Source organism: Marinobacter sp. DUT-3 (assembly GCF_050379435.1).
Lineage (GTDB): Bacteria > Pseudomonadota > Gammaproteobacteria > Pseudomonadales > Oleiphilaceae > Marinobacter.
Window position 1 is genome coordinate 171,286 of the sequence record NZ_JBNRMG010000005.1, and the last position, 56,861, is coordinate 228,146.

53 protein-coding genes and 1 pseudogene (2 of these 54 only partly in view) are annotated in these 56,861 nt (G+C 58.7%); 25 read left to right on the forward strand and 29 right to left on the reverse strand.

Features of this window, described 5'->3' with window-relative positions; translation table 11 throughout:
- Nucleotides 1–202, forward strand: the final stretch of a protein-coding gene (locus ACQUWM_RS11250) for a metal-dependent hydrolase (protein WP_406999348.1). It extends 626 nt beyond the left edge of the window; only the last 202 of its 828 coding nucleotides appear in the window; its start codon lies off the left edge, out of view; its stop codon occupies nt 200–202.
- A gap of 9 nt (nt 203–211) precedes the next feature.
- Here ACQUWM_RS11250 and ACQUWM_RS11255 read toward each other — a convergent pair whose 3' ends face one another.
- From ACQUWM_RS11255 to ACQUWM_RS11265, 3 genes are all read right to left on the reverse strand, one after another.
- Entirely contained in the window at nt 212–1,042 is an 831-nt protein-coding gene (locus tag ACQUWM_RS11255) for an NAD-dependent protein deacetylase (RefSeq protein WP_406999350.1), read from the reverse strand.
- Nucleotides 1,002–1,592 (reverse strand): DUF1415 domain-containing protein, encoded by a 591-nt coding sequence (locus ACQUWM_RS11260; RefSeq protein WP_428922213.1) that lies wholly within the window; start codon nt 1,590–1,592, stop codon nt 1,002–1,004. The genes ACQUWM_RS11255 and ACQUWM_RS11260 overlap by 41 nt, the downstream gene beginning before the upstream one ends.
- A 180-nt stretch (nt 1,593–1,772) precedes the next feature.
- On the reverse strand, nt 1,773–3,359 hold the full coding sequence (locus ACQUWM_RS11265; protein ID WP_406999353.1) for an ABC-F family ATPase: 1,587 nt from the start codon (nt 3,357–3,359) through the stop codon (nt 1,773–1,775).
- Nucleotides 3,360–3,542: 183 nt separating this feature from the next.
- On the opposite strand from ACQUWM_RS11265, the gene ACQUWM_RS11270 reads away from it, so the two are divergent.
- Entirely contained in the window at nt 3,543–3,821 is a 279-nt protein-coding gene (locus ACQUWM_RS11270; protein WP_012136473.1) for a peptidylprolyl isomerase, read from the forward strand.
- Nucleotides 3,821–4,771, forward strand: a complete 951-nt coding sequence (locus ACQUWM_RS11275; protein WP_428922214.1) for a succinyl-CoA synthetase subunit beta — start codon at nt 3,821–3,823, stop codon at nt 4,769–4,771. Before ACQUWM_RS11270 ends, ACQUWM_RS11275 begins: the two co-directional genes overlap by 1 nt.
- On the opposite strand, the gene ACQUWM_RS11280 is transcribed toward ACQUWM_RS11275, so the two are convergent.
- Nucleotides 4,744–5,946: a M24 family metallopeptidase gene (locus tag ACQUWM_RS11280; protein ID WP_428922215.1), complete on the reverse strand. Its 1,203-nt coding sequence runs from the start codon at nt 5,944–5,946 to the stop codon at nt 4,744–4,746. The two genes, ACQUWM_RS11275 and ACQUWM_RS11280, sit on opposite strands and share 28 nt — an antisense overlap.
- 76 nt (nt 5,947–6,022) lie before the next feature.
- The gene (locus ACQUWM_RS11285) at nt 6,023–6,757 is read right to left on the reverse strand and encodes a DUF2059 domain-containing protein (RefSeq protein ID WP_406999698.1); all 735 of its coding nucleotides are present in this window, start codon (nt 6,755–6,757) and stop codon (nt 6,023–6,025) included.
- A 214-nt stretch (nt 6,758–6,971) separates the two neighbouring features.
- Here ACQUWM_RS11285 and ACQUWM_RS11290 point away from each other — a divergent pair, with 214 nt between their 5' ends.
- Nucleotides 6,972–7,655, forward strand: a complete 684-nt coding sequence (locus ACQUWM_RS11290; RefSeq protein WP_406999359.1) for a lysozyme-like domain containing protein — start codon at nt 6,972–6,974, stop codon at nt 7,653–7,655.
- Here ACQUWM_RS11290 and ACQUWM_RS11295 read toward each other — a convergent pair whose 3' ends face one another.
- Complete coding sequence (locus tag ACQUWM_RS11295; RefSeq protein WP_428922216.1) at nt 7,656–8,555, reverse strand: LysR family transcriptional regulator; 900 nt, start codon at nt 8,553–8,555, stop codon at nt 7,656–7,658. It lies immediately after the preceding gene.
- 444 nt (nt 8,556–8,999) lie between these two features.
- Nucleotides 9,000–10,682 (reverse strand): AMP-binding protein, encoded by a 1,683-nt coding sequence (locus tag ACQUWM_RS11300; protein ID WP_406999362.1) that lies wholly within the window; start codon nt 10,680–10,682, stop codon nt 9,000–9,002.
- Between the two features lie 322 nt (nt 10,683–11,004).
- Between ACQUWM_RS11300 and ACQUWM_RS11305 the strand changes: the two genes are divergently transcribed.
- Together ACQUWM_RS11305 and ACQUWM_RS11310 are read left to right on the forward strand one after the other, a co-directional pair.
- The gene (locus ACQUWM_RS11305) at nt 11,005–11,919 is read left to right on the forward strand and encodes a glutathione S-transferase family protein (RefSeq protein WP_428922217.1); all 915 of its coding nucleotides are present in this window, start codon (nt 11,005–11,007) and stop codon (nt 11,917–11,919) included.
- A gap of 127 nt (nt 11,920–12,046) precedes the next feature.
- A complete protein-coding gene (locus ACQUWM_RS11310; protein WP_428922218.1) occupies nt 12,047–12,325 on the forward strand; it encodes a YebG family protein in 279 nt (92 codons plus the stop codon).
- Between the two features lie 35 nt (nt 12,326–12,360).
- Here ACQUWM_RS11310 and ACQUWM_RS11315 read toward each other — a convergent pair whose 3' ends face one another.
- Nucleotides 12,361–12,789 carry an Lrp/AsnC family transcriptional regulator gene (locus ACQUWM_RS11315; RefSeq protein ID WP_428922219.1) on the reverse strand — a complete coding sequence of 143 codons (429 nt, stop codon included), beginning with the start codon at nt 12,787–12,789 and terminating at the stop codon, nt 12,361–12,363.
- Nucleotides 12,790–12,930: 141 nt separating this feature from the next.
- Between ACQUWM_RS11315 and ACQUWM_RS11320 the strand changes: the two genes are divergently transcribed.
- Entirely contained in the window at nt 12,931–13,998 is a 1,068-nt protein-coding gene (locus ACQUWM_RS11320; protein ID WP_428922220.1) for an arginine N-succinyltransferase, read from the forward strand.
- Entirely contained in the window at nt 13,988–14,791 is an 804-nt protein-coding gene (locus ACQUWM_RS11325; RefSeq protein ID WP_406999370.1) for a DUF1338 domain-containing protein, read from the forward strand. Before ACQUWM_RS11320 ends, ACQUWM_RS11325 begins: the two co-directional genes overlap by 11 nt.
- A gap of 6 nt (nt 14,792–14,797) precedes the next feature.
- Here the strand turns inward: ACQUWM_RS11325 and ACQUWM_RS11330 are convergent, their stop codons facing one another.
- Nucleotides 14,798–15,463, reverse strand: a complete 666-nt coding sequence (locus ACQUWM_RS11330) for a protein-L-isoaspartate(D-aspartate) O-methyltransferase (RefSeq protein ID WP_406999372.1) — start codon at nt 15,461–15,463, stop codon at nt 14,798–14,800.
- A gap of 193 nt (nt 15,464–15,656) precedes the next feature.
- Here ACQUWM_RS11330 and ACQUWM_RS11335 point away from each other — a divergent pair, with 193 nt between their 5' ends.
- The gene (locus ACQUWM_RS11335; RefSeq protein WP_428922221.1) at nt 15,657–16,322 is read left to right on the forward strand and encodes a hypothetical protein; all 666 of its coding nucleotides are present in this window, start codon (nt 15,657–15,659) and stop codon (nt 16,320–16,322) included.
- 50 nt (nt 16,323–16,372) lie between these two features.
- Here ACQUWM_RS11335 and ACQUWM_RS11340 read toward each other — a convergent pair whose 3' ends face one another.
- A complete protein-coding gene (locus ACQUWM_RS11340) occupies nt 16,373–16,567 on the reverse strand; it encodes a hypothetical protein (RefSeq protein WP_406999376.1) in 195 nt (64 codons plus the stop codon).
- 98 nt (nt 16,568–16,665) lie between these two features.
- Between ACQUWM_RS11340 and ACQUWM_RS11345 the strand changes: the two genes are divergently transcribed.
- Nucleotides 16,666–18,312 carry a L,D-transpeptidase family protein gene (locus tag ACQUWM_RS11345; protein WP_428922222.1) on the forward strand — a complete coding sequence of 549 codons (1,647 nt, stop codon included), beginning with the start codon at nt 16,666–16,668 and terminating at the stop codon, nt 18,310–18,312.
- Here ACQUWM_RS11345 and ACQUWM_RS11350 read toward each other — a convergent pair.
- Together ACQUWM_RS11350 and mtgA are read right to left on the reverse strand one after the other, a co-directional pair.
- On the reverse strand, nt 18,309–19,190 hold the full coding sequence (locus ACQUWM_RS11350; RefSeq protein ID WP_406999380.1) for a chemotaxis protein: 882 nt from the start codon (nt 19,188–19,190) through the stop codon (nt 18,309–18,311). The genes ACQUWM_RS11345 and ACQUWM_RS11350 overlap by 4 nt on opposite strands.
- Before the next feature lie 189 nt (nt 19,191–19,379).
- Nucleotides 19,380–20,075: a monofunctional biosynthetic peptidoglycan transglycosylase gene (gene mtgA, locus ACQUWM_RS11355; protein ID WP_428922223.1), complete on the reverse strand. Its 696-nt coding sequence runs from the start codon at nt 20,073–20,075 to the stop codon at nt 19,380–19,382.
- A gap of 142 nt (nt 20,076–20,217) precedes the next feature.
- Between mtgA and ACQUWM_RS11360 the strand changes: the two genes are divergently transcribed.
- The gene (locus tag ACQUWM_RS11360; protein WP_406999384.1) at nt 20,218–20,730 is read left to right on the forward strand and encodes a DUF2244 domain-containing protein; all 513 of its coding nucleotides are present in this window, start codon (nt 20,218–20,220) and stop codon (nt 20,728–20,730) included.
- An 18-nt stretch (nt 20,731–20,748) separates the two neighbouring features.
- On the opposite strand, the gene ACQUWM_RS11365 is transcribed toward ACQUWM_RS11360, so the two are convergent.
- Together ACQUWM_RS11365 and ACQUWM_RS11370 are read right to left on the reverse strand one after the other, a co-directional pair.
- A complete protein-coding gene (locus ACQUWM_RS11365) occupies nt 20,749–20,988 on the reverse strand; it encodes a TIGR02647 family protein (protein ID WP_406999386.1) in 240 nt (79 codons plus the stop codon).
- Between the two features lie 117 nt (nt 20,989–21,105).
- A complete protein-coding gene (locus tag ACQUWM_RS11370; protein WP_406999388.1) occupies nt 21,106–21,900 on the reverse strand; it encodes a substrate-binding periplasmic protein in 795 nt (264 codons plus the stop codon).
- 142 nt (nt 21,901–22,042) lie between these two features.
- Between ACQUWM_RS11370 and ACQUWM_RS11375 the strand changes: the two genes are divergently transcribed.
- Together ACQUWM_RS11375 and ACQUWM_RS11380 are read left to right on the forward strand one after the other, a co-directional pair.
- Complete coding sequence (locus tag ACQUWM_RS11375) at nt 22,043–22,321, forward strand: SelT/SelW/SelH family protein (RefSeq protein WP_406999389.1); 279 nt, start codon at nt 22,043–22,045, stop codon at nt 22,319–22,321.
- Between the two features lie 88 nt (nt 22,322–22,409).
- Entirely contained in the window at nt 22,410–24,080 is a 1,671-nt protein-coding gene (locus ACQUWM_RS11380) for a GMC family oxidoreductase (RefSeq protein ID WP_428922224.1), read from the forward strand.
- A 22-nt stretch (nt 24,081–24,102) separates the two neighbouring features.
- Here the strand turns inward: ACQUWM_RS11380 and ACQUWM_RS11385 are convergent, their stop codons facing one another.
- Nucleotides 24,103–24,783 carry an NAD-dependent epimerase/dehydratase family protein gene (locus ACQUWM_RS11385; protein WP_406999393.1) on the reverse strand — a complete coding sequence of 227 codons (681 nt, stop codon included), beginning with the start codon at nt 24,781–24,783 and terminating at the stop codon, nt 24,103–24,105.
- An 85-nt stretch (nt 24,784–24,868) separates the two neighbouring features.
- On the opposite strand from ACQUWM_RS11385, the gene ACQUWM_RS11390 reads away from it, so the two are divergent.
- Nucleotides 24,869–25,351 carry a DUF4112 domain-containing protein gene (locus ACQUWM_RS11390; RefSeq protein WP_428922225.1) on the forward strand — a complete coding sequence of 161 codons (483 nt, stop codon included), beginning with the start codon at nt 24,869–24,871 and terminating at the stop codon, nt 25,349–25,351.
- Here ACQUWM_RS11390 and ACQUWM_RS11395 read toward each other — a convergent pair.
- Together ACQUWM_RS11395 and ACQUWM_RS11400 are read right to left on the reverse strand one after the other, a co-directional pair.
- On the reverse strand, nt 25,343–26,224 hold the full coding sequence (locus ACQUWM_RS11395; protein WP_428922226.1) for a diacylglycerol/lipid kinase family protein: 882 nt from the start codon (nt 26,222–26,224) through the stop codon (nt 25,343–25,345). The genes ACQUWM_RS11390 and ACQUWM_RS11395 overlap by 9 nt on opposite strands.
- 122 nt (nt 26,225–26,346) lie before the next feature.
- Nucleotides 26,347–27,249 (reverse strand): DMT family transporter, encoded by a 903-nt coding sequence (locus ACQUWM_RS11400; protein WP_406999397.1) that lies wholly within the window; start codon nt 27,247–27,249, stop codon nt 26,347–26,349.
- A gap of 151 nt (nt 27,250–27,400) precedes the next feature.
- Between ACQUWM_RS11400 and ACQUWM_RS11405 the strand changes: the two genes are divergently transcribed.
- The 3 genes from ACQUWM_RS11405 (at nt 27,401) to ACQUWM_RS11415 (ending at nt 29,508) form a co-directional block, all read left to right on the forward strand.
- Complete coding sequence (locus tag ACQUWM_RS11405; protein ID WP_406999399.1) at nt 27,401–28,102, forward strand: pseudouridine synthase; 702 nt, start codon at nt 27,401–27,403, stop codon at nt 28,100–28,102.
- A 142-nt stretch (nt 28,103–28,244) separates the two neighbouring features.
- Entirely contained in the window at nt 28,245–28,952 is a 708-nt protein-coding gene (locus tag ACQUWM_RS11410; protein ID WP_428922227.1) for a lytic transglycosylase domain-containing protein, read from the forward strand.
- A complete protein-coding gene (locus ACQUWM_RS11415) occupies nt 28,930–29,508 on the forward strand; it encodes a DUF2845 domain-containing protein (protein ID WP_406999402.1) in 579 nt (192 codons plus the stop codon). The genes ACQUWM_RS11410 and ACQUWM_RS11415 overlap by 23 nt, the downstream gene beginning before the upstream one ends.
- 37 nt (nt 29,509–29,545) lie before the next feature.
- Here the strand turns inward: ACQUWM_RS11415 and ACQUWM_RS11420 are convergent, their stop codons facing one another.
- Nucleotides 29,546–30,037 (reverse strand): acyl-CoA thioesterase, encoded by a 492-nt coding sequence (locus tag ACQUWM_RS11420; RefSeq protein WP_406986997.1) that lies wholly within the window; start codon nt 30,035–30,037, stop codon nt 29,546–29,548.
- A 197-nt stretch (nt 30,038–30,234) separates the two neighbouring features.
- Here ACQUWM_RS11420 and ACQUWM_RS11425 point away from each other — a divergent pair, with 197 nt between their 5' ends.
- A complete protein-coding gene (locus ACQUWM_RS11425; RefSeq protein WP_406999404.1) occupies nt 30,235–30,660 on the forward strand; it encodes a GFA family protein in 426 nt (141 codons plus the stop codon).
- Between the two features lie 70 nt (nt 30,661–30,730).
- Here the strand turns inward: ACQUWM_RS11425 and ACQUWM_RS11430 are convergent, their stop codons facing one another.
- From ACQUWM_RS11430 to ACQUWM_RS11450, 5 genes are all read right to left on the reverse strand, one after another.
- Nucleotides 30,731–31,480 (reverse strand): NAD(P)H-dependent oxidoreductase, encoded by a 750-nt coding sequence (locus ACQUWM_RS11430; RefSeq protein ID WP_428922228.1) that lies wholly within the window; start codon nt 31,478–31,480, stop codon nt 30,731–30,733.
- A 156-nt stretch (nt 31,481–31,636) separates the two neighbouring features.
- Nucleotides 31,637–32,002, reverse strand: coding sequence for a thiol-disulfide oxidoreductase DCC family protein (locus ACQUWM_RS11435; RefSeq protein WP_428922229.1), 366 nt, complete (start codon nt 32,000–32,002; stop codon nt 31,637–31,639).
- 70 nt (nt 32,003–32,072) lie between these two features.
- Nucleotides 32,073–32,639, reverse strand: coding sequence for an elongation factor P-like protein EfpL (gene efpL, locus ACQUWM_RS11440; protein WP_406987000.1), 567 nt, complete (start codon nt 32,637–32,639; stop codon nt 32,073–32,075).
- A 145-nt stretch (nt 32,640–32,784) separates the two neighbouring features.
- Complete coding sequence (gene putA / locus ACQUWM_RS11445) at nt 32,785–36,414, reverse strand: bifunctional proline dehydrogenase/L-glutamate gamma-semialdehyde dehydrogenase PutA (RefSeq protein ID WP_428922230.1); 3,630 nt, start codon at nt 36,412–36,414, stop codon at nt 32,785–32,787.
- A gap of 174 nt (nt 36,415–36,588) precedes the next feature.
- The gene (locus ACQUWM_RS11450) at nt 36,589–40,152 is read right to left on the reverse strand and encodes an NAD-glutamate dehydrogenase (protein WP_428922231.1); all 3,564 of its coding nucleotides are present in this window, start codon (nt 40,150–40,152) and stop codon (nt 36,589–36,591) included.
- Nucleotides 40,153–40,311: 159 nt separating this feature from the next.
- Between ACQUWM_RS11450 and ACQUWM_RS11455 the strand changes: the two genes are divergently transcribed.
- A complete protein-coding gene (locus ACQUWM_RS11455) occupies nt 40,312–40,764 on the forward strand; it encodes an Lrp/AsnC family transcriptional regulator (protein ID WP_406999411.1) in 453 nt (150 codons plus the stop codon).
- A gap of 23 nt (nt 40,765–40,787) precedes the next feature.
- Here the strand turns inward: ACQUWM_RS11455 and ACQUWM_RS11460 are convergent, their stop codons facing one another.
- Nucleotides 40,788–41,423, reverse strand: a complete 636-nt coding sequence (locus ACQUWM_RS11460; RefSeq protein WP_406999413.1) for a DUF1326 domain-containing protein — start codon at nt 41,421–41,423, stop codon at nt 40,788–40,790.
- 231 nt (nt 41,424–41,654) lie between these two features.
- On the opposite strand from ACQUWM_RS11460, the gene ACQUWM_RS11465 reads away from it, so the two are divergent.
- The gene (locus ACQUWM_RS11465) at nt 41,655–42,242 is read left to right on the forward strand and encodes a LysE family translocator (protein ID WP_406999700.1); all 588 of its coding nucleotides are present in this window, start codon (nt 41,655–41,657) and stop codon (nt 42,240–42,242) included.
- Between the two features lie 18 nt (nt 42,243–42,260).
- Here ACQUWM_RS11465 and ACQUWM_RS11470 read toward each other — a convergent pair.
- From ACQUWM_RS11470 to ACQUWM_RS11485, 4 genes and pseudogenes are all read right to left on the reverse strand, one after another.
- Nucleotides 42,261–43,076 (reverse strand): annotated as a pseudogene (locus ACQUWM_RS11470) (AraC family transcriptional regulator); the annotation flags it as partial.
- Between the two features lie 52 nt (nt 43,077–43,128).
- A complete protein-coding gene (locus ACQUWM_RS11475) occupies nt 43,129–43,437 on the reverse strand; it encodes a hypothetical protein (protein WP_406999415.1) in 309 nt (102 codons plus the stop codon).
- A 139-nt stretch (nt 43,438–43,576) separates the two neighbouring features.
- Complete coding sequence (locus ACQUWM_RS11480; protein WP_428922232.1) at nt 43,577–44,695, reverse strand: ABC transporter substrate-binding protein; 1,119 nt, start codon at nt 44,693–44,695, stop codon at nt 43,577–43,579.
- Nucleotides 44,682–46,412: a chloride channel protein gene (locus tag ACQUWM_RS11485; protein WP_428922233.1), complete on the reverse strand. Its 1,731-nt coding sequence runs from the start codon at nt 46,410–46,412 to the stop codon at nt 44,682–44,684. The genes ACQUWM_RS11480 and ACQUWM_RS11485 overlap by 14 nt, the downstream gene beginning before the upstream one ends.
- A gap of 70 nt (nt 46,413–46,482) precedes the next feature.
- Between ACQUWM_RS11485 and ACQUWM_RS11490 the strand changes: the two genes are divergently transcribed.
- Nucleotides 46,483–49,122: a GcvT family protein gene (locus ACQUWM_RS11490; RefSeq protein WP_428922234.1), complete on the forward strand. Its 2,640-nt coding sequence runs from the start codon at nt 46,483–46,485 to the stop codon at nt 49,120–49,122.
- 27 nt (nt 49,123–49,149) lie between these two features.
- On the opposite strand, the gene ACQUWM_RS11495 is transcribed toward ACQUWM_RS11490, so the two are convergent.
- Nucleotides 49,150–50,532, reverse strand: a complete 1,383-nt coding sequence (locus ACQUWM_RS11495; RefSeq protein WP_406999420.1) for an L-serine ammonia-lyase — start codon at nt 50,530–50,532, stop codon at nt 49,150–49,152.
- Nucleotides 50,533–50,781: 249 nt separating this feature from the next.
- On the opposite strand from ACQUWM_RS11495, the gene ACQUWM_RS11500 reads away from it, so the two are divergent.
- The 4 genes in view from ACQUWM_RS11500 to fdhF are tightly spaced (at most 40 nt apart) and all read left to right on the forward strand, a layout consistent with a single transcriptional unit that may run on beyond the window.
- A complete protein-coding gene (locus ACQUWM_RS11500; RefSeq protein ID WP_406999422.1) occupies nt 50,782–51,948 on the forward strand; it encodes a GlxA family transcriptional regulator in 1,167 nt (388 codons plus the stop codon).
- A 40-nt stretch (nt 51,949–51,988) separates the two neighbouring features.
- Nucleotides 51,989–52,525, forward strand: coding sequence for a formate dehydrogenase subunit gamma (locus ACQUWM_RS11505; RefSeq protein ID WP_428922235.1), 537 nt, complete (start codon nt 51,989–51,991; stop codon nt 52,523–52,525).
- Nucleotides 52,522–54,099, forward strand: a complete 1,578-nt coding sequence (locus ACQUWM_RS11510) for a formate dehydrogenase beta subunit (RefSeq protein ID WP_428922236.1) — start codon at nt 52,522–52,524, stop codon at nt 54,097–54,099. The genes ACQUWM_RS11505 and ACQUWM_RS11510 overlap by 4 nt, the downstream gene beginning before the upstream one ends.
- A 2-nt stretch (nt 54,100–54,101) precedes the next feature.
- Nucleotides 54,102–56,861: the 5' portion of a formate dehydrogenase subunit alpha gene (gene fdhF / locus ACQUWM_RS11515; RefSeq protein ID WP_428922237.1), read on the forward strand. The gene runs 111 nt beyond the window's last position; 2,760 of the gene's 2,871 nt are visible here — the first part of the coding sequence; its start codon is at nt 54,102–54,104; its stop codon lies off the right edge, out of view.

A 56,861-nucleotide genomic window follows, 5' to 3' on the forward strand; every position in this document is an offset into this window, starting at 1 on the left:
CGTGGAGCTGATGCGCGAAGACAAGCAACTGCTGAACCTGCGCTCCTGGGCCAAGGGCCTGAACCGCGTCTGGGGTCCGAAGGGTATGTTCACCGCGATCATTCCCGAGTACCTGGACTACTTCAAGCCCAACTTCCACCCCTGGCAGCACGACACCAACTTCCTGCTGCGGAAGTGGCGCAAGCAGCTCGGTTACGACTGAGCCAGCCTGTTACAGCCGGTCGAGCGAGGCCCTCAGGGTCTCGCCGATTCCGGCATCAAGCTTCAACGCCACCATTTCATCAGCTCGAGTACGGCCACGCGTCAACGCTGCAATAGGCTTGCCCCACTCCCTGGCATAACGGCAGAAACGGAACCCGGAATACACCATCAGGGACGAACCAATCACCAGCAGACCGTCACTGGCCCTGAGAGTATCCAGCGCCGTCGTCACCCGCTCCTTCGGCACGAAATCCCCGAAGAACACCACATCCGGCTTGAGAATCCCGTCGCACTCGGGACAATTCGCCAGACGAAACTCCGAAAAATCCACCTCCAGATCCGCATCCCCGTCGGGGGCCGTTTCCGCAGTAAAGTGACGGAAGCCCGGATTCAGATCGGCACAGCGATCGTGCACCTCATCCCGGCCACAGCGATACCCACACCCCATACAGACCACCTGATCCGCACGACCGTGCAAATCATTGACGGCCCGCGTACCCGCCCGCTGATGCAGACGATCCACGTTCTGGGTCACCACCAGGGTGCTGTGGTTAAGCAGTTCAAGATCAGAAATATAATGATGAGCAGGATTGGGACGGGCATTACGAATCACCGGCCAGCCAATCAGACTGCGCCCCCAGTAGCGACGACGCACATCCACACTGGCCATAAACTCTTGATGCTGAACCGGTTGCTTACGCTTCCAGGCCCCCTCGTGATCGCGATAATCAGGAATCCCGGAATCCGTACTGACCCCCGCCCCTGTGAGAATCATCAGGCGGGGATAACGATGGATGAACTCAGCCAGTTGCCGGCCGGCCACCTCCGGATTCTCCATCATCACCCTCCTTACGGAAACAGGCGGCCAGCAGAGACCGCATCTTCTCGACACCCAGTTCTTCTACCCGCTGAATATTACGCTCCGGAATCTGCTCCGGATCGGGATACCCCTCAATCGCCCGCTCAAGACTCTCCTCCCGCAACAGATGCAGCATAGGGAACGGCGATCGATTGGTGTAATTCTCAGCGTCATCCGGCTGGGTGCCACCGAACTGATATTCCGGGTGGAAACTGGCAACCTGGTAAACCCCTTCCAGCTCCAGATAGACCAACAACCCATCTGCCGCGTCCAGGAATTCATTGTAAAGCGCAAAGTCCTGCAGCACACCCGGGTGGATCAACAGAGTCGTTTCAACCTCCGGCTCATCCTCCAGACGCTGAAGCTCGGCATGCAGGGCCTGCAGAAGTTCGTCCTCGGTCTCAGCGTCCGACACCACAAACCGCACCCGCTCCCTGACCAGCTCCCGCTTGGCAAACGGACACAGATTAAGGCCGACAACAACGTCTTCAACCCATTTACGGGTTATATCAATAATCTCAGCCTCACCCACGCTCATTTCCCCAGTTTGTTCGAAGGCCACTCACAGGTATGAGCGGACGGGTGGGTAGGCCTTTCCAAAACTGTGCGGAGCCATGGATGGCGGAGCCCAAGCGTCACACGGATGTGCCGAAGGAGCGTGTTTTGGAAAGGCCTACCCACCCGTCCGCCACCACCCATAGTCCAAACAAAATCAGAGGTAACCCTGACTCCGAAGGTAATCGTCATAACTACCACTGAAGTCAGTAATGCCATCAGACTTCAACTCGATAATCCGGGTCGCCAACGAAGACACAAACTCGCGATCGTGGCTGACAAACACCAACGTCCCAGGATAATTCTCCAGCGCCAGATTCAACGCCTCAATGGACTCCATATCCAAATGGTTCGTCGGCTCATCCATCAGCATCACATTCGGCTTCTGCAGAATCAGCTTGCCAAACAGCATACGCCCCTGCTCACCGCCGGAAATCACACTGACCATCTTGCCAATATCATCTCCCGAAAACAGCATCCGCCCCAACGTACCGCGAACCAACTGCTCGCCGCCCGTGGTCCACTGAGCCATCCAGTCGGTCAGATTCATATCCTCAGCGAAGTCGGCCGAGTGATCCTGGGCGTAATAGCCCACCTGGGCGCTGTCGGTCCACTTAACGTCACCACTGTCCGGCGCCAGAGCACCCGCCATACACTGCATCAGCGTCGTTTTACCGATACCATTAGGACCGATAATAGCCACCCGCTCCCCCGCTTCGATCTTCAGGTTGAGCTTGTCAAACAGCGGTTCGGCATCAAACCCCTTGGTCAGATCGTTGAGCGTTACCGCCTGGCGATGCAATTTTTTGGTCTGTTCGAAACGGATAAACGGACTCACACGGCTGGACGGCTTCACCTCCTCCAGCTGGATCTTGTCGATCTGACGGGCGCGGGACGTGGCCTGCTTGGCCTTGGAAGCGTTGGCAGAAAAGCGGCTGACAAACTGCTGCAGCTCGGCAATCTGCGCCTTCTTCTTGGCATTATCCGCCATCATACGCTCGCGGGCCTGGGTCGCGGCGGTCATATACTCGTCATAATTGCCCGGGAACAGACGCAGTTCACCGTAGTCCAGGTCCGCCATATGAGTGCAGACGCTGTTCAGGAAGTGACGGTCGTGTGAAATGATGACCATGGTGCTGTTACGGGCCACCAGGATGTTCTCCAGCCAGCGGATGGTGTTGATGTCCAGATGGTTAGTCGGCTCATCCAGCAGCAACACGTCTGGATCCGAGAACAACGCCTGGGCCAGCAGTACCCGCAACTTCCAACCCGGCGCCAGCGCACTCATCGGCCCCTCGTGCTGATTCAGGGGGATATCCAGGCCCAGCAACAGCTCACCGGCGCGGGATTCAGCCGTGTAGCCGTCCATCTCGGCGAACTGCACCTCCAGGTCCGCCACGGCCATGCCGTCTTCTTCACTCATTTCCGGCAGCGAGTAGATGCGATCACGTTCTTTCTTGACGTTCCACAGCTCCTCGTGTCCCATGATCACGGTGTCCATCACCGAACAGCTTTCATAGGCAAACTGATCCTGGCGCAGCTTGCCCAGACGGATATTCGGCTCCAGCATGACCTGCCCCGCGGACGGTTCCAGATCACCACCGAGAATTTTCATGAACGTGGACTTGCCGCAGCCATTGGCGCCAATCAGACCGTAGCGGTTGCCATTGCCGAACTTGACGGATACGTTTTCAAACAGGGGTTTTGCCCCGAATTGCATGGTGATATTAGCGGTGGAAATCAAGAAACAGACCTGTCTAAGTAGGAGCCGGACGAGCCGGCAGAGAAAAACGGGCATTGTACAGGTTTGGCGAGCCAACCGTGAGACAGAAGAAACACGGATAAAAAGCACTTGCCTCAGGACCGCCGGGCGGGCAGCATTCCTACCCTGAAGTACACATTCATTGAAACCAACAGGACAACACCCATGACACAGGCAACCGCGCGCCACATCCTGGTAGACAGCGAAGCGAAATGCGAAGAACTGAAAAAAGCCATCGAAGGTGGCCAGGATTTCGCTGAAGTCGCGAAGCAGCACTCTTCCTGCCCGTCCGGTCGCAACGGCGGTGACCTGGGCTCCTTCGGCCCGGGCCAGATGGTTCCGGAATTCGACAAGGCGGTATTCAACAGCGACCTGAACACCGTGATCGGCCCCATCAAGACCCAGTTTGGTTACCATCTTCTGGAAGTGACCAGCCGGAGCTGATGAGTACCGAATCTCTGCCATGGAACGCCCACAAGGGCCAGCGACTGAGGTTGCTGGCCCTTGTGGGCGCTCTGGTGATAGCCCCGCTGTTTTTCACCGGTGGTCCTGACTGGTCTTCCGGCCCCCTGCACAAGTCCGTATGGAACCTGGGACACATTGTGTTTTTCGGACTTCTGACCTACGCCATCCATCCCTGGAAGCGGCTCAGTGGCGGGCGACTGTGGCTGGCGACTACCACCGTTGTGCTGATTGCCGGCCTGGTTATTGAGTTTCTGCAATCCGGTTTGGGACGCCAGGACGACTGGCACGATGTGTGGCGAAACCTGGTCGGCGCCTGGCTGATCCTGGCCTTTCGGCCTGTTCTGGACCCTGCCACAAAGCTCCACCTCCGCCAGCGAATGCTGGCAGCGATCGCCTCGGTACTGGTGATTTTCGAACTGGGATTAACCGGCATTGTCGCCACTCAGCAATTCCGGATCAGCCAGCAGTTGCCGATGCTTTACGATTTCAGCCATACCGACCCCACCCCCTTCTGGAGAGGGAACCTTACTCCATCGGACCACCATGGGGACATCAACGGACAAAGCCTGAAAATCTCTCTCAGCACCCGGCTCTATTCCGGCGTCACCCTGGATAACCTGCCGGTCGACTGGCGTGATTACGAACAACTGACCGTGGCACTGTTTAACCCGGATGAGACAGTGCTTCCGCTAACTCTGAGAGTGAACGACGTCGAGCATGAAAGGGGCGCCAACATTTACAGCGACCGCTACAACACGCGGTTGACGCTGGAACCAGGGTTCAACAGCTTCACGCTGAATCTGTCAGACATCAGGAATGCGCCGCGTAACCGGACCATGAACATGGACGACATCCGCAGACTGGGCCTGTTCGCCACCAGCCTGCCCGCACCACGAACCCTCTACCTGCTGGATCTGCGGCTGGAGTGAGCCAGCGTCCAGGGATTGCGGGTCAGGCATTCGGTGCCCTTGTCCGTAACCAGAATCGTCTCGCTGCAGCCAATGCCCCATTGCCCCGGAACTCTCAGACAAATGGGCAGGTGGAAGACCATGCCTGGCTGGAACGCGGATGACTGGCCACGAGCGATGAATCCCGAGCCTTCGACCCAGGAAGGCGGGAACTGTGCGCCGACCGTGTACCCAAAAACACCCGAGAAGAACACCTCTTCTGCCAGCGGCTCCAGGGCTTTCTCGGCGGCCTGGGCGGCGGAATCGAAAGTGGCTCCCGGCCTGATGGCCTTGAGCAGGGCATCCATCACGCGGCGGCATCCGTCAAACACCATCTGCATCTGGCGGGTGGGGTCTCCCACCACCACGGTTCGCATCATAGGTGCGGTGTAACGTTGCCAGGCGGCGCCGAATTCCAGAAACACAACATCTCCGGCCCCCACGGGGCGGCGCTTGTGGTTGGTGTGAATCACCCCACTTCGGGAACCCACTGTGACAATGGGCTGCATACTCATGAATTCACTGCCAGCGGACAACAGGGCTTCCGCCCCGATTGCGGCAATGTCATTGTCAGTCATTCCGGGCCGGATCGCTGAAACAGCCGCTTCCAACCCGATCGCCGTGATTCCGGCACTTTCCCGCAGATACTCCAGCTCAGCGACAGACTTCACCTTGCGGATTTTTTTCAACAGTGACCCACTGTCCACGAAACGGACATCCGGCAACCGCGCCCGAATCCCCTCAATGACGCCATGACGCAGGGAACCGTGCCAGAAATCAACGCCGACCCGATCCTCATAGCCGGTCAACGCATCGATCAGTGGTATCAGGACCTCACCGATCCCTTCCCAACGATACCCCACCACGCGCGACACCCTCGTGGTTACCATGGCCGGCCCCATCTCAATGGACGGCACCTGCAGCAACAGATCGGAAGGAGTAACAACCAGAGCAACATGCACCGACACTTCAAAGGTGCTGTAGCCAGTGAGGTAAAAGATATCAGCAGGATCTGTCATCAACAGCGCACTGATATCTTCTTCCGACATGCGGGTGCGTACCCGGGCCAGCCGCTGCTCGAACTCATCAGGCGAAAACGGACATTCTTCACCTCTGGCGGTACCGGATAGCACTTTCTGGTACGCATTAAAGTCCATCTGGGCACTCCTCAAACATAGCCCTCTATCTTGAGGGTGGACCCATATGATGAGTTATTCAACTATCCACGCACGATCAACTGGCCGGGCTGAGCATTCTCACCATTTGGCTGCCGATGGACTCAATGGGATCGGTAATCGCCTGCTGGATACTGTTGGTCACTACCCGTGAAAACTGCGATCCCGCGTCACTTTCCAGAAACTGGATGTACAGGTCCAGTTCGGCGGCGCTGATATCCCGGTAGGTGAACAGATAGCTGTCATAGACCTGTTGGCTTACCATGCCCTCAAGCATGCCACGCTGGCCTTCAATCTGACGCTGGATCTGATCAAAAGAAGCGCCATTGTCGCCCTTGAACGCAGCCAATGCCGACGCCAGCCCCAGCTGCACGGCGATGGAGGTATCCACCGCACTCTCCGTCGCCCGGGATGCCTTGTCAAACCGATCAAACATCCCCGCCCGCTCACTGCCCCGGAACTGACGATTCAGCTCCGGTGCCCGGGCCTGTATTTCCGCCCAGGCTTCCGGCCGCGAGGCCGCTACTTCCGCTTCCGCAATCTTTTTCGCCACGGGAGTGTCGTACCATTCCATGACCGACTGCAACTGCTGGTCGTTGAGCGATGCTTCCAGGTCGGAGACAATCTGCGCCTGGATTTCCGCCGCGTTATAACTACCACTGACCACCTGGCCGATAGAGTCGGCGACAAAGGGCGGTACCCGGCCGCTTTGTTTGAGTCCCTGCCGTATCCCCTGGCTCATCATCGCCGGGTACTGGGCAACAATGTCGTCAATGGGTGAAGCCTCCAACACGGTTTCCGCGGAAGGGGCTGCGTGGGCGGCAGTGCCCCACAGCAAAACGATGAATACTAAAACGGGTTTAATTTGGGAAAACGCTTTCATGGCCTATCATCCGGAAAGATTGATGGGCGGTTTATGCCATGACGAACTTGCCGCCTGCAAGCCAAAAAGGGGGGAGTTTGATGACAAATTGGTATGGTGACAGGAGGCCGTGGTTCTCCAGCCCATGAGTAAGCGCAAAAAACGTCTTAATGTCTGGAAGTCGCGGCTCAGGTGGTTCGGGCTGCCAACCCTCGGACTGGTTGTCGCCATCTGGGCAACCCTGCGATTCAGTCTACTCGCCCCCAGCCCGCCACTGCGGCAGGACAATGTCTGCGAGATCTTCCGAGAACATCCGGTCTGGTACGACTATGCAAAAGCCTCGCAAGAGAAGTGGGGCACGCCAATCGCTACCCAGATGGCGTTTGTGTACTACGAGTCCTCATTCCGCAGCCACGCCAGGCCGCCGAGAACCCGGCTCTGGGGCTTCATTCCCTGGAGCCGGCCCACAACCGCCTATGGTTATGCCCAGGCACTGGATCCAGCGTGGGGAGAGTATCTGGAAGCCAACGGGGACGGCCTGTTTGTGGTGCGAACCCACATGGAACACGCGCTGGATTTTGTCGGCTGGTACAACTATCTGACCAACCGGAAGCTGGGCGTGTCGTTCTACAGCCCGCAGAAGCTGTATCTGGCCTATCACGAAGGCAGAACTGGCTACGCACGCCGGAGTTACGATGCCAAACCCGAGGTGGTCGACCTGGCATCCCGGGTGCAAACCCGGGCTTTCCGCTACGACAACCAGCTCAAGGCCTGTGAGCAGGAGTTCCAGTGCTGGCGCTGGTACCAGTTCTGGCCATTCTGTGGCTAGCTAGAATGTGGTACTGATTTCGATCACCGACTCCAGGGACTGGAGGCGGTCCACCAGATACTCCATCACGATACGAACCCGCGCCATTTGCTGGGTGTCCTGGTGAACGTGAAGCCACAGGTCCACACTCTCACCTTCCAGAGGATCGGACAGACGCCGCAGCTCCCGGGTGCTTTCCCCCAGGTAGCAGGGCAATACCGCTAGACCGGCGCCGGCCCTGGCCAGGGCATGCATGGACTGCAGGCTGTTGCAGCGTATAACCGATGACACATTCTTCAGGTGCTTGCGATACCAGCGACCGGTCGCCAGATGGCTGAAGGTCTCATCGGGAACAATCCAGACACACCCCTCCGGCTGGTTTTCAACATCCATATTACGATTGCGCCGGCAGTAGCGTGCCGAGCCGTAGACGGCTGACTCAACGGCAGCAATTCGCTCACCCTCAAGCGTGGCCTGGGGTTTGTTTTCCGGGCGCAGGGTCAGGTCCGCTTCCCGGTGACTGAGATTGGCCACATCGTTGTCCGTGAGAACTTCCAGCTCAATGTCCGGGAACTCACGCACCAGTTCCGCGAGAATCGGGCTCAGCAGCTCGTTCATCATCAGGTCTTCAGCGGCCAGACGCACCTTACCCACTGGTGCCGAGTCCTGCCCCACCAGCTTACGTTCGAGATTTTCCATCTCGGTGGACAGCCTTGCAGCTTCCCGGAACGCTGTTTCCCCCACCGGCGTGAGCTGCAAACCGTCCCGGTTGCGTTCAAAAAATTGCACACCCAGCGACTCTTCCATCTGATCAAGTCGTCTTAAAACAGTGGTTTGGTGCACACCCAGTATTTCTCCGGCTTTGGCGAGCGTTCCACCTATTGCCAGCGCGTGTATGTATCGAAGATAGTCCCAGTCCATAGTTACTGCATATTTGCAACGTGAGTACGGATTTTAACGTATTCTAACTGCAAAAAAGAGTCCTTAGAATTAAGTGTAAATTAAAGGTAGATCGCTAATTAACCCACCAGAGAAAAAGGAGGAAGGCGCTATGACTCAAAAGCATATCGCAACCGTTCAACCCCTGCCGTCCAGTATCCTCCACAACAGTGCTGAGGTCAGGCGCCAATATACCCGTGCTGCAGCAAAGCAGGCGGTTCAGTTGATTAGCAGGAAGATGCGCATTATGGGCAGGAAAGCTCAGACTGCAACTCCGGACTTGCCGCAGATGGTTCAGGGCGGCCACTAACACAGGCCGGCAATGGCCAGTGAGTTCGAAGTGAAGTAAACAGGGATGTAGAGAAAGGAATTCTAAAACACCGGTGGCAACGCAAACGCGGGCCACCGGTGTTTTGCGTTAAGGGGTCAGAATTCCCAGACCACCTTGGCCTTCTGGCCGAACCACTCATCCATTTTCCGGGTGTAGTAATTCTCGATCACGTTGCGCTTGATCTTCATGGTGGGTGTGAGCATGCCGTTTTCCATGGTCCACGGCTCTTTCACCACCACCACAAACGCCAGCTTTTCGTGGCCCTCGCATTGCGCATTCACCGCATCCAGCTCATGCGCCAGCTCCTGTTCCAGTTCGGCACGGCTGCCGCCGGTTTCCAGCTCCTCTCTCGCCTCGTCCGACAGCAGTACCATCAGGCAGGGTTGCGGCTGGTTGGCACCAGCGACACACACCACTTCGGCCTTCGGGTGATTGAAACGGTTTTCGATCGGCACGGGCACCACGTACTTGCCCTTTGAAGTCTTGAACAGATCTTTCACCCGCCCGGTAATGCGGAGACAACCGTCACTATCGATTTCCCCCATGTCACCGGTTTTCAGGAAGCCGTCATCGGTGATGTCTTCCCGGGTTTTCTCCTCGTTCTTGTAGTAACCCAGCATCTGCCCGGGGCTCTTGACCTCGACTTCACCGCCGTCACCAAGACGGTGCTCCACACCCGGGTTGGCCATACCAACGGTGCCCACTTTCGCCTGCCCGGGTCGGTTGGCATGGGAATACCCGAAGTTCTCCGACATGCCGTAGACCTCCAGCAACTCCAGGCCCAGGCTGCGGTACCAGGCAATAATTTCCGCTGACAGAGGAGCCGCACCGGTCAGTGCGGCACGGCAGTGATCCAGCCCCAGTTGTTTGAGAACCTTCTTTTTCACGATGCCGTTGAGAATCGGGATATTGAATAACAGTTTCTGCTTTTTCGGTGGCAGCTTGGCATTGACGCCCAGGTAGAACTTCATCCACAAACGCGGCACTGAGAAGAACAACGTCGGGCGTGCACGCTGCAGGTCTTCCTGGAAGGTATCCAGTGAGTTGGCGAAATACAGATGAAAACCGTAATACAGCGACTGGGTTTCAACTGCGGCCCGCTCCGCGACGTGAGCCAGCGGCAGGTAGGACAGCATTCGTTCGTCCGAGGTCACCGGGAATAGCTGCTGCAGGCCGTCAGCCACCGATATCATAGTGCGGAAACTGTGCATGACACCTTTCGGGCGCCCTGTGCTACCTGAGGTATAGACGATGGTGGCGAGGTCGTCGGGGTTGGGCAGAATCGGCTCCGCCGGCTCACACTCGGCAATAATCTCAAGCCACTTTGGTGTGTCATCCCGCGGCGACAGCGGCAGGGAAATGATGGGCAACGCCTCGGGAATATGCCCCTTGATATCGTTCCAGCCGTCGGCGGTGCCATCGAGTTTGCCAAGGAACAGCAGTTTTGCCTCACTGTGCTCCAGAACGTAGGCGGCGGTATCACCATTCAACGTCGGGTAAAGGGGGACCGAAACATGCCCCGCCGCCCAGATAGCCAGGTCCGACAGGATCCAGTGGGCGCTGTTCTTGCCCAGGATGGCGATATTACTACGCTCGGGCAGTTCCAGACTGTCCAGGTGCGCGGCCATCCGAGACACCTGGTCAGCGGCCTCTTTCCAGGTGATGTCTTCCACCCGACCATCGGGAAACGGTTGTGTGAGGTAAACGTTATCGGGTGTGTGTCTTGCCCAGTGGTACAGGCAATGGAGTGATGTCTGTTTATCTGTATCTACAGCCATGAACGGCTCCTTGTTGTTATTGTATAAGCGCCAGTAATTATTCTGTTTCCACTGCATACTACCGGTATTTCAGCTTTCCTCAATAGCCGGACGTGCCTCCGTAACTGACTGATTCGTACTTTGTTCCACTTCCCACATTTCATTCGTGACACTCCGTCATAATGGTCTACATTGAAGGGCTGTGCGTATACCACGGGTCACTGCAGGAGAAGCCCATGAAAACAACAAGTCGCTCGCCTCTGATTTTCCCGGCCTGGGGGCTTATTCTGATAGGCTCTGCTGCATTCATTTACTGCGCGTCCGCGGGGTTATTAACAACTTGATGCAAGAACTCGTTCTCTACCATTACGCCATGTCTCCGTTTTCGGAGAAAATTCGCGTCATGCTTGGCTATGCCGGTCTGGGCTGGCAATCAGTCACCGTAAAGGAAATGCCTCCCCGACCTGCCCTTGAGGCCATTGCCGGTGGTTACCGCAAAATCCCCGTCGCCCAGAACGGCGCCGATGTGTTCTGTGACAGTCGCAGCGTGGCGGCTGAAATCGCCCGCCTGAGCGGCCGCAATGAACTGATTCTGGAACAACAGCCCGCTGAGGTTCAGGCATTCGTCCGGGAGACCGATCTTGAAACCTTCCTGGCCTGTGTCATCGCAGCCAGCGACGGGCGCATGCTGAAAAAGCTGATCAAAGACACCTCCCTGCTGAATGCGTTCCGATTCCTCAAGGACCGCATCAACATGGGGCGCAAATCCAGGGTCAAGGCTCTCAGGGGGCCGCAGGCAAAAGCCCACGTGCTTGCCCACATGGCAACCATGGAATCCATGCTGGAACAGGACTTCCTGTTTGGCGAGTCCCCCTGTATTGCCGACTTCTCCGCGTATCACGGGCTCTGGTTTGTGTGCGACCTGGCGGGAAAACCCTGGCTCAGGGACTTTCCCCGGGTTCAAGGCTGGATGGAGCGCATGAAAGGCTTTGGCCATGGCCAACCGGCTGAGATTACAGAGGATCAGGCGCTGGACATCGCCAGAAACGCCGCGCCCCGGGAACTGGACAACCAGTCCCACCACCAGCAGACCGGGCAGGCCGTCGATGTGGCGCCGGATGACTACGGCCGCGAGCCCGTCAGGGGCACACTGGTATTCGGCGATGCGGACACCCTCATCCTGCAACGCGAGCACCCACGTACCGGTAAGGTTCACGTCCACTTCCCGGCTCGAGGATTCACCATTACCACGGTGTGACTCCCTGCCCGCCTCTCAACCAGAACACTGTATACACATACAGTCTCCGTGTTGTACACTCACGCCATAAAGCGTAGCAACCACCCCACACCCGATCCTGCGGTGTGGGGGCCCAATGGAGAGATTCATGGCGGTACAAGCACTGTATTACTCGGAAAGGGATGGACTGGAGATGGCGTTGAAACACCCGGATACCCTGCTGTTCTCATCCAAGGCGGAAGCCGATGCCAGAGACAAGGTACTGGAGCTCGCCGAGGAGATCACCCAGTTCCTGCAAGCCCGGGTCCAAGGTCTGGATGAAAACCTGGCGGAAAAGGCGGCATTGGCCATCGCCGAAGAAAAGGACCTGTTTGGCAAGGCCCTGAAGAAGCCGGCCCTGCTGAACCAGAGCACCCTGCCGGAATAAAGCCGGACGACGCGCCCAGGGACGGGCACTCGCCGCTAGCGCCGGAACCTGGTTTCCAGCACCACCGCCGAATTGGTCCGCTCCACCCCTTCCAGATTACCAATCTCATCCAGCACTGCACTCAACTCTTCCAGAGACTGGGCCTGAACAATGGCTATCAGGTCATACTCTCCGCTCACCGAGAACAGCTGCGACACCTGGCTGATGCTATCCAGCGAGGCATTGGTTCGGGCTGTGAGCTTCTGGTAGACCTTGATGGACACGTGGGCCTCAACCTGATTAGCGGCATGGGCATCTCCCAGTTGCACGGAGTATCCCTTGATCACCCCGTTACTCTCCAGCCGGCCAAGCCGATTCTGTACCGTGGATCGCGACAAGTGGAGCGCACGCGCCAGGTCCGAAATACTCATTCGCGCGTTCTTGCGCAACAGCAACAGCAGCTTCTGATCTTGCTTGCTTAGCATATTGTCAACTTACTTAGTCATTTTGACTCATCTTTTCATTATTTCGATCATTTCGCCACTACAAATTACCGCTTACCCCTTACATACTGACCCGCAAGAAAACACGACAAAAGAACCACCAGCCGACTGCGGGGACTGCCGATGATTATCCGCCCAATACAGTACAGGGATCTGCCAGCGCTGCAGGAGATTGCACGGGAATCCGGCCCCGGATTCACCTCACTGGTTGACGACCGGACCTATCTGGAAAGCAAGATTCGACACGCCATCGACAGTTTCGGACGCGACATCCAGCGGCCGGGCAACGAGCACTACCTGTTTGTTCTGGAGGACGAAAAAACCGGTGATATCATGGGCACCACCGGTATCGAAGCCTCTGCTGGGCATGAACGCCCCCTTTGCCACTTCAGACGGGAAACCGGGAATCTTATCCGCTGTAGCCACTATACGGGCTGCAGCGAAATCTGCAGTCTGTACCTGCGCCCCAGATACCGGCAGGCGAACGCCGGCAAGCTGCTGTCAAAGGTGCGCTTCCTGTTCATGGCACAGAACCCCCAGCGGTTTTCCTCCACCATCATTGCCGAGATGCGGGGCGTCTCCGATGCTGGTGGCCAGTCCCCTTTCTGGAACTGGCTGAAAACCCGTGCCGGCGACCTGGATTTTGCCACCGTCACCCGGCTGGCCGGGACCGGAACGCCCGAGTTCATGGATACCATACTGCCGGCTGGTCCGCTTTCCGTAACCGACATTCCACCGGAAGCGCAGCGGGTCATCGGACAGGTTCATGAACAGACGCGACCGGCACTGAAGATGCTGGAAGCCGAGGGGTTCCGCCATACCGGATTTGTCGATCTGTTTGATGCGGGCCCCACGGTTGAAGCGGAACTGTGCGACATCATCAGCATCAAACTCTCCAACCAGTGTCAGGTTCAGGTGGTGGACGACAGCATGACCGCGATTACCCGACATCAGCCTGGCAACCGCAACCAGGCTATGCTGATTACCAATACGGAGATGGCGGATTTCCGAGCCACGGTCACTGAAGCAGCGACCTGGCTCCCCCATCACAACCTGCTCACTGTGCCGGAATCCCTGGCGCGAGAGTTGGGCCTGGTTGACGGCGGCATGACCCGCTTCCTGCCACTGGCGCAGGCCGCAGCAAGAACCGAACTCCACTCCCGGGCACCGGAGGTCAAATATGCACACTGATCGCAATAAACTGTTTCAGCACCTGTGGGACAACTACCGCGAGGTAACCCCCTCAGCCGAGAAAATTCACCGGATTCTCGGGGCTGCGGAAGGTCAGCGCATCGTGAATGACCACATCGCCCTGCGCACGTTCAACCTTGCACCCGTAGGTCTTGAGGCGCTCGCCGAACATTTCACGTCGCTCGGATACCACCAGGGCGGCGAGTACCATTTCGAAGCCAAGAAACTCTATGCCCGACACTATGAGCACCCGGACCCTGTTGCCCCCAAGGTTTTCATATCGGAACTTCTGACCGAACAGTGCTCCCCGGAATTGCAGACCATCGCCAGCGAGCTGGTGGCGCAGATTAACCCTGAGGATGTACAGGCGGACAACTTTCTCTACTCCGGACGGCACTGGGACATTGAGCATGCCACCTATGAAACCCTGCTGCAGGAAAGCGAATATGCAGCCTGGCTGGCCGCCTGGGGGTTCCGGGCCAATCATTTCACCGTAAGCATCAACCAGCTTAACCAGTACCAGACGGTGGCGGAGATCAACCAGTTGCTCAAAGACAACGGCTACCGGGTCAACGATTCCGGCGGGGAGATCAAGGGCTCGCCGCAGGAACTGCTGGAGCAGTCCTCCACCATGGCGGACCGGGTTCCGGTACGGTTTTCCGACGGAACGGCGACCATACCCAGCTGTTTCTATGAATTTGCCCTGCGCTACCCCGAAGCCAGCGGCAAACTCTACCCCGGGTTTGTGGCGGCTTCAGCGGACAAGATCTTTGAAAGCACCAACGCGGGTTGACGGTTGTCAGCCGGGCTCCTCCGGCCAGCCCGCGGCGCCCAGAAGCGGGACAAAGCGCACGCCACCCAGACTCTCCCGTTCGTATCCGGTTGCCGATATCCGGGTAAGACGAACCAGGTCCTGGCTGGTGTGCTCTCCACCCACGGGCATAACCAGCCGGCCACCCACAGCCAACTGATCGGTCAGGGCAGGCGGAATGGATGGTCCACCGGCGGCAACAACGATGCCATCAAACGGGGCCACCTCCGGCCACCCCAGCGTGCCATCGCCACAGCGTACCTGAACGTTGCCAAACGCCTCGTTGCGCAACACCGCCCGGGCACGCTCCGCCAACGCCGGCAAGCGCTCAATGCCAAAGACCTCCCCGGCGATGCAGGCCAGCACCGCGGCGCAATAGCCGGATCCGGTACCGATATCCAGTACTTTTTCCCCACCCTGCAATGCCAGCGCCTCGATCATCAGCGCCACTACGTACGGTTGGGATATTGTCTGTCCTTCACCAATGGCCAGGGGACCGTCCTCATAGGCGAGGTGCTGTATGCCATCAGGCACGAATCGCTCCCGCCGTACACGGCGCATGGCGGCCAGAACCAGCAGTGAGGCAATCCCCCGCCCCTCAATCTGGCGTTCAACCATCGCTAGCCTGAGTGCATTGAAATCGGGCTTTTTCATCATCCCCCCCCTGATTTCACTCCATGGGCCGCGGCCACCTTACTTTAGGTAACAAAACACCTACGTTTAACAATGGACGTCGAGCATTCGCCTGACTACTTTTTCAACCATAGCCTTCGATAGACGTCGCAGGCCACCAACAAAAACAACAAGGCAGTTGCCATACTGCCGCTTGTGAGACAGGAGATCGGGAATGTCCGAACCGGTGAACCATCTGGAGGAACGAACGCGGGATGCCAATGAGCTCCTGGAAGCAATAATGCCTTCCGCCATCACTCTGGCAATGATGCTCAGGCACCGCAAAATGGCGACCTGGCTGCGCACCGAATTTGAGGGCTACAGTGACAGCACACAGGCACCTCCATACCGACGGGGTCTCCCCGGTCACATCGTTGCCCGCTCCCCCCAGTACGGCTGGATTCCCGCCCCGGTGGATGACAAACAGAAACTGGACTACGGCCATCTTGACCTGACGGATGGCATCAAGGCCCTGGAGAAAATCTGCCTGAACTGCAAAAAAGGCAACGGCAACCGGGTCCTGTTACCGCCGGACGACATGGCGGACCTGCAATCCCGGATCAATCTGAGTGCTGAACTGGCCATCAACGTCAGCCGTGATACCTACTCAGGGGTCCTGAAAACCGTTCGGGCCGCCATTTATCTGTGGACCCAGGAACTGATGGCAAAGGGTGTTGGCGGCGAGCACAACTCCTTCAGCGCCGAGGAACGCAGCAAAGTGGCCACACTGGATGAGCCCGAACAGTTCTGGCGTCGCGCGATGTCCGAGTTGGACAACCTGCCCATTCCGGACACCAGGGAGGTTGGCTTTTTCGAACGTGTCTTCGGCCGCACCGGGTGATCTGACCAGGAGCGCCCCGGCTGGTCTTCTGTCGGGGCTCGCATCCCACTTCAGTATGTGACACGGTGTCGATCAAAGATCTCCTGGATTTCCCGCTCCTCCCCCGAGGGAATCAGCACTTTGATCACCTGGTTTTCCTTGTCCAGGTAGACCGACTCTCTAGGCAATCCCGTTGCCAGTAAATCCTCTTCGGTGTTCCTCGCCTGATCAATATCCTCGTAATGTCCGTTCACTGTCTTATTCATTGGGCACACCTCCTTTTTAACCGCCCATTTTAAGTCTAGGATTAACAGCAGGACTGTTCAATTTTTGCCCGCTCTGGAGAGAAAGGATGTCCTCAGGATTGACGGTTGTACGAGGGATGCTCATGCTGGTGCTGTGTCTGTGGTCCCTGAGCAGTCTGGCAAACGATGCCATCCGCGAGCGTGTGCAAGCCATCCACCAGGGATTTCCGGTCAGTGCGCTGGGAGAGCCACTACTGGCAATGGATACCCTGTCGGCATTCTACCGCCACAGGGGCTATGCCCTGGCATGGACCCGGGACGAGGATCGGGAAGCCTTACTCAGAACCATCAGAGAGTCAGCGCGCCACGGCCTGACACCCGCCGACTACCATTACAACCTGCTCGCCAGCTTTGCAGCACAGCCCCCTGACGACCTGGATCCCGAGTCCAGAGCGGACCTGGACATGCTGTTGACTGACAGCCTGCTGCTGCTTGCCTCTCACCTGCTGGATGGCAAGGTGAACCGGGAAACACTGGAGGCGGAGTGGACAGCCAACCGTCACGGTCGCCGCCTGGACGAGGTGGTTGCCCGGGCCCTGGAAAATCAAACCATCGGTACCCTGCTTCGTTACCTGGCTCCTTCCCAGCGTGACTACCAGCAACTGCTGGAAGCACGGACATTCCTGCAATCCCTGCTCACCGTTCCCTGGAAACCGCTTGCCGGAGGCCCAACCATTCGCCCCGGCATGACCGACGACCGGCTGCCAACCATCCGTCAGCGCCTGGCTGCCCTGGGGGACTTCATGCCCACCGAATCACTGGAAGATCAGGTCATTGAGCGCCACTACGATGACAGACTAATGTCAGCGGTGATGAGATTCCAGGCCCGCCATGGGCTGGATACAGACGGATTGATCGGCCCGCAGACGCTTGCGGCCTTTAACATCACCCCGCAACAGAAGCTGACCCAGCTTGATGCCAACCTGGAACGCTGGCGATGGTTACCCGATGAGCTTGGGGAAACCCATGTCATCGTGAATATTGCCGGGTTCGAGCTACGCATGGTGAAAGATGGCACGGAGGTCCTGAACACCCGGGTGATCGTCGGGCGTCCATACCGGCAAACACCGGTCTTCCGCGATCAGATCCGCTACCTGGTGTTCAACCCGACCTGGACGGTTCCCCGCACGATCATGATCGAAGACCAGTTGCCCATCATACGGCGGAACCCGGACTACCTGCGCACGATGGACTTCACCGTCTACCGCGGCTGGGGCGCGGACCGGGAATGGGTTGACCCTGAAACCATCGACTGGTGGCTGCTTTCAGAGAACCATTTCCCGTTTCAGCTTGTACAGGAGCCAGGGCCCCGCAACGCGCTGGGACAGGTCAAGTTCATGTTCCCGAACCAGTTCGACATATACCTGCACGATACCCCCGCCCGGGCACTCTTTACCCGCAGCGAACGCACGTTCAGCTCGGGCTGCATTCGCGTCGAAGACCCATTCCGGCTTGCCAGCCTGCTGCTGGAGGAGGAAAACGGCTGGACCCGGGAGCATGTCGACAAACTGGTCAGTTCCCGGCAACTGACCACGGTCTATCTCAAACAACCAGTGCCTGTGTATCTGGAGTATTGGACCACCTGGGTCGACAGGGACGGCACCCTGCAATTTCGCAACGATGTCTACGAGCGCAACCCACAACTGATCTCAAGACTGACGGCAACGTCGCCAACCCTGTCGCCGGACCAGGCCAGTTCGGATTAGTGTTCAGAGCCTCGCAGCATTGCCTGCATCAACTCGTTCGCATCAAACTTGGTCAATGCCTCATTGGCGCCAACCTGATTGGCATAACTGAGGCTCATTTCGCTGTTCAGGGAAGTGTGCAGAATAATGTAAGGCTGTTTGAGCGACGTGTTATCCCGGATATTGAAGGCCAGCTCGTAGCCGTCCAGCCCCGGCATTTCAATATCACTCACCAGGATATCCACGGGCTGATCGACAGCAGCCGCCTGCAGCATGATGTCCAGGGCGCTCTGGCCGTTGCTGGTCACCTCATAGGAAATGCCCTTGCTGTCCAGTACATCGGAAAGCTGTTTGCGGGCCACCTGGGAGTCGTCCACCAACAGGATCCGCTGCGCGCGCAGGGTTTCACTCTCCACATCCGTCAAGGCTGCGGCATCGGTATTGACGGCAGAAGGGTAAACCTTGGAAAGTAGCAGCTCGACATCCAGCAACTGAATCAGTTCACCCTCCAGATCCAGCAGTCCCGTAACAAATGCCTGGTCACCCAGGGCGGTCGGTGGTGACTGAACCTGTTTCCAGTCAGCCTCAATAATCTTGTTGACGCTGCGCACCACAAAACCGATTTCCTGACGCTGGATATCCGTCACAATAATAGAGCTGACCTTCTGCTCCTCCGCACTCAATGGCCGCCCACCCACGGCCGCCGCCATATCAATCACCGGTACCGCAGCACCACGAAATGACATAGTGCCAAGCACCGCGGAATGGCTGTGCGGCAACCGGGTCAGCCGGGCAAACGGCAGTATTTCGCGGATTTTCAGTGTCCCGATGGCGAAAGGCTTTTGTCCTGTCAGGCTGAACAGCAGCAGTTTCTGGGAATGGGCGGTTTGTCTGGACATAACGGGCGCGAATCCTTTGGCAAGGTAACGATAGCAACACTGTAACAAAGCCGGTCCGGGGGAAGGTACTGGTGTGTCCCCGTTCGTGAGCACAGCTCATCCGGACGGTCAGATTGCCATATTCCCACCAAAAGAGTGTATCGATTTCGTTACACCTGCTCCTGTGCCGACCACCTGCCTGTTACCGGGTTACATTTCCCTCAGATACCCCGGTCCCGACAGCTGATGCATCTGCCTCTCCACCCAGCCTGCACGCTCCCACACATACGCGGAGGGATTGCCCGCACTCAGCACTTTCGGGTTGGGCAGCACTGCGGCAAGCCTCGCCGCCTGGGATGGCGAGAGATAGCGGGCGCTGATACCGAAATACGCCTGGCTGGCCGCCTCGACGCCGTATATTCCCGGACCAAACTCAGCAACGTTGAGATAGACCTCCAGAATCCGCTGTTTTGACCAAAGGGCTTCGAGCCCCAGCGCCAGTCCCGCCTCAAGGGCCTTGCGGATAAAGCTCCGGCCGTTCCAGAGAAACAGGTTCTTGGCTGTTTGCTGGGTAATGGTGCTGGCGCCCCGCAGGCCGTCACCCGCCCGGTATTCCGCCAGAGCCTTGCGGATCGCGGCGAAATCCACCCCCCAATGGTCGGGAAAACGCTGATCCTCACTCGCGACGACCGCCAGGGGCATCCACCTGGAGATGCTGTCGTAGTCGATCCACTGCTGATGGACTTTGTTGTCGGGATAGCTGATGCCATAGGCCAGCATGAAAGCCGTGGTGGGTGGATTGATAAACCTGAACAGCAACAGGACAGCCACCAACAGCACCAGCAATCCGGCAAATCCCCGGACGAGGAACCGGACAATGCGCCGCGGGAAAGTTTTGTTCGCCAAATGGAAACTCCGATGTACACGCAACTATGCTAAGGGTAGACAGTATGTCGTGGTTCTCGTCCCATTTGAATTACGGCTCCGTCAGGCAACGGTAACCATCGATACCGGCCATTCTGGCGTATACGGTTGCGGGGTAAGGCCGATGGTAGAACACCTAGAATCCGAAGAAGGCGTCAGGTTGCTCCTGACACCCAACCAGTCACTGACCTGGCAGGGTAATGTCCGCGTGTGGGCAGCCCTCTTCACCCTGTCACTGGTTATCGCAACAGGCATGGCGCTGGCGGGCGCCTGGGTGGTGATGCCCTTTGCCGGCATTGAACTGGTGGCCCTGGCTGCCGGCATCTACTACACCGCCAGGGCCTGTCAGCTGCGGGAAGTTCTGTCCATCTCCCCCGGCAATCTGACTCTGGAAAGGGGCCGGCGCACAAAACAGGCAGAATGGACAATACCCCGTCGCTATGCCCGCATTCGCGCCGACATGCCACAACACCCGTTTACACCCCCCAAGCTGTTTCTCTGCTATCGGGAACAGAACATACCCCTGGGCGCTTTCCTCAACGTGGAGGATACCCAGATTTTGCTGCGTATCCTCGAAGGAAAGGGGGTGAGCATTGATCGCAGGGCACCGGAACCAGACATCGGGTTCTGGTATTGACTCTCTATCGATCCGAAATCACGGGCTGGACAGAATGGACTGGAGCTTCTGGGTCAACTCCACCGCTTCACTGCCGAGATTGGTCAGATAACCACCATCCTGCTGGGTGATCAACCCCTTCTGGTGCAGCCGTTCGGCGGCTTTCACGATGTCCTCAGGCGCGGAATGCTGGTGTACCTTGATGCCTTCCTGGGTTGAGGAAGAATCGAACTGCGTGAGCAAATTCAGTTCAGCAAGATGATCAGGGGAAAAAGCCATGGACGATCCTCGTAAGATATTGAAGCTACCCTACTAGTTCTATACGAGGATCACCGAATCTACAAAACATTTTTGCACAAAGTACGGAAGCCCCGGTTTCCACCAGCCTCGCCAGCATCACTCCACTTGCGGCTGGTACTGACGGATCAGGTGATCAAGCTCCCCCGCCTCACGCGCCTGGTCAAGAGCCGCCTGCAGGGCTGCCACTATCGCAGGTGACGTTTCGTTACTCATCGCCAGGTACATGGGCGTTTCACGGAAGACCAGGACGGGTTTCAGGCCATTGATACCGTGTTCCTCTTCCGCAACCAGCGGACCGACAAGTCCGTCGGTTACCCACAGGTCAGCCTCGCCCAGCTCCAGCCGGCGGGGGTTAACATTCCCGGAGACACTCATGATTACCTCAAATCCCTGGCTGATCAGATAATTAGACATCACATCGCCCTTGTAGCCGGCAATGCGATAGTTTGCGGCATCCTCCAGGGAATCCAGCGTGATATCCGATCCCGGCGCAGCGAACAACGTCCACTTGATCGGTGCCAACGGCCCTACCCATTGGAACTGGTCTTCACGCTTATCGGTTCGTGCGGTACAGAACAACCCGTGATTTTCACGTCCCTGGATCCAATTGTAGGCATAGCTCCAGTCCCGCATTTTCATCACGTACTCATAGTCCACCCGGGCAAGCATGGCCTTCACCATTTCAGCGCAAATACCGGTAATCTCGTCTTCGCTGTGGGCGTAGCCTTTGCCGGATATCGCCTGATTGTATGGCGGATAGTTTTCCGTAAAGATGTAAAGGCGCTCGGCAGCACTTGTGCCCGTACTCAGGATGACGGCACTGAGCACAACAAAGCCAGGTACGGTGCCTTTCAGCATCCTTGCGATGAGTGTGGTGATCAGGGTAGACATACTCGTGTCCTTATCGGCGATTCTGATAATGTTGTTGGAGTCTGTTGGCCGATGCCTATGATTACCGTTCAGCCCATAAAAGTCTGTGACAAAACGTATCTATGCAAAAGCAAACTAAATCCCGAAAACATTGTGGAGAGTCATGACCAATCGCGTTGATATTCACTACTGCACAGGCTGCCGCTGGCTGATGCGGTCGGCCTGGATGGCCCAGGAACTGCTGACTACCTTTGAAGGCGAACTGGATGAGCTGACACTGCACCCCGGTTCCGGTGGCATTTTCGAGATCTGGGTAAACGGTAAGCAAATCTGGTCGCGGGAGCAACAGGGAGGCTTCCCGGAGATCAAGCAGCTCAAGCAACTGGTCCGGGATGAAATCAATCCGCAACGGGATCTCGGTCACTCCGACAAAAAAGCCTGAGGAATTAGTCTAAGCCAGGGTGTAATTGGCCGCGATATACGCTACAAAACCAGTGGCCATTACAACAAAAATACCCTGGTTATACGGCATGAACGACAGCACAAAACCAGCTCCAGAACACTTCGACTACATCATTGTGGGTGCCGGCACCGCCGGTTGCCTGCTTGCCAATCGCCTCAGCGCCAACCCAGACTACCGGATACTGCTGATCGAAGCCGGCGGGCGGGATAACTACCACTGGATTCATATCCCCGTGGGTTATCTCTACTGCATTGATAACCCCCGTACCGACTGGCGCTTCAGAACCGAGCCATCACCCGGCCTTAACGGCCGCTCGCTGATCTATCCGCGAGGCAAGACCCTCGGCGGCTGCTCCAGCATCAACGGCATGCTCTATATCCGTGGCCAGCGCCGCGACTACAATCACTGGGCGGACGTGACCGGAGACGACGCCTGGCGCTGGGACAACTGCCTGCCGGACTTCATGCGCCACGAAGATCATTACCGGCTCGATACCGGCGGAGATGCCGACGATCACCACGCCCGGTTCCACGGCCATGGCGGTGAGTGGCGAGTAGAACATCAGCGACTGAAATGGCAGGTGCTGGAGGATTTCGCCGAGGCCGCTGTGCAGGCCGGCATTCCCCGCACCCGGGATTTCAACCGTGGCGACAATGAGGGCGTCGACTATTTCGAGGTAAACCAGCGCGCCGGCTGGCGCTGGAACACTTCCAAGGCATTTCTTCGAAGTGCCGCCAAACGACCAAACCTCACGGTATGGCACTCAACCCAGGTCCTTGGCCTGACAATGGAAACCGGCACGAGAGGCCAGCCACGATGCTCCGGTGTTCGTATTGCCCGACCAGCAAAGGGTGAAACCATCGCGATGGCGTCGAAAGAAGTCATCCTTTCCGCAGGCTCCATTGGCTCCCCGCAACTGTTACAACTCTCCGGCATTGGCCCGGCGGAGCTGCTCAGCCAGCACAATATTCCGGTGGTCGCGGACTTGCCCGGTGTTGGTGAAAACCTGCAGGACCACCTGCAGATTCGCTCGGTCTACAAGGTCCATGGCGCCAACACACTCAACACCATGGCCGGCTCCCTGATCGGCAAGGCGAAAATCGGTCTTGAGTACCTGCTCAAACGCTCCGGCCCCATGAGCATGGCGCCGTCCCAACTGTGCGCCTTCACCCGCAGCTCCGATGCCTACGATTACGCCAACATCCAGTACCACGTACAACCGCTAAGCCTGGATGCCTTCGGTCAGCCTCTGCACGATTTCCCGGCCATCACTGCCAGCGTGTGCAACCTGAATCCAACCAGCCGGGGCACGGTGCGCATTCGCAGCCGCGATCCCCGTGAAGCGCCGGCCATCGCCCCCAACTACCTGAGCACCCCGGAAGACCACAAGGTAGCCGCCGATTCGTTGCGGGTCACCCGCCGCATCGCCGAACAACCGGCCTTTGCCAGGTACCAGCCGGAAGAATACAAACCCGGCATGCAGTACCAGACCGACGACGAACTGGCACGCCTGGCCGGAGACATCGGCACCACCATCTTCCATCCCGTGGGCACAACCCGCATGGGCCGGGCCGATGACGACATGGCGGTGGTGGATTCCCATCTGCGGGTTCGCGGGGTCGACGGTTTGCGGGTAGTGGATGCCGGTGTCATGCCCACCATCACCAGTGGCAACACCAACTCACCCACACTGATGATCGCGGAGAAAGCCGCCGCCTGGATACTGGCCGGCAAATAAGCCTGCCAGCAAGGAGAAGGCTCTATTCTGCCAGGGCAACGATGTCCGGATACTCATGAATCCGGACCGCGCCCTCGCCATCCGAGGTCAATGACAGCCCACAGACCTCGTTCACCATAGCTCGGGCAACGGTATCAGCCTCAATGCCACGGTACTTTTCCAGCGGCCCGAACAGTGCCCGGTTAATCAGGGGCATGGCCTTCATGCCCAGGGCCTCGGCGGTACGGTGTTCCTTGCGATCCCCGAGCAACAGGCTGGGGCGATAGATCGACAGCAAAGGGTAGCCAAGACCGCTGACACTGTCTTCCAGCTCTCCTTTTACGCGATTATAGAACACCGTCGAGGATGACGAAGACGCAATCGCGGACATCAGCACAAACGCCCGTGCACCCTGGGAGCGCCCGAGCTCCGCCGCTTTCAGGGGATAGTTGTAATCCACTTTACGAAACGCCTGCTGGGAACCGGCTTTGCGGATAGTGGTGCCGAGACAACAGACAATAACGTCGGTCTTAAACAGATCCGCGTGGTCATCCAGCCGGTCAAAATCCACCTCCCACTGCATCAGTTTCGGATGCTGCCTGTCGGCTGCCCGCCGCACGGGCATCACCACAGAGGTCACCTCATCCCTCGCCAGCAACCCGTCCACCACCTTGCCGCCGGTGAGACCTGTTGCACCCAAAACCGTAACCGTGATCGCTGTCATTTTCCGCAGTCCTCGCATCCATCTTTGCAGAAGGCTAACATTCTACCTCACTCCACACTCAAGAATTTTCGAGGATTAACCTGACATGCCCAACGGGGAAACCACCACCGGCCATTCCGACCTGAAAGCCAGACAGCAGGCAACGCTTGTCCGCCTCGACAAGTTTTCCCGGATCACCGACACCGCCATCCGGATTCCGTTTACCCGGATCCGTCTCGGCCTCGATCCCATTATCGGCCTGCTGCCCGTAGTGGGTGACCTCATCGGCCTGGTGCTGTCGCTGTATGTTCTGGTGGAAGCGCAGCGGGCCGGCGCCAGCAAACGCGTCAAGGCGCATATGGTCAAGAACATGCTGATTGAAACGTTCGGTGGCATGGTGCCTGTGGTGGGGGATGCTTTTGATATCGTCTACAAAGCAAACACCCGCAATACACGCCTGTTGCGGGAGTATCTGGAACAGGAGCTGAACACGGAACCGCAACCCCGCTTTCCCTGGATGCAACTGGTTTTCCTGGTCATCCTTCTGGCCGTGCTGACGGGACTGGTGGCGCCGTTGATTCTAGGATGACGGCGCGGCAGCCACTACGGTAGCGCCAATCACTGACAAGCATTGCGCCCGGCACACCACGTTCAGCGGTGTTTTCCCGGCAATATCCCCATCCGCGGTCACCGTCTTGGGTTGACGGGTAGTCACACGGCAACGCTGCCCCTTGAGGTGGATCACCGTGCTGGTACGCCGGGGGGACTGCCGGTTCAGCTGCAGCAGAACAAAGCTCAGCAGCAGTTGTAGCAGCGGGCGGGGTTTCACCGCGATCACATCCAGGCGCCCGCTGTTGGCTGAAGCATCCGGAACCTCATTGCCACCCCCAAAAAAAGCACCATTAGCTATCGCAACAGACAACCAGCGGCCACGGACATATCCGTTGTCACATCGAATTTCTGCATGAAACCCGCGTTGTTCCCTCAGTTTTCGCAACAGCTCCACGCCATAGCTGAACCGGCCCCACAGTTTCTTCCGGGAGTCGTCAGACTGGCAAACCGGCACCGTCCCCAAGCCGATATGCGCCACATTCAGAAACAGCTGCTCATTGAATTCTGCGACATCAACACGCTGGCTTTCACCGTTGCGAATGAGGGCGCACAGAGCATCCGGCGCCTCCGGCAAGCCCAGGTTGCGGGCAAAATCGTTGGCGGTGCCGGAAGGCAGCACCGCCAGCGTGGCGTCATGCTCCAGGCACAGCCGGGCGCCCATATTCACCGAACCATCCCCGCCGGCTACCATGACCACATCCCCGGGCTGCACCTGCCTGGCCCAGTCGTCATGCTCAAAGTCACAACAGGTCGGATCGTGAATACCGGCGTCCGCCAGTTGCACCAACCAGAAATCACGACCCCGCTGGCCATCGCCGGCCCTGGGATTTGCCACCAGCCAATAGGTCATTCGATTGCTCCCTGCCAGAGGTTGCTATACCCCAACGGTTTTCCGTATGAAGCCCTATCAAAAGATAACCCGGAGCGCCTGTGTGCGCCGCAATTCCAGGTTACGGTTTGGATAACCGGTCCTTATCGCCGGGACCGTGCTCCCGATCGCTGGGTAACCACCAGAGCCACCCCGGTGATGGAGATGGCGCCACCTGCCATGGCCAGCAGGCCCAGCCGCTCGTCAAACAGCCAGAAGGCCTCCAGCGCGGTCACCGGCGGCACCAGGTAAAACAGGCTGGCCACCTGTGAGGCCGCGCCCTGGCGGATCAGCCACATCAGCAACAGGATGGCGCCGATGGATACACCAAACACCAGCCAGGCCATGGATAGCTGCAACTGAAGCGCCCATTCCACCTCCCGGGTTTCCAGCGTGAAAGCCCCTACGGCAAAAAACACCGCCGCAGCGCTGTACTGGATAAGCGTGCCCGCCACCAGGTCCGCCTGGGTGCCGTTGCGTTTCTGGTACACCGTTCCCAGGGATATCCCTGCCAGGGAGAACCCGGCCCAGACCAGCGTCCATAACGGGAAATCCGAGGTAGTGCCCTCACCACCGACAAACTTCTCCAGCAACACCAGCGTGACGCCAACGAGCCCGAAGGCAAGCCCCAGCCATTGCCGCCCCGAAACACCTTCTTTCAGAACAATTACTGCTGCAGCCGCCGTAACCAGCGGCTGCAGCCCGACAATCAGAGACACAATGCCCGACGGCATACCACCCTGAATGGCGTAATACACACCACCCAGATAACAGCCGTGGACCAGCAGCCCGGTAACAGCCAGATGACCCGCAGCCCGCCATCCCGGCCAGCGTGTTTTCATCAGCCAGGCCAGCCCCGCCAACAGCACCAGAGTGAACAGCATGCGGATCAACAGCAGCGTGAACGGCTCAGCATACGGCAGGCCATACTTGGCCCCGATGAATCCGGTACTCCACAACCAGACAAACAGCGCGGGCACCAGAAAGGTAAAGAAAACTGAACGCATGACGATTCACCCAGGCAAAAGATTCCAGAATACAGCCACTTTAAAAGTTAGCAGCCAATCAATACAGATACAGGTAACGGGCTTTACCACCATCACAGTCATGAATTCATGACCCTGTCCTGCCCCGGGCCAACCCGTTATCATTCACGCCATGAAACTTTCGCGAATCCTAAGCAACCAGAACGGCGTCAGCCGCAAGCAGGCCAATGCGTTGATTGCCGCCGGCCGTGCTACGGTGAATGCCGAAGTATGTACCGACGCCTCTCTGGATGTGGACAGGTTCGCCACCGTCGCCGTTGATGACAATATCATCCAGCAAGGCTCACAGGCCCGCTACCTGATGCTGAACAAACCCGCCGGGTACCTGAGTGCCACCGAGGACGACGTCCACCCCACGGTACTGGACCTGATTGCCCCGGACCTGCGGGCAGGCCTGCATATCGCGGGGCGCCTGGACCGGGCCACCACCGGCCTGCTGATACTGACCAACGACGGTACCTGGTCCAGGGAACTGACCGAACCCCGGATCAGGATTCCCAAGGTATACCGGGTGACCACTGCACACCCCATATCTCCGGAAACCGAGGAACGCTTTGCCGAGGGCATCTGGTTTGAATACGAACAACTGACAACGTCACCTGCACACATTGAACAGATGGATGCCACCAACGCCCGACTGACCATTTACGAAGGGCGCTATCATCAGGTGAAAAGAATGTTCCATGCCGTGGGTAACCGGGTGACCTCCCTGCACCGGGAGCGGATGGGGGCCATAGCCCTCGACGGGAAACTTCAACCGGGAGAGTACCGCGCATTGAATCAGCAAGAAACTCAGTCGATCCCCTGCAGATAAGGTTAGCTGTGCAAATACAATGACTGGAGACCCCATCACATTTGCGAATATCGACACTTATCGTTACGTTTCTTCCGTGCCACAACGACGTATACTGACGGTTATCAGACAGTTGTCCGTTCAGGTTTCTCATGAGTTCACAATGACGAGCAGTAATCTTCTCTGCCCACCATTACTGGTAACCCTATTGTTGGCCCTATTGTCCCAACCAGTCGTTGGTGGCAGCGTGAAACGCATAGTTCACCCCGACGGCACGGTGGAATACACTAATGTTAAGGGTGGTGAACAACAACGACGCGCTTCCAGTAAGAATGAGGTGGTCTATCGGTATCAGGATAAAAATGGCGTGGTCGCCTACAGCGGCAACCGGCCGGCAGGGGCGGATTTTGATGTCATTCGCTTCCACTGCTATGCCTGCAACCCCAATTCGAAGGTGAACTGGCAGACCACGCCGCTTTACCGCGAGCCTTACCGTGATGAGATCCAGGCGGCTGCGCGGCAGTTCCAGATAGATCCGGCACTGGTTCGCGCCGTCATTCATGCTGAATCCGCCTTCAACGCCGGTGCAGTGTCCCCCAAGGGCGCCCAGGGACTGATGCAGTTAATGCCGGCCACGGCCAGGGATCTGGCGGTCAGTAACGCCATGAACGCTGCCGAAAATATCCGAGGCGGGGTCAACTACCTGGCGCAGATGCTGAAACGTTTCGACGGTGATACCAGACTGGCCACCGCAGCATACAATGCCGGCCCCGGCGCTGTCGGTCGCCATGGCGGCATCCCGCCGTACGCGGAAACCCGCGCCTACGTTGAACGAGTAGGTATTCTCCATGAACGTTACGCTCGCAACTAAGATCATTGCCGCTCTCGCCTTATTGCTGGCCATCAGCCCGGCCAGCGCCTCGTTTCGCTGCGGCAATGCCCTGGTCAGCCAGGGCGACTGGACCATTGAAGTGGAAGAACGCTGCGGCCAGCCGGATTACATTGCACAATATCCCCAGGCTGTCGTGCCAGGGCTGGGAGTCGTGCAAACCGAAGAGCACTGGTACTACAACCGCGGCCCCCAGAGTTTCATTCGTCGATTGGTTTTCCGGAACGGCAAGCTCCGCCGGGAAGACAGCCTGGGTTATGGTTTTCACCCGGATAATGCCGGCCCCTGCACTACCGGCGCCCTGCAGGAAGGAATCAGCGAATTCGAAGTGATGGCCCGCTGTGGCGACCCATTGTCCAGACAGGTGACCTGGCAGGTCGTGACTCCCCACCGTGCCGGCTCCGGTCTGGCCGCGGAGAGCTACCCCGTGCCCGTCGAGGAATGGTTATACGAACTGAGCAACACGCAATTCCGCCGGGTGATCACTCTGCGCAACGGCCGGGTGATTGATGTGGAGTCCACCAAAAAACCCCATTAACCAACCGTCGCCAATACCGCGGGCCGATGCACACCGGTCAGCGACTGGAAAGCTTCTCCCGGGTCTGCAGGCGTCCTTTGCGTCGGATTTCGGCATTATCGAACCGACGCTGCTGTTCATCGGTTTCAGGAATAACCTGCGGCACATCCACCGGTTTGCCCTCTTCATCCAGCGCCACGAAGGTGAAAAACGCAGACAGAATATGCCGCACGTCCCCGGTATAGCTGTTCTCAGCCTCAACTCTGGCGCCGATCTCCATGGACGACCCCCAGCTTCGGTTCAGGGCCAGGCTGAACAACAGAGTGTCGTTCCCCTTCGCGGGCGCCCGGAAGTGAATGGAGTCCACCGCGGCGGTCACACAGACATGGGCCGAATGGCGCTCCGCCACGACCAATGCCAGGCGATCGCACTTGGCCATGATCATTCCGCCGAACACTGTGTTGTGGGAGTTCATGTCGTTGGGAAACACTTTATAGACATGCTTTTCAATGGCGGATGCGGAAACGGGTTTGGAGTCGGTACTGGGCATGATTCCCTCCTGTGTGGACCAAGTTGCCAAGCGTACTGAAACGCTCCCGTAGATAACAGCGCTAATTGGCAATGGGCCGATATCGGCACTTTCGAAGTATTTACATCAACCGAACGCCTCTGGGATATTAACTTTAACCCCATTGATAACGGCATGTATGGGAGTGCTCCGCATCCAGGTAACTGAGGGAGAACGTCATGAACCAGCATCAAGGCAGCTGTTTCTGTGGTGAAGTGAAATTTCAGGTCAGCGGTGAGCCCGCAGCCATGGGCTATTGTCACTGCGATTCCTGCCGGCGATGGTCAGCAGGCCCGGTGAACGCCTTTTCCCTGTGGCCACCCACCAACTTCGAAGTACTGGCCGGCGAGGATCAGATTGGTACCTTCCACCTAACGGAGCAGAGCTACCGCAAGTGGTGCAAGAAATGCGGCGGACATGTCTTTACCGACCACCCGGCCATGAACCTGGTGGACGTATACGTGGCCAATCTGCCGGACCTGGAGTTCAAACCGGCGCTGCACGTGCACTACCAGGAATCCGTATTACCCATCCGTGATGGCCTGCCCAAGATGAAGGACGTGCCGGCTGAGATGGGCGGCTCGGGCGAGACCCTGCCCGAGTAACCATTACCCCGGACCAGACATCCCGGTCCGGGGTAGACGCCCCATCCCCGGCCTTCGACCTTTTGTCGCGTCACAACCGCCAGCGCAACGAATTCGTCGGTTGCAGCATGCCATCTTCATCCCAGTCATCCCAGCCAGTGAAGGGGATCACTGACTCGTTGGCCAACCCCGGTAACCGGTTTGCCCAAACATCTTTCATGGCCTCCAGGCGATCCCGGAATACCCGCTCATCCTGATAACGGATACCACCACCCTGAACGCCATAGCTAACCTGTGGCGCCAGCACCTCATATCCCACGTAATAGAGCGAGGAGTGCATCGGCCATAGCCATTCCACCATGTTGCCGGCCCTGCCGAAGGGCTGGAACGCCTGCTCCGGAGAGCCCGCCGTTACCGAACAGATTGCGCGCTTGCCCCGGAAATGGCCGCGATCATAGCGTCTGCTGCCGGAATACATTCCGCCATAGACCAGCACCCGGTCGAACCAGCCCTTCAGGATGGCCGGCTGGGAATGCCACCACAGGGGAAACTGGAAGATCACCAGATCCGCCCATTCCAGGCGGCGGATTTCCCGCTGAACATCCGCCGGTAGCAGGGCTCGCTCATAATGAGCTCTTTGCTCGGTCAACGGCGCAAAATAGCTGTCATCAACCCGCCGGGAATAGTGAGAAGCATGTTCCACCGGATCAAACCCTTCACCGTACAGGTCATCCAGCTCAACCTCATGCCCGGCCTTACGTAGTCTCGACACAGCAACGTCGGCCAGACCGCCATTGAAGGACGACCGCTCGGGGTGGGCGAGAACAATCAAGACTTTCATCCCAGGGCTCCCTGTTGCATCCATGTGTGAACAGCCTAAGTTGTTCACAGCAACACAGGAATTCCATAAAACTGAGAATTATCTTTGCATGAGCGAACAACGCGGCCGCTATGGCTGCTTACCTGTCCGGATCTGAGGTGGGTGGCGGGGATCCGACTATTGGCTGTTGCTGAGGCGCTTGGCCACCCATCGATGATACAGCCACGCGAGGGAGGGCCGAACTACCGGCAAGCCAATCAACCACGCCAGGGGCTTCAGTACGGGCACACGTGACATCAGCAGGATATAGGCATCCATTTCCCGGTGTACCCTGCCCCGGTCGTCCTTGACGTGCAGCTCCCTGAGGGCCTTGTCGGGATCGATACCCTCCTGGCGCAACTCATCGTCACGCCCGGTAATGTCCAGCCACTCAACGGATTCCCCGGTCTTGCCCGCCAGCTTTTCGTACCAGCGGCGGTCCTTGATGCAGGCAGGACAGGAGCCATCATAGAAAACCACCAGTTTGCCGGCAGCGGTTGTCATAGTCGCCTCCTTCAGGAAACCTGACGCTACACCCATTATCAGTTCCGGATGGCGGTTCTATCAAATCAGATTAAGCACGTCCCAGGAACCTGCGCTCCTCCACATTCACCTTGATTCTGTCGCCGGTGGAAATGTGTTCGGGCACCTGGATCACCAGCCCGGTCGACAATGTCGCTGGTTTGGTCCTCGCCGTTGCCGAACCGCCCTTGACTGAAGGATCGGTTTCCAGAATCTCCAGGTCCACCGTCGGCGGCAGATCCAGCGCGACCGGGGCGTCGCTCACCAGGATCACCATCAGTCCCTGGGTGTCCTCGCTGATAAACAGCAGTTCTTCGGCGATGGACTCGCGGTTCAGGCTGTACTGCGTGAAGTCTTCGCTGTCCATGAAGACGAATTCATCGCCATCGGAATAGGAAAAGGTCGCCGGTCTGCGAACCAGGTCGGCCAGGTTCAGCATGTCCGAGTCCTTGAAGGTCTCGTCGATCTTGTTTCCATTGACCACATCGTACATCCGCATGCGGTACAGGCTGCCACCGGCACGCCCCTGGGGAACGGAGCGCTCGATGTCCTTTACGAAATAGGCCCTGCCTTCATACTCGACGGCTGAATTTTTCTTGATTTCACTGGCTTTTGGCATGTCTTCGGATTCCGGAACAATAAATGGGAAAACAAAGCTGCTGATATACCACGATGTCGGGCGACATGCGATAACGATCGGTGTGGTCGGTCAGGAAATGTGAGCCGCCCCTTCCCTGGGACGACTCACTATTGGCGGGGGTCGTTTACTCGGAGGCAGCGATCAGACTGGCGTTACCACCGGCAGCGGTGGTATCCACGCAAAGGTGGCGCTCAATCACGAACCGCTGGTCCAGGGTATGTTCCGTGATCAACGGCAACAGCGCGCCGTCACGTTTCGCCAGTGCCTGGCGATATTCCCCCAGCAGGGACTGTTCGGCACAGCTCACCACCGCCTGGAATCCACGTGCCATCGCCAGCGCCTCGGGTTCCAGCAATCCTTCAGCACCGACGATAGGCAGACCGGCCTCGGCGGCACGGTTTACGGTGTCGTTCACGCCAGGTGCGATCACAACCACTTTATTGCCCTGCGACAACGCCATCGTGGCCTGCTCCAATGCGGTTTGCTTGTCCGGGCCGAGACACAGAACAATGCCACGGGCGTGATTGGACAGGCGGTTAAGCTCGCCGGTTGGGCCTGGCAACTCTTCGGCATGGGCATCCAGCGGCTCTGGAACTTCCCCGAAGATCGGCTTCATTGCCTCGATCCGGGCCTCCGGGGCCGGCGCTTTCATGTCACGCAGATTGCCAATCAGCCCTTCAAGCTTCTTGATATCAACTGGCTTGGCGCCAGCGTCCGCCGGGCGCTCAACCGTTGCCCCTTTCAGGAAGCGACGAACGTACTGCGGACCACCCGCCTTGGGACCGGTCCCGGACAGGCCTTCACCACCAAACGGCTGGGAGCCGACGATGGCACCAATCTGGTTGCGGTTGACGTAGGTGTTGCCCACCTTGATCCGGCTTGAGATCCGTTCAACGCGGCGGTCAACCCGACTGTGAACACCGAACGTCAGGCCATAGCCCTTGGCGTTAATGTCATCCACCACCTTGTCGATATCTTTCGCGGCAAAGGTAGCCACATGCAGCACCGGACCAAAGATCTCTTCTTCCATCTCCTCGATACCGCTGACCTTGAGTACCGCCGGCGAAACGAAAAGCCCCTTGTCGGGAACCGGGAGTTTCTTGAGCAGCCGGCCATTGCGCTCGAACTTGTCGCAATGATCAACGATTTTCTTGCGGGCGTTTTCATCGATGACCGGGCCCACATCCGTGGACAGCAACCAGGGATCGCCAATGCCCAGTTCCTCCATGGCGCCGTAAAGCATCTCCAGCAGGTTATCGGCGATGTCTTTCTGCACGTAGAGCATGCGCAGGGCCGAACAACGCTGGCCCGCGCTCTGGAAGGAGGAGGCCAGCACATCCCGCACCACCTGCTCCGGCAGCGCAGTGGAGTCTACGATCATGGCGTTAAGGCCGCCGGTTTCCGCCACCAGCGGAGCATCCGGAGCCATCGTTTCCGTCATCATCTTGTTGATGCTCTGGGCCGTTGCCGTGGAGCCGGTAAAGCACACGCCGGCAACCCGCGAATCGGCGGTCAGCGCGGCCCCGACGGTCGCGCCCGTGCCGGGCAGCAACTGAATGACATCGTGTGGTATACCGGCTTCATGCATCAGTTCCACCGCCCGCGCTGCCAGCAGAGACGTCTGCTCTGCAGGCTTGGCAACCACGGTGTTACCCGCTGCGAGGTTGGCCAGAATCTGGCCGGTGAAGATGGCCAGCGGGAAGTTCCACGGCGAGATACAGCACATCACGCCACGGGCATCACCGCTGCCCTTGTAGCGGACGGCCTCATTGGCGTAATACTGGGCGAAGTCCACCGCTTCGCGAATCTCGGCAACCGCGTCCAACAGGGATTTGCCGGCCTCACGGGTGGTCAGCGCGAACAGCTCGTACGCATGCTCTTCATATAGATCACCCACCTTGCGTACTAATGCAGCCCGCTCTTCAACGGGTGTTTCGGACCAGCTACTGAATCCTGCTGCAGCAGCGGTAATAGCCGTGTCCACGTCCGCATCGGAAGCCTGGGTTACATGCCCGACCAGATCGTCCGGATTGGCCGGATTGCGCACAACCTGGACCTCGGTACCGGCGACCTCGCCGGCAATCACCGGACCTGCTTTCCAACGGTGATCCAGGTAAGCGTCACGCCCTTTGTCGATTTCAGCGACAGTCACCGGATCAGTAATGTCCCAACCCTTGGAGTTGCGGCGGTGTTCCCCGAACAGCTTGAACGGATGCACAATCGCCTTACTGGAAATGTTGCTGCCCATTTCCTCCACGCTGAGGATCGGATCCTTGGCGATTTCTTCCGGCGTAATGCGGGTATCAACAATCTGGTTCACGAACGAACTGTTGGCACCATTCTCCAATAGACGGCGGACCAGATAGGCCAGCAGATCTTTGTGGGGGCCGACCGGCGCATAGATGCGACACGGAACACCGCTCACTTTCAGCACCTCGTCGTGCAGGGATTCGCCCATGCCGTGCAGGCGCTGGAATTCGTAGCTATCCACGCCTTTGACCTTTGCCAGTTCAAGTATCGAGGATACCGAGTGGGCGTTATGGGTCGCGAACTGCGGGTAAATCCGATCGGCCATGTTCAGCAATTTGGTGGCGCAGGAGACGAAAGACACATCGCTGCACGCCTTACGGGTGAAGACCGGGAAGCCGTTCAGGCCCATCACCTGGGCCCGCTTGATTTCCGCGTCCCAGTAAGCGCCCTTGACCAGGCGAACCATGAAACGGCGATCGTATTTCTCGGCCAGCCCGTAGAGCCAGTCCAGCGTAAACGCCGCACGCTTGCCGTAGGCCTGCACCACTACGCCGAAACCGTCCCAACCGGCCAGCTCAGGGTCAGACACCAGCGCTTCGATCACATCCAGGGACAGATCCAGGCGATCCTGCTCCTCGGCATCAATATTAAAGCCCATGTTGGCCGCGGCAGCCTTCCGCACCAGAATGCGGGCGCGAGGCAGCAACTCGTCCATGACCCGCTCCTTGTTACCGTACTCGTAACGGGCCAGTAGCGCGGAGAGTTTGACAGAAATCCCCGGATTCTTGCGCACATCGCCTTCGCAGGCTTTGGCTATGCTGTCTATGGCGTTGGAATAGGCATCGAAATAGCGCTTGGCGTCATCATCGGTGCGGGCCGCTTCACCAAGCATGTCGTAGGAATAGGTGTAGCCCCTGGCCATATACTCTTTGGCTTCGTCCTGAGCTTCATCGATGTCACGACCCAGGACAAACTGGCGGCCCATTTCCTTCATCGCCTGGCCGGCCACGGTGCGAATCACCGGTTCACCGAAACGCTTGAGCAGCTTGCGCAGAGTGTCGCCCACGGTGTGGCGCTCGGAATCCCTGAGCAGGTTGCTGGTCATCAGCAGGGCGACCGTGGCGGTATTGATCAGCGGTGAGGACGCCTTGCCGATATGGGCGCCCCAGGCGCCGGAGGTAACCTTGTCTTCAATGAGTTCATGGATGGTCATGTTGTCCGGCACGCGCAGCAACGCTTCCGCCAGACACATCAGGGCAACGCCCTCTTTGGTGGTAAGACCGTATTCCGCCAGGAATTTTTCCATGATGGTGGACTTGGCGTTCTTGCGGACCCCGCGCACCAGGTCGGCGGCGCGGGCGGAGATGGCGTCCCGCTCCGCCTGGGACAACTGAGCACCAGCAATCAACTCACGAATCACCTGGTATTCGTCAGCCAGGTAGTAGTCACGAATGGCCTGCCTGCTATCGATAAGTGCGGGAGTCACTGACTGCTGCGATCTCATAGTTGTACCCTCTTAGTTGTTTATCTGCCTCGCATTCTACCGGGATCAACAAAGTCTGTTTCTCTGTTAAAACCGTGCCGGCATGATATTTTGTCTTTTTTGTTATCTGTATTTTTATTAATTTACCATCGAACAATTAATATTTAGACAGAACGCCCGAACCAACCCCGACCGTCAGGCTTTGGAAGCCAGTTCCCGAAGCACACCGTGAGCGACCGAGAAAACCGCGCAATCAATCTCGTTGGCGGCCTGCATATCCCCCAGCATCCGTTTCCAGCGCCCCAACAAAGGCTGCTTGTCCTCACGCCAGACCTCCAGCAACTGCTCCGGCGAGCGTTCCCCGACAGCATCTTCGGTCTCTGCGGAAAACACACTGGATGTAAGATCCCGCAGTTTCTGATCAAGCTCATCCCGGTAATGTATCGTTGCCAACACCTGCCAATGGCCATTGGCCCGGAACATACGCATCTGCCGGTCCAGCCAGGTCAGGTTCAGGCTTTCGCCCAACCGGAAGTACACCCATGCCACGGACTCCAGGTCCTGATCCAGCTGACGGGATATCTCGATCATATCCATCAGCCAATACCGGCTCTCGGCGGAAGCGCAATAGGCTGCAAGATGCTCCGGCACCTCTTCCCTATGGTACTCCTCATAACGTTCCTGCCAACGGCTTTCCGGGATCACCGTGGCCAACTGTTCCCGCGACGCCAACACCTCCGCCAGGGGCTCCTGATAGCGGCCCACGCAGTTGTCAGGATCCAGTCCATGCCAGCGATTCTGCAGTAACCAGCGGGTACTCCGCGTCACCAGGCGAATGACATCCGCGAACATCTCGGCCTGGATCTGTGCGCTGACTTTACCGTCCATTGCTTCAATACTAGACCATTTGGCATCTACGCCATGGATGCGCAGGGAGATCAGGTAGGCAGCAGCCAGACGACCACAATCGACACCGGTCGCAGTACGAATCCTGTCTACCCATGTAATACCCATGCGATTGACGATGTCATTGGCAATCTGGGTTGCAGAGATCTCAGCACGCAGCGGATGCGCGTGTATGGCTTCGGGAAAAGCCTCCAGCAACGACGCCGGAAAGGCGGAATGGAGTGCACTGGCAAAGCGGTCGTCGTGCACAATGGGGGCGGTGATCAGCGCCTGCTTGAGCTCGATCTTGGCAAAAGAAACAAGCACAGAAAGCTCCGGCCGGGTAAACCCGGCCGCACGCTCACGCCGGGCCTGGAGCTCTTCATCGTCGGGCAGGAATTCGAGTGCCCGGTCCAGCCTGCCTTCAGCCTCCAGACGCCGCATCAGGCGCTCATATTCGTCTGTCGAGGCCACAACACCACTCTGGGCCAGGCTCAACGCCATGGCCTGGCGGTAATTATTTCTCAGCACCAGGTCAGCCACCTCAGGCGTCATGGCCCGCAGCATCCGGTTGCGTTCGTCCAGGGTGAGCCGCCCCTGCTGGATCAGATCGTTGAGCAGGATCTTGATATTGACCTCATGGTCCGAGCAGTCAACCCCACCGGCATTATCGATAAAGTCGCTGTTGGCCGCCCCACCAGCGCGGGCAAAACCGATTCGGGCAAGCTGGGTTACCCCAAGGTTGCCACCCTCACCCAACACCTTGCAGCGCAGCTCGTCGCAGTTGATCCTTAACCCGTCATTGGATTTATCACCCACGTCTTCGTGGGACTCTTCCCTGGCCTTCACGTAGGTGCCGATACCCCCATTCCACAGCATGTCCACCGGAGCCCTGAGCAGGGCGCTGATCAACTCATTGGGGGATAACCGGGTGGCCTCCAGGTTGAGGGCGGCGCGCACCTGCGGTGACAGCGGAATCGATTTCATGGAGCGTGGAAACACACCGCCGCCTTCACTGATCAGCTGGGTGTCGTAGTCGGCCCAGGTCGATCCGGGCAGCTTGAACAGGCGCTGGCGTTCGGAAAAGGAAGCGCTGGCGTCCGGCTCCGGGTCGATGAAAATATGCTGGTGGTTGAACGCACCTACCAGGCGAATACGGTCAGACAACAGCATGCCGTTACCAAAAACGTCGCCGGCCATATCCCCGATGCCAACCACGGTAAACTCGTCGTTCTGGGTATCCAGACCCTGCTCCAGAAAATGGCGTTTCACCGATTCCCAGGCACCGCGTGCGGTAATCCCCATCTTCTTGTGGTCGTAGCCCTCGCTACCACCGGAGGCAAACGCATCGCCCAGCCAGAACCCGTATTCCTGCGACAACCGGTTGGCGATGTCGGAAAAGGTCGCGGTGCCTTTATCGGCGGCGACCACCAGGTAAGTATCGTCGTCATCATGGCGAACCACATCGACCGGAGGGACAACCACGCCACCTTCCAGATTGTCCGTCAGATCCAGCAGCCCCCGGATAAAGGTCTGGTAGCAGGCAATACCTTCCGCCCGCAGATCCTCTCGGGAACCGTCTCGCGGCGGCTGCTTGACGATAAAGCCACCTTTGGCACCAACCGGCACGATGACCGAATTCTTGACCTGCTGGGCCTTGACCAGTCCCAGGATCTCGGTGCGGTAATCCTCCACCCGATCCGACCAGCGCAGACCGCCCCTGGCGACCGGACCCGCCCGGAGATGAACACCTTCCACCCGCGGTGAATACACAAACACCTCAAAGCGCGGGCAGGGTTTGGGGATATCGGGAATCGCACCCGAGTCGAGCTTGAATGACAGATAGCCCTTGGTCTGGCCACCTTGCTGGCGCTGATAGTAGTTGGTTCTCAACGTTGCCTTGATCAGCACATAGAAACGTCTGAGGATACGGTCATCGTCCAGACTCTCCACCGCTTCCAGGGCGCCAAGGATATCGTTCTCAATTCGCCCGGCCATCACTTCCCGGGTCTCCGCCGGGATGTCCGGATCAAAACGCGCGTTGAAGTAGACCACAAGCATTGACGTAATGTTCAGGTGACGCGCCAGGGTGTCGGCAATAAACGGTTGGCTGAAGCCAAAACGTATCTGCTTGATATACCGGGAATACGCCCTCAGCAGCGCCACTTCGCGCCACCCCAGTCCTGCGGCCATGATGAGCTGGTTAAAGTCGTCATTTTCCGCAAAGCCATTCCAGATTTCACGGAATGCCTCCTGCAACAGTGGCTTGGCCTTTTCCAGATCAGCGTCACGGCAACGGGAATGGCATTCCACAGTAAAGTCACTGACGCCGAAATGTTCCCCGTCCCGCCGCTGAACCCGATACGGATGCTCCCCCAGCACCCGCATTCCCAGGTTCTCCAGGATAGGGATGACGTCCGAGAGAATAACCGGGTTGCCCTGACTGTAGAGCTTGAAGTTGAGCTCTCCGTCGGACGATGGCTGTTGATCGGTTGATCGCCTTCTCTCCGCTGATGGCGTTTTCCCCGCTGACGGCTCTGCAAGCTGGTAAAACCGCATGGGGACATCGGAACTGACGGCGATGGACTGGATCTGGTGAATGTCGCCAATGGCTTCCGCCACAGGGAAACGTGCCCGATAAGCCGAAGGGAAACCGCCACTGAACATCTGTGCACACAGGCCGCCGGAGGCCTCGCCAAGCGATTCAACCAACTGTGCGTGCAGATCATCATCCCAGGACTGGGACTCGGTCATCATCTTCGCAACGATTTCTCGCAGATTCCTCGTGCCCTGGGGATCCGACTCCTGATCCTGAAGGGCCTCAGCGAGTTGTTCCAGCAAGGTTTGTTGTTGTGAAGGGCGGGACTGTGGCATGGAGCGTCTCCGGGTACATTCAACTGGGTATATGGAATGGACGAAGTTCCAGTATACTCAAGTCCCGGAAGTCTCTTTGACCATATAGTTTTAAAATACAGGTATTTTTATTATATTTGGCTCCTTATATAGCCGTTCATCCAGCCAGGAAATAAAGTTATGGTCGAATTGGACAGAATCGATCACGCCATCATTCGTGAACTTCAGAAACACGCCCGAATCACCGTCACCGAGCTTGCCTCACGGGTAGGGCTATCAAAAACGCCCTGCCAGGTTCGCATGCGTCGCCTGGAAGAACAGGGTTACATCACCGGCTATACCGCATTGGTCAACCAGACCAAACTCGGCCAGAGCCATGTCGCCTTCGCGCAGGTCACACTGCACGACACCAGCAGCCAGTCACTGACTGCATTCAATAACGCAGTGAAGCAGATTTCCGCTGTGGAGCAATGCCATATGATCGCCGGTAATTTTGACTACCTGTTGAAGGTGCGCACGCGAAACATGGCGGAGTACCGGCAGGTATTGGGGGAACAGATCTCCGCCCTGCCACACGTGCTGCAGACCAGCACCTTTGTGGTGATGGAGAACATCAAGGATGCAGGGCTGTAGGCCGAAGCCTCTGCCCCGATCCATTACCGATGAACGCCTCCCGGGCCAATATCCAGATGAGCCAGGTGGCAATGGCTGGCATTCAACTCCAGAGGGATGCCAGCGTGGGCACTGGTGCGACCACTGGCCACTTCGGCCACGGCATACTCAAATCCATCAGGTAAATCGATACGTGCCTGGTGTTCCTCACCTGAAATCGGATTGAGTATGGGTTCCCCGGAAGCATCAATCATGTCCGCCACCCGGACGCTGGCACGACGGCGCTCAACGTCACAGTCCACCTGAATCGGACAGAACACCGGGTCGTGCATTTTCGTCAATGTACTGGCAAACACGTTGAAGAACGTGGCCCCGGGTTCGGATGTCTCACCAGACAGGATCGACATGAGCGCCTCGCGCTGCTCAGGTGTCGCCCGCTCATCAACAAAAGCCTGTCCCTGCCCATTGCCCTCGTGAATGGCTCCGGGCCACTGCAGAGTCATGGCAAAAGACAAACCATCCAGACGGGTATCGCCAAAAAAACCTTCCTCAATTCTCACCGCAGCAAACGCCTTGCAGTCCCCTTGAGTCGGCCGGCCCATGAACTGGCAAGGACAGCCCACCTCACAGTTACAGTTTACGAACTCCAATCCCTTAATGCGCCAATCAACCTTGTTCATCTCCGTCACTCCTGTCAGCAACGCAGTGTGTGTGGATAACAGGGTAGTTCAGATCAGGGGATAGTATTAGACGATTACGTATCCAGAATCGGCCGGATATAATCCTCAGCATTACCCGGCCTGGTCAGCGTCAATGTTTATCGGGACAGCACAATTTTGTGCAATACCAGGGATCCTCCCCCCGTCAAACTCCTTACAAACCAACCAAAGAGTAAGGAGCTGCCCGTGACCCTGTCCCTGATTTTGCCCATGTCCGCCTTTGCCCTGGCCGCCTCGATATCCCCGGGGCCGGTCAACCTTGTGTGCCTGAGCAGCGGTACACGCTACCACCTGCACAGGGGGTTGTGGTTCGTTACCGGTGCGACGCTGGGGTTCATTGCCCTCTTCCTGGCCATCGGGCTCGGACTGCATTCCGCACTTTCCTGGATTCCGGGATTTGAACGCCTGCTGACCTGGGCCGGTATCGCGTTTCTGCTTTATCTGAGCTACCGATTGGCCATGGATGACGGAACCATCACCAATGAAACACCCGCCAAAGCGCCCGGTTTCTGGACCGGAGCCCTCATGCAGTGGCTCAACCCCAAGGCGTGGCTGGCTTCTGCTTCTGGTATCGGGGCATACACATCCGGTGGTGACCTGATTCAACTGACGATCTTTGCCGCCCTGTATCTACCGATCTGCTGGCTGTCGCTGTCTACCTGGGTGCTGACCGGGCGCTTCCTCCGGCAACACATCCATCGCCCCCAGCTGCTGCAAACCGTCAATCGCACCCTCGCCGCCCTGCTCGCAGCGAGTTGCCTGTACCTGATTCTCGATTAGCGGTCGACCGTACTGTCCCGGAGTGGCAGCAACCAGGCGCTTGAACACCCGCTGGAAGTGAGGCTGATCAAAGAACCCGGCCGCCAGGGCTGCATCGGCGATTGGTGCGCCTTGCTTCAGAGCGCGCTGCCCAAGCTGGATGCGGCGATTGATCTGATAGGCATGAGGCGTCATGCCGTAGTGTTTGCGAAACACTTTCACCAGGTGTGAGGGAGATAACGCCACACGCTCAGCCATCCACTCAAGGGACAACTCATCCGCACAATGATCATCCAGATACCGGGCAAGTTCCCGGACCGGACCTGGTGCCGGTGGGAATGGCCGATCAGACTTCAGGGACTGGGCCGAAACCGACACCATCACCTCCGACAGAAAAGCTTCCGCCGTGTCTCGTTTTTGCTGTATCGGCATCTGTTCATTCAACAGGCAGTCCGCCAGAGCCCGAAACCCGGAAAACAACGGTTCCGACCGGCTTACATCGCAATCCAGATCCTGCCAGACCGGCTCATCAATCAGCCCCAGACGAAACCGAAGCCTGGCCAGCCAGTTGGCATCCACATACAGCATCAGGTAGGCCCATGGCTGATTTTCAATGGGATTGCAGTTGTGTACCCATTCCGGGTTCATGAATACCAGTGATCCGGCACTGACGCGATATCGCCGATCCACATAGACAAACGTACTCTGCCCGGCCGTAATGGCGCCCATCGACCACTGGGTGTGGGTATGAGGCGCATAACACACCTTGCGGCCATCCTCGACGACCCGAAGCTCGATATGGGGCAGTCGACTGTCTCGCCAGAATATCGGTTGGGGGGTGGATGAGTTACTCATACCGTTACTCGCCTCCGTCTTTTGGGCAGAGCATAGCACCACTTCCGGAGACTTACCCGACTGGCTGGCAGCCACGAACCGCTAGCGCAACATTGGCGCTGGCCTTGATCTGATCGTAGTAACTCTCGGCGGAACTGACGCCTTTTTGAGCCATGGAACCGGCGGTCGGGTTCACCAGGGCCGCCAACTCCTGCAACGACTGGGCGGACTGCTTATCCTGCTGATAAGTATCAAAGGCCTGATAAATTTCACTGCAGGTCACACCGTCGCCATCAGTGGCGGCGGACGTCATGTAGCCGGATGTCTGGCAACCGGCCAAAGCGGTTGTCAGGAAAAGTGGAAACAAAAAAACCTTCTTCAATGGATACTCCTCAAGATTATCGAAAGCGGGGTGGCGTTTTACCCCAACCCCATCGCGCGGGCAACATCAATACACGCCAAAGTCAGCGCCTCGGTTCCCACTGCGCGGCGTTTCCCAAAGACAAACCGATCACGATGGATCAACGTGAATCCGACGAAAGCGCCTCATCATTTCGTTGCAGCCACTTATGGAACCACTCCTCGCGCAACCGGACCGTCTGAGAATACCAACGGTGGTCCCGGATAACGGCATTATCCATGTGTTCCGGTGCTGTTGGCATGTGAGGAAGCATCGGCACCCGGGTCTCCACGTGAAGCCCGACTCGCTGGCGCGCCGAACGCCGCGCGGGACCATAGCTGATCCGGTTCGCCTGGGCGGCCAGATTCTCAGTGCGGGTAGCAAATCCGATAAATTGCTCCGCCATGGCCACCTGATCCGTGCCTTTGGGAATCGCCCAACTGTTAAAGCCAATCAGTTGTCCGTCCCAGATCACCGAAATCGGCGCTCCCTCCCTTACTTGTGCATCGAAAAACCGCCCGTTATACCCCGTTGCCATGGCCACCTTGCCGCTGGTGAGCAACTCCACGGATTCGTCACCGCCGGTCCACCAGACAATCTCATCGCGGATTTCGTCCAGGCGCCGGAAAGCCAGCTCCAGCCCGCGCCGGGTGCTGAGCAAGTCATAGAGCTGCTCTCTCGGCACCGACAACGACAGCAATGCCCACTCGAGCATACCCACCGGCGCCCGCCGTAATGCGCGCTTGCCAGGAAAGGTTTCCAGGTCAAAGAAATCTGCCACCGTGCGAGGCTTGACGCCCGGGAAAGCACGATCGTCATAGGCAATCACGGTGGAGAACACAATCTGGGTGATAAAACAGGGATCAATGGCGCCGGCCATGAAATCTTCTTCCGGCGGTGTACCGTCAGGAGCCGGTGCCAGAATAGCCGGGGAAATGGGCTCCAGTAGCCCTTCGTCACAGGCGGCACTGGCATCAGACTGGATCATGTCGATCACGTCCCATTCCACCTCTCCGCTGGCCAGATGATCGCGAAGCACCTGCAGGCCGCCATTATAGACCACAGTGCGCACCTCGATACCCGTCTGTTCGGTAAACGGCTCAAAATAGGCTGCCCTCTGGCTCTCCTCATAGGCACCGCCCCAGGTGGCCACCGTCAGCACACGGTCCTCCGCAGCCAACAGCCCCGGCAGTACCAGCACAACGCCCTTCAGCCATGTCCACTTACTAGGCCGCTTCATTTTCTTCCTCGCGCAGGTCATGGACAATTTCCAGGTAGGCGCGGATCACCGCTTCCTCGGGCACCACGCCAATCAGGCGGCCATCGTCACCGATCAGCGGCACGGCTTCCCCCAGGAATCCCCGCAGCATCTCCATGGATTGCCAGACCGTGGTGTCATCACCGAACTGCGTCGCCCCAGCCACTATCATGGCATCCAGCGGAGCATCCGCCCGGCCATTGACCAGCTTTTGCAGCCGCACTACACCCCGGAATTTACCCTCACGAGTGAGCACCATGGCCTCGGCCCGGTCATCATCCACCAGGCGCTGACGCACCATCCCCAGGTTTTCATCCACGTAGGCTGTGGTGTAGGCCTGGCTGCAATAATCACGGACCGGATGAGTCTCCAGGATCGCCTTGTCCCGCCCCAGGGAGAGATCAAAACCGCGGGCCCGGAGTTGAAGGTCGAACAGCGAACGCCCGATCACCCGGTAGGAAATCAGGTTCGAGAACACCACGGCAACCATGGCGGCAATGGTCAGGTCATAACTGCGGGTCAGCTCGAACACAATCAGTATGGTGGTCAGGGGTGCCCCAATAACGGAACTGGCCAGCGCCATCATGCCGCAGATGGCATACACCTCCAGCCCTGAATAAGGCAGTGGCAGCAGGTACGGCAGGACAAGGCCGTAGAAGGCGCCGAACAGAATCCCCACCAGCAGGGCGGGGCTGAATACGCCGCCGACAAAACCAAAGCCGATACACAGTGCCGTCAGCACCAGCTTGGCGACAATAATCAGCGCCAGCTCGCCAATACCGAAGGCGCCTTCAATGGTGGCGAACCGCAGGGTTTCCTGACCGATTCCCAGCACCTCGGGAATCCACAGCGCGACCAGGCCCAGCACCAGTCCTGCCGATGCCGGCTTCAACCACTGCGGCACCGGAAACCGACGGGCAGCGGCGGTACTGGCTCGCAACAGCCACATGAAACCACAGGCCAGCCCGGCACTCAGTACCCCTTCCAGCGCGAAAAACACAAACTCATAACTGTGTTCCACATGGCCGAAACTCACCAGGAACAGTGCCGGCCGGTCGAAGATGACGTTGGCAAAGATATAGCCGGTCGCGGATGCCACGGTGACCGGCGCGAACGCCCGCAGGGAATAGTGACGCAGAATCACCTCGTGGGCGAAAACCAGCCCGGCAATAGGTGCATTGAATGCCGTGGCAATGGCTGCTGCCACACCACAGGCGATGGCGATGGAACGCTGGTGACGGAGGTTGAGTTTAAGATGGCCGGCAAGGTTGCCGAACATGGCGCCCAGGTAAACCAGGGGGCCGTACTGACCCACGGAGGCGCCGCTGCCAAGGGAGACCAGAGCCGCCAGGGTCGACGCCAATCCACTGCGAAAACCGGGCCCCGATCGATTGGTCTGCGCCGCCAGGATGGCATCCGGTGGCGCCAGGGCTCGTCGTTCCTTTACAAACCAGCGAACAATCAGCCCGACGATCAGTCCGCCGGACGCCGGTACCGCAATAGTGGCGGCCACCACCAGAAGGTGCCGGTCCTCGGCCTGGATACGGGCGTAAGGCGACACCAGCAGATAATCATTCAGCAGCAGGACCGCCTCAACGAAGGCAATGGCCGCCAGTGACGCCACGGCGCCCACGGCAACAGCCACCACTGTCACCATGGTAACCTGATACACCGTCTGCCGAACGTCCAGTCTGTCCATGATCCCAGTGCCGTTTTTGGACTTCTGTATGTCGTATTTAATGTAGCAACCTCCCGGAATCGGGGCCACATTGAAGCAAAGCCGTGTCTGGATCGACTGGCGGCAGTTCTGGTATTCCTGGTTGGAAGGGGTAATCGATATGGCACAACTACCGAAAAGCGCAAAAGTCGTGATTATCGGGCAAGGGGGGATTGTTGGCGCCTCGGTGGCCCACCATCTGATCGAACGGGGATGGGACAACATCGTCGGGCTGGAGAAGTCCGCCATTCCCACCGACATCGGTTCCACGTCCCACGCCTCGGATTTCTGCTTCACCACGTCCCACGACAAGCTCAACGTCTACACCACCAAGTACAGCCAGGCGTTTTATGAGAAGCGCGGTAACTACGAGAGATGCGGCGGCATGGAAGTGGCACGCATTGATGACGACGAGCGCATGGACGAACTGCGCCGCAAGGTAGGTTCGGGCAAGGCTTTCGGTACCAACGTCAGCATGATTTCACCGAAAGAGGCCAAGGAGCTGTTCCCGCTGGTGGATGAAAACTGCATCCAGGGCGCCATGTGGGACCCGGATGCCGGGCTGGTGGTACCCCGGTCCCAGAAAGTGGCCGGGGATCTGGTGGAAGAGGCGGTTGCCACCGGCAAACTGCAGGTTTTCCCCTACACACCGGCGATCCGCATTGATGTCCAGGACGGCCAGGTACGGGGCGTGGAAACCCACAAAGGCTACATAGAAACGGAATACGTGGTGCTCTCCATAGGCATTTGGGGGCCATTAATGGCCAACACCGCTTCATCCCCCCTGCCGTTGATGCCATTGGAACACCCGCTGCTGTTCTTCGGCCCCTACGAGGCACTGAAGGGCACCGGCAAACAGATCGTCTACCCGCTGTTCCGCGACCAGGGTAACTCCGCTTACGTGCGGGACACCGGAGACCCGACCACACCTGAGGGTGGTCACATGGAGTGGGGTTACTATGAGGCGGAAAACCCCCGGCTGGTGTACCCCGGTGCTATCGCCGAGCCCAAAGATGCACGGATGTCTCCATCCATGCGGGATCTGTCGCTGGATCAGGTCATGGATGCCTATGAAAAAGCCATTGAGATGACCCCGATTCTGGGCGAACTGGGTTGGGAGGAGAAGCATTCCTTCAACGGTCTGCTATCGGTCACACCGGATGGCGGCTCACTGATGGGGGAATCTCCGGAGGTGCGTAACCTGTGGTTTGGTGAAGCGGTCTGGGTCAAGGATGGCCCGGGCGCCGGCAAGGTTCTGGCGGACTGGATGACCGATGGTCGACCGGAGATGGATCCCCACAGCATCGATATCGCCCGGCACTACCCGCTGCAGAAAACACCAGACTATGTGTACAACCGCTGCTATGAAACCGCGAAGAAGATCTACAACCCGGCGGTCCATCCCCGGGAACCCTACCTGACCGGGCGCCAGATGCGTACCAGCCCCTTCTATCTGCGGGAAGTGGAACTGGGCGGCTATTTCATGGAAGCGGCCGGATGGGAACGGGCCCATGGCTACGCCGCCAACGAAGCAACTCTGCTGGAAAAGTTCCGGGACCGGATACCGGTGCGGGAACACGAATGGGACGCCCGGCATTTCTGGGAAGTCTCCAACGCCGAGCAACTGGAGATGAGTGAATCCGTGGGCATGATCAACCTGTCCCACTTCGCCATCTTCGACATCTCCGGCGATGATGCCGAGGCCCTGCTGGAATACCTTTCCGTGGCCAAGGTGGGAGGCACCACGCCCCACGGAAAAGGCGTATACACTCACTTCCTTGATGACCGGGGCGGCATCCGCTCCGACCTTACCATCATTCGCCGGGGCGATAACGACTACCGGGTTATCTGTGGCGGTGACACCGGCCACCGGGACTATTGCTGGATCACACGAATGGCCCGGTCAAAAGGCCTGGACAATGTTCGCGTTCAGGACCGCACCGATGAGCTTGCCACCCTGGGGCTGTGGGGACCCAAAGCGCGGGAGACCCTGGCAAAGCTGGTCAGCAACCCGGACGAACTGTCCCACGAGAACTTCCCCTTTGCCACCGCAAGGGAACTGAACGTCCAGGGCGTGCCAGTCTGGGCGTTCCGGATTTCCTATGTGGGAGAGCAGGGCTGGGAGCTCTATTTCCCATTCAGCTATGGCCTGAAGATCTGGGACCTGCTCTACGACGCTGGCGTCACCCCCGTTGGCATCGAAACTTACGCCAACACCCGCCGGCTGGAGAAGAGCCTGCGCCTGCAGAACGTGGATCTGGAGGTGGAATACAACCTGTACGAGGCCGGGCTGGCACGCCCCAAAGTCAAGGAAGCGGACTTCCACGGCAAGGCTGCCTACCAGGAGCAACGGGCCCTGCCACAGCAGGCCGCCTACCTGTGCACCATGACCATGCTGGAGCACCGTGATGCCAACGGCGTCCTACGCTACCCGGTGGGTCAGTGGCCGATCCTGGACCCGCAAACCGGCGAGGTGCTGATCGATAGCCACGGCCGTCGGTCCTACAACACCAGCGTGGTCTGGGGCCCTTCAGTAGGTAAGATCATCCTGCTGGGTTACATTCCCGCCGACTATGCCCAGGAAGGCCGGGAACTCACCCTGGAATACTTCCAGGAGCACTACCCTGTGCGGATTGAAGCGGTGGGCTATCGGGCGCTGTTTGATCCCGACAATGAGCGGGTGAAATCCTGAGGGAGCAACTGACACAAAACCCGGCGGTCAGCATTCAATGATGTTGACCGCCAGCCCGCCTCTGGCGGTTTCCTTGTACTTGTCCAGCATATCGCGGCCGGTCTCGCGCATGGTCACCAGCACCTTGTCCAGCGATACGTAGTGCTTGCCATCACCACGCAGAGCCATAATCGCGGCATCAATGGCTTTCACCGACGCCATGGCATTGCGCTCGATACAGGGTATCTGCACCAGGCCGCCAATCGGGTCACAGGTCATGCCCAGGTGATGCTCCATACCAATTTCCGCGGCATTCTCCACCTGTTCCGGTGAACCACCGGTCGCGGCAGCAAGTCCGGCAGCGGCCATGGCACAGGCAGAACCGACTTCTCCCTGGCACCCTACCTCGGCGCCGGAAATAGAGGCGTTTTCCTTGAACAGGGCGCCGATGGCTCCCGCCGTCAGCATGAACCGGACGACACCGTCGTCACTCGCCTGTGGGCAAAACTCCACATAGTAGTGCAGCACCGCCGGGATAATGCCGGCGGCTCCGTTGGTGGGAGCGGTCACAATCCGGCCACCGGCGGCGTTCTCCTCATTGACCGCCAGAGCGTATAGGTTCACCCAGTCCAGGGCGCTGAGAGAAGGCGAGATCAGATCCACCCGCTCCTTGTCCATCAGCGACCGGTAAAGCGCCGCAGCCCGCCGCCGAACCTTCAGGCCGCCCGGCAACTCGCCCTCGTGTCGGATACCGTTCTGAACGCAGGCACGCATTACCTGCCAGAGCTCAAGAATACCGTCACGGATCTGCTCTGGTGTGCGCCAGGCCTGCTCGTTGGCAAACATGATATCGGCGATGGTCATGTCGTGTTCCCGGCACAGTGCCAGCAGCTCCCGGCCACTGCTGAAAGGATAAGGCAGCCGGGTCGTATCCTCCCGGATTGTCAGCGTGCCGCCCGCATTGCCATCAACGACAAAACCGCCACCCACCGAGTAATAGGTTTTCTCGAGCAGGCTCCGGCCCAGTTCGTCAAAGGCTATGCAGATCATGCCATTGGGATGCCCGGGAAGGGATTTCCGGCGGAAATAGACCAGATCCGTCTTTTCGCGGAACCTCACGGGCCATCGCCCGGCCAGGGCCAGCGTCCCGCAGTGGCGGATACGGTCGAGGCGGTCCGGCATGGTGTCCGGATCGATACCGTCCGGCCGTTCGCCCTCCAGGCCCATCAAAACAGCGGGGCCAGTGCCGTGCCCCTTGCCGGTCGCTCCAAGTGATCCGTACAGGGAGACTTTCAGGCGCCGGACCAACGGTGTCAGCTGTTCGTTCTCCAGAACGCCGACAAACCGACGCGCCGCCTCCATGGGCCCGACTGTGTGGGAACTCGACGGGCCAATCCCCGTCTTGAACAACTCAAACAGACTGATTGCCAATGGACGGACTCCTGCCGTTGTACCTCCCTGAACAGTAACGCCGCCCACCTTTCTCCGCCTGCTTGCAGGCGACACTGGAAGGCTGATTTACGACAGATCGCCAGCCCGGTCAAAATGCAAAAAACGTCGCATATGGAACATTCGGGGGCGGCCGATGTCGGTTGTGGACCATTCACCACCCAAGCCCCACTTTAAAATGAAATTAAGCCGGAACTGATCATTAATTGCACGATCCAAAGGCAACAACTAATGTTCAGGTTGAGGCGGGGAGAATACACCGTGGCCACAGATACAGATTCGCACACAGCCAAGCCAGTTCAAACGCCCTACCGCGTTGGCTTCCTGCTGATCGATAACTTTACCCTGATCGCGTTGGCTACAGCTGTTGAGCCCCTGAGAATGGCCAACCAGTTGGCCGGCACCGAACTGTATTCCTGGAAGCTGCTGACGGCGGAAGGCGAAGCCGCCCGGGCCAGTGACGGCATCACCATGTTGCCGGATGGGTCCATACGTGAAGAGCATGATTTCGATCTGGTTATCGTGGTCGCCGGCGTGGATGTCACCCGCAGCTTCTCGCCCAAGGAAGTCAGCTGGCTGAAACAACTGTCCCGCCGGCACGTGTTGCTGGGGGCCGTGTGTACCGGCGCCTATGTCCTCGCCAGTGCCGGGTTGTTGGATGGTTATTCCTGCAGCGCCCACTGGGAATGCCTGGAAGCCATTCAGGAACGATTCCCCCGGGTACAGACCAACAACCACCTGTTTACCGTTCAGCGCGAGCGCATTACCTGTACCGGCGGCACCGTGCCCATGCATATGATGCTCAGTTTCCTGGCCCGCAGGCATGGCCAGGAACTCAGCAATGCCGTGTCCCACATGTTTGTCTGTGACCGGGTACGTGAAGAGCAGGAGCAACAGCCCATGCCGATGCTTCCCAAGCTGGCCTGCGCACAGCCCAAACTGGCCGAAGCCGCGCAGCTGATGGAAGCCAACATCGAAGAGCCCATCGAATTGCAGGAACTGGCCGACCTGGCCGGGATCTCCCGCCGCCAGCTCGAAAGACTCTTCCTGAAACACCTGGGCTGCACCCCCTCACGTTACTACCTGCGGATTCGACTCAACCGGGCCCGCCGACTGCTGAAACAGACATCCTGCTCCATCGTGGAAATTGCATCGATGTGCGGGTTTGTCTCCGCGACCCATTTCAGCCGCTGCTACCGAAAAGTCATGGGGCGTGCCCCGAAGCATGAACGAATGGAGGTTGCTACCCCGGAAACCACCAACGGTGTCTTAACCGACACCATGCAGAGCCTGCCATCGTCATCGATGCTGGCCCTGCACCGTGCCCGGGTCGAGCCGACTTACGGCATTTTCAGCCCGAAGAATCCGCCACCAAGATCATCCGGGACCATGAACTGACCTTTCCCATGGTCGCTGTCCAGGCAGCGGGAGGCGTCGAATGCAGGAACCGAACTTCAATGATCAGGATGACCGGATCGCTCAACTGATCGAGCAGCACCAGCACCTGCCAGGCGCGCTTCTGCCATTACTGCATGCCGTGCAACAAGCCTTCGGTTATATCCCCCCTACCACTGTGCCCGCCATTGCCGAGGCACTGGCGCTCAGCAGGGCCGAGGTACACGGGGTCATCAGTTTCTATCATGGCTTCCGTTCGCAACCCTGCGGTCGCAACGTCCTTCAGGTTTGTTGTGCGGAGGCGTGCCAGGCCCGGGGCAGCCGGCAACTGGTCGACCATACCCGGCAACAGCTGGGGGTGGATTTTCACCAGACCACGGCGGATGGCGAGATCACCCTGGAGCCGGTGTATTGCCTGGGTAATTGCGCCACTGGCCCCAGCGTCCGCATTGGCGACCGGATTCTGGGCCGGGTGGATCCGGATACCATGGATCGCTTGCTGGACGAATTGACGCGAGTGCCCCTGCGATTCCAGCCCCCGGCCCCCGAGACCGGTGACACGAAGCGGGGTGCCCAATGACCCACGTCTATGTGCCCCGAGACACCACCGCCCTGTCACTTGGCGCCGATGCCGTAGCGGATCGACTCGAGCAGGAAATCCAGCACCGAAACCTGTCCGCCCAACTGGTGCGTAACGGCTCCCGTGGCCTGTTCTGGCTGGAACCGCTGATAGAGGTGGACACTCCCCGTGGTCGTGTCGCCTATGGGCCAGCAACGCCAGATGACATTCCCGCACTGCTGGACCAGGGGATGCTCGAAGGTAGCGAAAACCATCCCCTTTGCCAGGGCAACACGGAAGCCATTCCCTATCTTCAGCGCCAGCAACGTCTAACCTTCTCCCGCGTCGGAATCACCGACCCGCTCTCAATCACCGACTATCGGAACCATGACGGGTTCCGCGGGCTGGAACGGGCACTGACATTGACGCCGGAACAGATCGTCGACGAAGTAGAGCTCTCAGGTTTGCGCGGCCGGGGCGGCGCGGCCTTTCCCGCCGGACGAAAATGGCGCACGGTTCTGGAGGCAAATCCGGAACAGCCGGGTCACCCCTGGAGTGGCCACAAATTCATTGTCTGCAATGCCGATGAGGGCGATTCCGGCACCTTCGCCGACCGGCTGCTGATGGAAGGCGATCCCTATGTGCTGATTGAAGGCATGGTGATTGCCGGACTGGCCGTGGGCGCCGATACCGGGTTTATCTACCTGCGCTCGGAATACCCGAATGCCCATCAGATTCTCACCGAAGCCATCGCCCGGGCAGAAGCCGAAGGCTATCTTGGCACCAACCTGCTGGGCAGTGGCCGGACCTTTCACCTGTATATCCGCCTGGGTGCCGAAGCCTACATCTGCGGCGAGGAAACCGCCATGCTCGACAGCCTGGAAGGCAAGCGGGGCATGGTGCGCGCCAAACCACCACTGCCGGCCCATCACGGCGCCTTCGGGCAGCCCACGGTGGTCAACAACGTACTGACCCTGGCCGCCGTGCCGTACATCCTGGCTGAAGGCGGACAGGCCTATGCCGATTACGGCATGGGCCGTTCCCGGGGAACCCAGCCCTTCCAACTGGCGGGCAACCTGGCCCGGGGCGGGCTGGTGGAACTGGCGTTTGGCGTCACCTTGCGCAGCCTGCTGTACGATTTTGGCGGCGGCACCGAGTCGGGTCACCCGTTAAGGGCGGTTCAGGTCGGCGGACCACTCGGCGCCTACCTGCCGGAGAGTCACTGGGATACGCCAATGGATTACGAGGCAATGGCCGATGCCGGCGGCATGGTCGGCCACGGCGGTATCGTTGCCTTTGATGACAGCGTGGACATGGCACAGCAGGCCCGCTTCGCCATGGAATTCTGTCGCGTGGAATCCTGCGGCAAATGCACACCTTGCCGCATCGGCGCGGTGCGCGGCGTGGAAGTGATCGACCGCATCATCGCCAACCAGGACCGCACCGATAACCTGGCCCTGCTGCAGGATCTCTGCGACACCATGGAAATGGGTTCACTCTGCGCCATGGGCGGCATGACCCCCAACCCGGTACGCAGCGCGCTGCAATATTTCCCGGACGATTTTGCCCGACCAATGGGCAAGGAGGGAGGCTGACCATGCTGCAATATTACGACCCCACACAAGCAGCTGACATTGATCTTGGCACTCCGCCAGTCACTTCGGACACCGAGGTACAGCTGACCATCGATGGCGTCACGGTTACCGTGCCCGCCGGCACTTCGGTGATGCGGGCGGCGGCGCTGATCGAGCACCGTATTCCCAAACTCTGCGCCAGCGATAACCTGGAAGCCTTCGGTTCCTGCCGCCTGTGCATGGTGGCCATCGAGGGCCGGCGAGGCTACCCCGCCGCCTGCACCACGCCAGCGGAAGACGGCATGGCGGTCCTGACCCAGACACCGGAACTGGCCCGCTTGCGCCGTAACGTGATGGAACTGTATATCTCCGACCATCCCCTGGACTGCCTGACCTGCTCCGCCAACGGCAACTGCGAGTTGCAGGACATGGCCGGCGCGGTGGGGTTGCGGGAGGTTCGATACGGCTACGCCGGCGACAACCACCTGGACGCACAAACAGATACGTCCAATCCGTATTTCAGCTTTGATCCCAGCAAGTGCATTGTCTGTTCCCGCTGTGTCCGGGCCTGCGAGGAAGTCCAGGGCACCTTTGCACTGACCATCCAGGGGCGTGGTTTCGATTCCACCGTGGCCGCCAGCCAGGATGATCCCTTTGTCGATTCCGAATGCGTCTCCTGCGGCGCCTGTGTCCAGGCCTGCCCCACTGCGACCCTGATGGAAAACAGCGTCATCGAGATCGGCCAGCCCGATCGCAGTGTAGTGACCACCTGCGCCTACTGCGGTGTAGGTTGCTCGTTCCGGGCCGAGATGAAAGGCAACGAACTGGTGCGCATGGTGCCCCACAAGAATGGCCACGCCAACCACGGCCATTCCTGCGTCAAGGGTCGCTTTGCCTTTGGCTACGCCACCCACCCGGACCGTATTACCACCCCGATGATCCGCGACAGCATCCACGAACCCTGGCGCGCCGTGGACTGGGACGAGGCCATCGGCTTCGCCGCCAGCCGCCTGCGGGATATCCAGGCTCGCCATGGCCGTGACAGCATTGGAGGCATCACCTCCTCCCGTTGTACCAACGAGGAAACCTATCTGGTGCAGAAACTGGTGCGCACGGCCTTCGGCAACAACAACACCGACACCTGCGCCCGGGTCTGCCACTCCCCCACCGGTTATGGCCTGAAAATGACCCTGGGCGAGTCTGCCGGCACCCAAACCTTTGATTCGGTGATGCACGCCGATGTAATCCTGGTGATCGGTGCCAACCCCACCGACGCCCATCCGGTGTTTGCCTCCCAGTTGCGCCGCCGCCTGCGTCAGGGCGCCAGGCTGATCGTCGCCGATCCCCGCTCCATTGATCTGCTGAGAACGGTCCATGCTGACGAGGGGCTTCACCTACCATTGCGACCCGGCACCAATGTGGCACTGATCAATGCCCTGGCCCATGTGGTGGTCACCGAGGGCCTGGAAGATCAGGACTTCATCAAACGACGCTGCGAGCCCGATACCTACGCTGCATGGCGGGCCTTCATCACCGATCCGCGACATGCCCCGGAAGCAACCGAATCAGTCACCGGCGTACCCGCCGAGCAGGTACGGGAAGCAGCGCGACTCTTCGGCAAAGCCGGCAATGCCGCCATCTACTACGGCCTGGGGGTCTCCGAACACAGCCAGGGTTCTACCATGGTCATGGGCATTGCCAACCTGGCCATGGCCACCGGCAACCTTGGCCGGGAAGGCGTCGGCGTGAATCCCCTGCGTGGTCAGAACAACGTCCAGGGCTCCTGTGACATGGGCTCCTTCCCCCACGAGCTGCCAGGCTACCAACACGTTGCAGTGGACGAGCTGCGCGAGCCTTTTGAACAGGCCTGGGGCGTCACCATCGGCCGCGAGGCGGGGCTGCGCATTCCCAACATGCTGGATGCGGCGGTGGATGGCAGTTTCAAGGGGCTGTACGTGCAGGGCGAAGACATCGCCCAGTCCGACCCCAACACCCGTCACGTGGAGCATGCGCTGGAGTCACTGGAATGCCTTATCGTCCAGGATCTGTTCCTCAACGAGACCGCCAAGTTCGCCCATGTCCTGCTGCCGGGCTCCTCCTTCCTGGAGAAGGACGGCACCTTCACCAACGCCGAGCGACGGATCAACCGGGTACGCCAGGTGATACCGCCGCTGGCAGGCAAAGCTGACTGGGAAGTCACCCAGGACCTGTCCAATGCCCTGGGCTACCCCATGAACTACAACCACCCCAGTGAAATCATGGACGAAATCGCCCAACTCACGCCGACGTTCCGGGGTGTCAGTTTCGAGAAAATCGACCGCCTCGGCAGCATTCAATGGCCCTGTAACGAAGACTTCCCGGAAGGCACCCCGATCATGCATGTGGCGGATTTCCCCATCGGTCTCGGGCGCTTCATGCAGACTGACTACGTGCCCACGGACGAGAAATCCAACAGCCGCTTCCCGTTGCTGCTGACCACCGGGCGCATTCTCAGCCAGTACAACGTGGGTGCCCAGACCCGGCGCACCCGGAACAGCTTCTGGCACCAGGAGGACGTACTGGACATTCACCCCCAGGATGCGGAGGACCGGGGCATCGCCGACGGCGACTGGACCGGCATTACGAGCCGCGCCGGTAACACCGTGCTGCGGGCGCGCATCAGTACCCGGGTCCAGCCCGGCGTGGTCTACACTACCTTTCACCATCCAGTCAGTGGCGCCAACGTGATCACCACGGACAATTCCGACTGGGCCACCAACTGCCCGGAATACAAGGTGACGGCC

Excerpts from the sequence above, each read along its gene's own strand:
- ACQUWM_RS11255 (WP_406999350.1), bottom strand. The coding sequence starts at position 1,042 with ATGATGGAGAATCCGGAGGTGGCCGGCCGGCAACTGGCTGAGTTCATC.
- ACQUWM_RS11270 (WP_012136473.1), top strand. The coding sequence starts at position 3,543 with ATGACACAGGCAACCGCGCGCCACATCCTGGTAGACAGCGAAGCGAAA.
- ACQUWM_RS11275 (WP_428922214.1), top strand. The coding sequence starts at position 3,821 with ATGAGTACCGAATCTCTGCCATGGAACGCCCACAAGGGCCAGCGACTG.
- ACQUWM_RS11280 (WP_428922215.1), bottom strand. The coding sequence starts at position 5,946 with ATGGACTTTAATGCGTACCAGAAAGTGCTATCCGGTACCGCCAGAGGT.
- ACQUWM_RS11290 (WP_406999359.1), top strand. The coding sequence starts at position 6,972 with ATGAGTAAGCGCAAAAAACGTCTTAATGTCTGGAAGTCGCGGCTCAGG.
- ACQUWM_RS11295 (WP_428922216.1), bottom strand. The coding sequence starts at position 8,555 with ATGGACTGGGACTATCTTCGATACATACACGCGCTGGCAATAGGTGGA.
- ACQUWM_RS11300 (WP_406999362.1), bottom strand. The coding sequence starts at position 10,682 with ATGGCTGTAGATACAGATAAACAGACATCACTCCATTGCCTGTACCAC.
- ACQUWM_RS11305 (WP_428922217.1), top strand. The coding sequence starts at position 11,005 with ATGCAAGAACTCGTTCTCTACCATTACGCCATGTCTCCGTTTTCGGAG.
- ACQUWM_RS11310 (WP_428922218.1), top strand. The coding sequence starts at position 12,047 with ATGGCGGTACAAGCACTGTATTACTCGGAAAGGGATGGACTGGAGATG.
- ACQUWM_RS11315 (WP_428922219.1), bottom strand. The coding sequence starts at position 12,789 with ATGCTAAGCAAGCAAGATCAGAAGCTGCTGTTGCTGTTGCGCAAGAAC.
- ACQUWM_RS11320 (WP_428922220.1), top strand. The coding sequence starts at position 12,931 with ATGATTATCCGCCCAATACAGTACAGGGATCTGCCAGCGCTGCAGGAG.
- ACQUWM_RS11325 (WP_406999370.1), top strand. The coding sequence starts at position 13,988 with ATGCACACTGATCGCAATAAACTGTTTCAGCACCTGTGGGACAACTAC.
- ACQUWM_RS11330 (WP_406999372.1), bottom strand. The coding sequence starts at position 15,463 with ATGAAAAAGCCCGATTTCAATGCACTCAGGCTAGCGATGGTTGAACGC.
- ACQUWM_RS11335 (WP_428922221.1), top strand. The coding sequence starts at position 15,657 with ATGTCCGAACCGGTGAACCATCTGGAGGAACGAACGCGGGATGCCAAT.
- ACQUWM_RS11340 (WP_406999376.1), bottom strand. The coding sequence starts at position 16,567 with ATGAATAAGACAGTGAACGGACATTACGAGGATATTGATCAGGCGAGG.
- ACQUWM_RS11350 (WP_406999380.1), bottom strand. The coding sequence starts at position 19,190 with ATGTCCAGACAAACCGCCCATTCCCAGAAACTGCTGCTGTTCAGCCTG.
- ACQUWM_RS11360 (WP_406999384.1), top strand. The coding sequence starts at position 20,218 with ATGGTAGAACACCTAGAATCCGAAGAAGGCGTCAGGTTGCTCCTGACA.
- ACQUWM_RS11365 (WP_406999386.1), bottom strand. The coding sequence starts at position 20,988 with ATGGCTTTTTCCCCTGATCATCTTGCTGAACTGAATTTGCTCACGCAG.
- ACQUWM_RS11370 (WP_406999388.1), bottom strand. The coding sequence starts at position 21,900 with ATGTCTACCCTGATCACCACACTCATCGCAAGGATGCTGAAAGGCACC.
- ACQUWM_RS11375 (WP_406999389.1), top strand. The coding sequence starts at position 22,043 with ATGACCAATCGCGTTGATATTCACTACTGCACAGGCTGCCGCTGGCTG.
- ACQUWM_RS11380 (WP_428922224.1), top strand. The coding sequence starts at position 22,410 with ATGAACGACAGCACAAAACCAGCTCCAGAACACTTCGACTACATCATT.
- ACQUWM_RS11385 (WP_406999393.1), bottom strand. The coding sequence starts at position 24,783 with ATGACAGCGATCACGGTTACGGTTTTGGGTGCAACAGGTCTCACCGGC.
- ACQUWM_RS11390 (WP_428922225.1), top strand. The coding sequence starts at position 24,869 with ATGCCCAACGGGGAAACCACCACCGGCCATTCCGACCTGAAAGCCAGA.
- ACQUWM_RS11395 (WP_428922226.1), bottom strand. The coding sequence starts at position 26,224 with ATGACCTATTGGCTGGTGGCAAATCCCAGGGCCGGCGATGGCCAGCGG.
- ACQUWM_RS11400 (WP_406999397.1), bottom strand. The coding sequence starts at position 27,249 with ATGCGTTCAGTTTTCTTTACCTTTCTGGTGCCCGCGCTGTTTGTCTGG.
- ACQUWM_RS11405 (WP_406999399.1), top strand. The coding sequence starts at position 27,401 with ATGAAACTTTCGCGAATCCTAAGCAACCAGAACGGCGTCAGCCGCAAG.
- ACQUWM_RS11410 (WP_428922227.1), top strand. The coding sequence starts at position 28,245 with ATGACGAGCAGTAATCTTCTCTGCCCACCATTACTGGTAACCCTATTG.
- ACQUWM_RS11415 (WP_406999402.1), top strand. The coding sequence starts at position 28,930 with ATGAACGTTACGCTCGCAACTAAGATCATTGCCGCTCTCGCCTTATTG.
- ACQUWM_RS11420 (WP_406986997.1), bottom strand. The coding sequence starts at position 30,037 with ATGCCCAGTACCGACTCCAAACCCGTTTCCGCATCCGCCATTGAAAAG.
- ACQUWM_RS11425 (WP_406999404.1), top strand. The coding sequence starts at position 30,235 with ATGAACCAGCATCAAGGCAGCTGTTTCTGTGGTGAAGTGAAATTTCAG.
- ACQUWM_RS11430 (WP_428922228.1), bottom strand. The coding sequence starts at position 31,480 with ATGAAAGTCTTGATTGTTCTCGCCCACCCCGAGCGGTCGTCCTTCAAT.
- ACQUWM_RS11435 (WP_428922229.1), bottom strand. The coding sequence starts at position 32,002 with ATGACAACCGCTGCCGGCAAACTGGTGGTTTTCTATGATGGCTCCTGT.
- efpL (WP_406987000.1), bottom strand. The coding sequence starts at position 32,639 with ATGCCAAAAGCCAGTGAAATCAAGAAAAATTCAGCCGTCGAGTATGAA.
- putA (WP_428922230.1), bottom strand. The coding sequence starts at position 36,414 with ATGAGATCGCAGCAGTCAGTGACTCCCGCACTTATCGATAGCAGGCAG.
- ACQUWM_RS11450 (WP_428922231.1), bottom strand. The coding sequence starts at position 40,152 with ATGCCACAGTCCCGCCCTTCACAACAACAAACCTTGCTGGAACAACTC.
- ACQUWM_RS11455 (WP_406999411.1), top strand. The coding sequence starts at position 40,312 with ATGGTCGAATTGGACAGAATCGATCACGCCATCATTCGTGAACTTCAG.
- ACQUWM_RS11460 (WP_406999413.1), bottom strand. The coding sequence starts at position 41,423 with ATGAACAAGGTTGATTGGCGCATTAAGGGATTGGAGTTCGTAAACTGT.
- ACQUWM_RS11480 (WP_428922232.1), bottom strand. The coding sequence starts at position 44,695 with ATGAAGCGGCCTAGTAAGTGGACATGGCTGAAGGGCGTTGTGCTGGTA.
- ACQUWM_RS11485 (WP_428922233.1), bottom strand. The coding sequence starts at position 46,412 with ATGGACAGACTGGACGTTCGGCAGACGGTGTATCAGGTTACCATGGTG.
- ACQUWM_RS11500 (WP_406999422.1), top strand. The coding sequence starts at position 50,782 with ATGTTCAGGTTGAGGCGGGGAGAATACACCGTGGCCACAGATACAGAT.
- ACQUWM_RS11505 (WP_428922235.1), top strand. The coding sequence starts at position 51,989 with ATGCAGGAACCGAACTTCAATGATCAGGATGACCGGATCGCTCAACTG.
- ACQUWM_RS11510 (WP_428922236.1), top strand. The coding sequence starts at position 52,522 with ATGACCCACGTCTATGTGCCCCGAGACACCACCGCCCTGTCACTTGGC.